The sequence below is a fragment of the Cupriavidus sp. PB-02 genome (assembly GCF_058252315.1).
Genome location: NZ_CM177695.1, coordinates 1,130,025 through 1,187,049, shown reverse-complemented (window position 1 = coordinate 1,187,049; position 57,025 = coordinate 1,130,025). Strand labels below are relative to the sequence as shown.

The following is a 57,025-nucleotide window of genomic DNA, read 5'->3' as shown; positions in this document are numbered from 1 at the left end:
CTGGCGCCGCGCCACCGCGCGCTGTTCCATGCCGACGGCGGCGTGCTGTCGTCCCATGTGAGCCTGGTCCTGGAGGGCGCGCGATGACCCATCCCTACACCGATGGCCTCAATGCCGGCGTGGTGCGCTACCAGCGCTGCGACGACTGCGGCGCGTGGCAGCCGCCCGAGCGCCACGCCTGCCGTGCCTGCGGCAGCCTGCAACTGCGCTGGCACGATGCCAGCGGCTTCGCCACGGTCCACGCGGTGACCGAGATCAGCCGCGCACCGACCGAGGCCTTCCGCGCGCTGGCGCCCTACACGCTGGTCCTGGCCACGCTGGACGAAGGCCCGCGGGTAATGGGCCACGCAGAACCCGGCGTGGCGATCGGCGACCGCGTGCGCGCCGGCTTCCTGCGCTTCGGCGAAGGCACGCTGCTGCGCTTTCTGCGCGAATAGCGCGGCCGCGGTGCCCGGCCGGCGGGCGCCCTCAGCCACTTCTGCCGGCATCCACAACCGGAGACATCCCTTGGCACCGAATCCATCCCGGCGGCACGCGCTCGCCCTGCTTTCCTGGCTGGCCCTGTCCGCCCTGTCCGTTCCTGCCCCCGCGGCACATGCACAGGCGTGGCCCAGCAAACCCATCCGCCTGGTGGTGCCCTACCCGCCCGGCGGCCCGACCGACATCGTCGCCCGCGTGGTCGGGCAGAAGCTGTCCGACAAGCTCGGCCAGCCGCTGGTGGTGGAGAACCGCCCCGGCGCCGGCGGCAATATCGGCGCCGAGGCCGTCGCCAGGGCCGCGCCCGACGGCTACACGCTGCTGGTGGCGACCACCGCCCATGCCATCAACATAACGCTGTTCAGCAAGCCGGGCTACGACACGCGCAAGGACTTCGCGCCGGTCAGCCTGCTGACGCGCGGCCCGCTGGTGTTGGTGACCGCGCCCGCCACGCCGGCCGGCAACGTCGCCGAGCTGATCGCGCTGGCCAAAGCCAAGCCTGGCCAGGTGACCTTCGCCAGTTCCGGCAACGGCCAGTCCACCCATCTCGCGGCCGAGCTGTTCAACAGCATGGCCGGCACCCGCATGACGCACGTGCCGTACAAGGGCAGCGCGCCCGCGCTGACGGACGTGATGGGCGGCCAGGCCACGGTGATGTTCGACACCATGCTGTCGGCCATGCCCTTCGTGCGCGACGGCAAGCTCAAGGCACTGGCGGTCACCGGCGCCGCGCGCTCGCCTGCCGCGCCGGACACGCCCACGGTCGCGCAGGCCGGGCTGCCCGGCTACGAGGCCAGCGCCTGGAACGCGCTGCTGGCGCCGGCCGGCACGCCGCCGGCGGTCCTCAACACGCTCGGCACCGCGCTCAAGGCCGTACTGGACGATGCCGACGTGCGCGCGCGCTTTGCCACGCAGGGTTTTGCCGCCGAATGGACGGCGCCGCCCGCGACTGCGCAGTTGCTCGGCCAGGAGATCGACAAGTGGGCCAAGGTCGTCAAGGCCTCCGGCGCAACCATCGACTGATCCCTCCCGCTCAACCGCAACCTGCCTCGTCATGACTGCCACGCTCCAGCCCCTGCTCGCTCCCCACTCCATCGCCGTGATCGGCGCCTCCGACAACATCCACAAGATCGGCGGCCGGCCCACCCACTACATGAAGACGCACGGCTACGCCGGCACGCTCTACCCGGTCAATCCGCAGCGCGACACCATCCAGGGCCTGCGCGCCTATCCCACGCTGGACGCGCTGCCCCAAGTGCCCGAGCTGGCCATCATCATCGTCGCCGGCGATGCCGCGGTGCAGGCCGTGCACGACTGCGCGCGGCTGGGCGTGGCGGCGGCCATCGTGATCGCCTCGGGCTTCGGCGAGGCCGGCGCGGAAGGCCGGCGCCAGCAGGACGAGATGGTGCGCGCCGCGCGCGCCAGCGGCCTGCGGCTGGTCGGCCCCAACAGCCAGGGGCTGGCCAACTTCGGCAGCGGCGCGATCGCCAGCTTCTCCACCATGTTTATCGAGGTGCCGCCGCAGGACGGGCCGATCGCGGTGGTCAGCCAGAGCGGCGGCGTGGCGGCGATGGTCTACGGGCTGCTGCGCGCGCAGGGCCTTGGCGTGCGCCATATGCATGCCACCGGCAACCAGGCCGATATCACCGTCAGCGAACTGGCGCTGGCGGTCGCGCACGATCCGGATGTGCGGCTGATCCTGCTGTACCTGGAAAGCCTGTCCGATCCCGAGGTGCTTGCCGAGGCGGCGCGCGTGGCGCGCGCGCGCAATGTGCCGGTGGTGGCGGTCAAGGCCGGGCGTTCGCAGGACGGCCAGCGCGCCGCGGCCTCGCACACCGGCGCGATTGCCAACGAGGACCGCGCGGTCAATGCCTTCCTGTCGCGCCACGGCATCTGGCGCGTCGATGACGCACACGCGCTGGCGCGCTGCGCGCCGCTCTACCTGCGCGACTGGCAGGCGAGCGGACGCCGGCTGGTGGTGGTCAGCAATTCCGGCGCGAGCTGCGTGATGGCGGCCGATGCGGCGCAGACCTTCGGCCTGTCGCTGGCCCCGCTGTCCGACGCCACCCAGGCCGCGCTGGCCGAGCGCCTGCCGGGCTTTGCCGCCACCGCCAACCCAGTCGACGTCACCGCCGCGCTGCTGACCAACAGCGCGCTGTTCGGCGAGGTGCTGCCGGTGGTGGCGCAGGACCCAAGCGCCGACCTGTTCCTGCTGGATATCCCGGTTTCGGGCATGGGCTACGACGTGCCGCGCTTCGCCCGCGATGCCGCGGCCTTTGCAGATAGCGCCGGCAAGCCCATCGCCGTGGCGGTCTGGCAGCCGCCGGTGGCCGACGCCTTCCGCGAGGCCGGCGTGCCGACTTACGCCAGCGCAGCCGAAGCGCTGGCCGCGTTTGCGCAACTGTTGTCGCACCAGCAGCGGCTAACGCAGATCGCGGCCGAGGGCGAGCCACCCGTGCCTCCGGCGTCTGCCCTGCAGGCCAGCGCATTGCCGGGCGCTACGCTCAGCGAAGCCTCCAGCCTGGCGCGCCTGGTGGCGGCCGGCATGCCGGTAGTCGAACACTATCTCTGCCAGGACGTCGATGCCGCGGTCACCGCCTGGCGCCGCATTGGCGCGCCGGTGGCGGTCAAGGCCAGTTCGCCGCAAGTGCCGCACAAGAGCGAGCACGGTCTGGTCGCCCTGCACTGTAACGACCCCGAGGCCGTCGCCAGCGCCTTCGCCGCGCAGACGCGCACGCTGCAGGCCATGGGCGCCAGTTGCGAAGGCATCGTGGTCGCGCGCATGTCGCGCGGCCAGCGCGAATGCATGATTGGCGCACACTGGGACCCGGTGTTCGGCGCGGTGCTGGTGATCGGCGACGGCGGCAAGTATGTGGAGGTGCTGCGCGATACCGCCGTGCTGCTGGCTCCTTGCCGGCCAGCCGACGTGGAACGCGCACTGTCAGGCCTGCGCATTGCCCCGCTGCTGCGCGGCGTGCGCAACGAGCCCGCGGTGGATATCGGGGCGCTGTGCCGGCTGGCGGTACAGGTTGGCAACCTGATCCACGAAGCTGGCGGCGCGATCCGCGCGATCGACCTGAACCCGGTGATGGCCGGGCCCGAGGGCGTCGTGGTGGTGGATGCGCTGATTGAGGTGGCGAACACAGCACGCAACTAGCGACCTACGGGCATCTTCCGCTACCTAAGCCGGACTTTTCTTGCCTCCCCAAAGATACTGTATATATTTACAGTACCTGTATGGATAAACAGTGGGAGCCCGGCGATGGAACACCTCATCCGTGTGCAGAACGACTATGACCGCCAAGTGCTGGCCTGGCTGCGCGGGCGCATCGGCGATGCCGCCCTGCAGACCGCGGCGCTGCGGCTGGGCGGCCAGCGCAAGCCGTACCTGTCCACGATCTGCCGCAGCCTGGGCATCCGCCCGCCCAGCCGCAAGCAGTTCGCCGCCGAGGCGGCGCGCATGCACCGCACCGTGGGCGACACCTACCTCGCCCGCATCCGCGAGATCCTTGGCCAGCGGCCCGCCGAAGGCGCATCGGGCGGGTAAGCGGTTGCCGGCTATCGGACAGGCAAGTCCTCTGGCCCGCGTGGCCTCCGTATCATGAAGCTCCGTTGCCGTCACACCGCAGTGGGGCTTTTCCTATTGATCCCTCGCCAAGGCCGGTCGATGCCGGCACGCCGGCAACAGTTCGACGAAGCCGCCGCACAGCTGGCCCCGGCTCGCGCCGGGAATGCACCTGCCGCCCCGGGACCACTCTCTGCGCTGGCGTGCGACTGACTATCTGTTTTGTCAAGTCATTCCTCTCACGACACCCGGGCAGAAGGTCAATAGCAACAACGGTTTGCGAGCATCCAAGGCGTGGCTTCATGGCTTGACCTTGCGGTCAGGGGCCAACTAGTACAACATCCCGTAAATAGCTTGAATAATTAATTGCCTCGGATATCATGGCGGGATGAGTCGAGGCCGCCATGCAACGCCAGTGAAGTTGGCGAAGAAAGAAAGACAGGAACTACTATCGCTAATCGAGCGCAAGACGGCGCCGCAGCGAGATGTGATGCGCGCGCGAATCGCGTTGTGGGCCCACGAGGGCCACGCCAATACAGCCATTGCGCGGGAACTGGGTGTATCGGTGCAAACGGTCTGCCTGTGGCGCAAGCGCATTGCCCAGCAAGGTGCCCAAGGCATTCGCGAGGGCGAGCGCAGCGGCCGTCCGCCGCGCATCACGCACGAGGCGCGACTGCAGTTGATCGCGCTGGCGTGTGAAACGCAGGAACCTGAGGGACGGATCACGCCCACGCTCGACGAGATTGTGGAGCGCGCCGTGGAGCGTGGCGTTGTCGAGCAGATCAGCCGCAGCCAGGTGCAGCGCATTTTGCAAGCCGGCGACGTGCGTCCGCACCGGGTCCAGCAATGGCTACATAGCCCAGACCCGGCCTTTCGCGAGAAGGTCAACGGGATTTGCAAACTGTACCGCAAGGCGCCGCGAAATGCGGTGGTGCTCAGTATCGACGAGAAGACCGGCATTCAGGCCATCGAGCGTAAGCACCCAGGACGCGCACCCGCGCCGGGGCGGCTGCGTCGGCGTGAGTTTGAATATATTCGTCACGGCACCCAGGCGTTGATTGCTGCGCTGGACGTGCATACCGGACAGGTGCTGGCAGAATGCCGCGACCGGCGCACCCAGGAGGATCTGGTAGCCTTCATGGAGCGCGTGGCAAGCGCGTACCCGGGCAAACAGGTGCACGTCGTCTGGGACAACCTCAACACACATTGCGCCCGGGCCGTCTGGCAGACGTTCAACGCGCGGCACGATGGGCGGTTTCACTTCCACTTCACGCCATTGCACGCGAGTTGGGTCAATCAGATCGAACTCTGGTTTGCCCGCTACACGCGCCGGGTGTTGCGCCACGCGAGCCACACCAGCATCGCGCACCTGCGCGAACGCACCGAGCAGTTCGTCCGCGCGCACAATCAGGTGGCCCACCCGTTCAAATGGAGTTTCCGGGGCTATCCGTTGCAAACCGGCGCATCGTAATCGAGGATCCAAATGCCAGCCTTACCCACCAAACATTACGCTGCCAAATTGCAGCAGCAACTGCGCAGCCTGCTCGGCCACGAGCAGATCATCACACAAGCCTACGGGCGTCACCTGCTGATCAAACGTCTGGACGACGAGGAGCCGACCGTGGTGGCTCGGCTGACCGAGCTCGGCCGCAATCGCTATGGTGCCGCCTTTCGCAGCCATAGTGGGCGTTGGGAACCGTTGCCAGGCGCAGGCTCGCTCGACGAGATGGCCGAGTTGGTTGTCACGCTCCTGCAGCCGTATTTTCAGCCCGATAATTATTAAAGCTATTTACAGGATGTTGTACTAGGAGTCAGTAGAAGAAGGTTGTAGCCCCCCCGCGCATCGTGTTACGCCCGAATGGTGAAACTGGGATAAGCAGGACAGAGGAAATCGACTTCGCCACAGAGAACGACAGCCATTTCGTTTCCGCAGTATTGCCCATGGCGTACCGCTCCAGCCCGACCTTTCCGATCGGTGCCCATCCAATAGGGCGCCCGCCTGCTGACCACGATCCTCGGTGTTAGTGACTTGACCGCTCAGGCCCTGTTGGCGGAGATCGGCCTCGACATGACGCGCTTTTCCGATGCCGGCCACCTGGTGTCCTGGGATGGCCTGTGCCCGCGCAACGACGAGAGCGCCGGCAAGCGGCGCAGCACGCAGGTGCGCAAGAGCGGCACCTGGCTCAAGATCGCTTTGATGACGGCTGCCTGGGCTGCGGTACGGGTCAAACCAGCAATCTGCGCGCCCAGATCCTGCGCATCAAGGACCGCCGCGCGCCAAGAAGGCCATTCTCGCAGTGGCCGCCTCCATGCTCACCGCCGCTCACCACATGCTTTGCGATGACGTTGAGTATGTTGACCTTGGCCCCGATTTCCCACTCAATCATCAACAGGTCGCCCAAATCCACGTGGTTAAAGGGATTGCCTGAGATCGACTTCAGGCCTTACCGTCGCTTTTACCGTCAACCGCGCAGGGCATTTGCTGGCGCGGGAGATGGAGCGATTTGCGGGGTGACAACTCTGGCGACGCCATTGTCAATCAACTAATAGAATACAGAAAGTCCAGCGCCCTGTCCGCTCGCCACCGACCGTGGGTTTACTTACGCAGGCCTCACCAGCGCTTCGACTGCAGTGACCGTTTTTCCCAGCCTCAAGCAAGGCTGGGCCAGTCTCATTCTGAACCGCCCGCCCCTAGCCGGACGTCCAGCCCTAGTTCTTGCGTCAGCGTTTTGACGCTCGCCATGTTCTCCTGCAGCTCGACCTGGAGTACCGCAACCACCTGCTGCTACTGGGCTATGCCGATTGGGAAAACGAGTTATGTGTTGGGCCAGCGTTGCCCCCAAGTCCCGCTCGGTCGCGTCGCCACATAGGCTCAAAAAATCGAAGACGTAAGGATTTCGCGTGTCACCCGCGCTAAATCAGACTGCGGCGACGGCAACTGGGCAGCAGTTGTTTGGTGCCTGCGCCGCCCGGTCTATCAAGCCGCTGCCGATCTGCGCTAAGCGTATTGAGGTACCAGCCTTGCGCTAGCTCCTGCTGCGCATACCACCTTTCTTGGGTTATTCAAGACGACTTGATTCGCAAATCTTTATCACGTAAAAAATCCAGACCGAAATTCGAACTATTAAGACATAACAGGAATGAATATCCATGGAACGCTCGCGGGGATCATTCCGTCCAAATCATAGGACTCAAGGCCGAGGGTACCCAAACAGAGCGATGACCCCGGCTTGCAGGACTTACGCTTCCCTCCTCCAAATAGACAGCAGAGTATGAAATCAGGCATGTCACGCAGCAGGATCGTGGCGGCTGCATCTTTGGCAGTCTGCTTCGTGTCGCCCCAGACAGCTTCGGCCTCTGGTGTGACGGACGCCCACCGTCGTTCCACTTACTCTGCCGTCACCCATTGGGCGGCGGAAGTTGGCTACGCGGCCATCTGGCGGCCGCACACACACTGCCGGCAAGGTGCCGGACCATTCCATTCCGTCACGCGAGGTGCATGAGGATATCTGGGTTGGGTTGGAGGCACAGGTGAGGGGCACCGCGCACGGACGCGTCAACATGTACTGCACTCCACCTTTGGAATTCCAAATCGAAGCGACCATCGATGATCGCATGCCTCTGGTCTGCGTGATCGGGCGCCTTATCCTGCGACGCCGTGTTGTTCCACACCCCCTTAACTCGAGAGACCCTAGAACGCTTGATCCGTGAGTCTTCATCACATGAAACGCCAGATTGATATTAAAAGCATTCAAGTAGATATGAATAAATATATATCGAACTCACTCGACCAGCACCCGTCAATACAAATGGAAGAAATTTCACGACATTTCACGATGTTGTGAATGCACTTCAGTTTCCACATCTGAAGTGCCAGCCTCAAAAGTAGTTGTTTTGCAAATATTTTTTTACTAGGAGAGTAAAATGAATCCTGTATCGATTCAACCCGCCAAAATCGTCGCCTATGGCTCGTTTCTGGCCGTCATTCCATCCAAGAAATCGTCTCCCGGTGATGGAATCTTTGGTCGCGGCGTGAAAGGCATGTAAAGCAGCGCTTTATGCGGCGCGCGCTTAGGCGTCGTCGGGCGCGCACCTCGCAAACGCTCTCCCGGTTGGCATTCATGTCGTACAAGCACTCGACTAAACAAGACTCAATATGGTTGTATCCGAACGAGTCCCTCGAATTCGTTTCGCTTGATGGCGAGACGATCTTCTATAGCGAGACAAAGAAAAGGTATTTTGGTGTGTCCGGGATAGCGGCCGAGATCTTGACGATTTCTCGAAGATTTCGCGCAGGATTACGCCCGGACGACCTCATCGATGAGATTGCGGGTGGCCGGTCACTGGGGGACGACGATAGGCAATTGATCTTGGACGGCGTCGCCGCATTAATCGATCTGGGTGCCCTTTATGAAAAATGACGGCGCGTACGTCTTTCTTGCCCATAGCCTCGTGCGAGCCATGCTGCTCAGCCAGCCGATCAGCGACGCCCATCTCGGCATTTTCAAATCGATTTTCCCCGGTGCGGTCAGGGGCGAGTTCGCGGGCGCAGTCGGCCATATCGACCGGTCTTATCTTCAGGAAGTCTGCGATTTCATCTACCGACCCGACCTGCTCGAAATTGGCGGTGCGTCGTGCTATTCGGCCAGCATCGTCGTTCAAGCCCTGGCATTTTTGCATGGCATTCCGAGCGACATGGTGATCGGCGTTAAAAGGCAGGATGAGAAGATCGTCGGACATGCGTGGGTCGAATTGTGTCGCGAGGGATCGAGGCCGGAGATCGTCAATCCAGGGGGCACGGATTTGAACGACTATCGTGCACTGGCGCGCATGAATCCTGAAACGGCCGTCACGGGATGGGTTGCCTCGATATGAAACTCTGGACGGTAGTAGTGAACGGCGCGACTGCGGACGTCGACGCCTACATCGATGACCTACTCGATGCGTTGGCCGATGTCCAGGTCGATAGCGCGAAGAGGATGACTCGCAGCTGGGCGACATTGATCGAGATGGACGTCCGCCTGTGCGAAGCCGAATGTCGGTGCCTTCGATGGGTCGAGACGTCGGGCGGCGACACTGCCTATAGCGGTTGGTTACGCGACCTGGGCAGCGGTGCGCTCTATTCGGCATTCCGGAAAGACGCGCTTCCGCTTGATCCGTCGAAATGCGCCGTGCTCGGAGAGTTCAGCTATGCGTCGGTCCGGCCGGATCGCGTGATCTTGATGACCGACCACTATGCGACGCACCCGATTTACTACTGGCGCGGCAAGAGTGGGCAATGGGTGGCAAGCAACGATCTGAGGCTGCTCTTGCTGTGCCGCCTCGTGCCGCTAGAAATCAGGCGCGACTCGTGCATGGAGCACCTGACGCAATCCGTCATGGTGGGGGAAAACGAATTGGCTGGCGGAGCGACATTCTTCTCAGGGGTGCTGAAGATGCCGGTGGACAGCGTACTGAGCATCGACAGAACGGGACGGGCGTTCGGGCTGACGCCGGCGCGCGAGGAAGCCGCTTTCCGGCTCGACGGCACGATCTCCCGCCGTGAAGACTTCGAGCAGGCGTTTCGTGCTCGCCTGGATGCCTGTGTGCTCGACCGCATCGAGGCCGGCGCGAGCGGAATCTTGTTGAGCGGCGGCGTTGACTCCAATACTGTCCTCGGTGCGAGCCTCTCGACACGCAGACGCCCCGCGCCCTTCTGCGCCACCATGGGCTTCAGGGATGGCGATCTCGCGATGAGCCAGGACGACAAGCTCGTCGAGGCGCTGGTTCGGCACTGCGGCGTTCCTCACCGGTTCATCTACGCCGACGATTTCCTGCGTCTGCCGACGCTGGATGATGCCTGCGCCTATGTCGATGGGCCCGACGCAGCCGCCAATCCGCTCGCCAAGGAAGCCTGCGCACGTGTGTTCCAGGATCACCACGTCTCGCTCGTCATGACGGGCGAAGGGGGAGATGCCATTCTTGGCGAATCGATGCATCCCTGGATTCTCGATTCGATTCGCGAACATGACGGGATCGAAGCGCTCCACAAGTACGTGACAGAAAACCTCGGCGTTCGAGCCTTCTCGCGAGCTTACTTTCGTAAGGTGCTGACCTCGCTGTCGCCCCACCTTGGGAGGCACGAGTGGCTTGAGAAGGAATCGGCCGAAAGGTACGCGAAACTGCCGGATTACCTGGGAGAGCGCCTGCGCGAGGCGGTGCAGCGTCATGCGCACTCCGGAAACGGGCACGTAAGGCATTCGCAAACGCGATACTTGGGCCAAGACTATATCAAGGCGATGCTCTATCCGCGGGCGACCTACTTCGACACTTTGAATCTCTACTGCACCCACTCCCATCCGTTTCTCGACCCGCGGATGATCTCGTTCGCACTCGCGTGTCCACCGCATCTTCACCACGACTACAGGCGCCTGAATCGCGCGAATCCCTACGCGACGTCAAAAATGCTGGCGCGAAACGCCTATCGCGATGCACTGCCGGCTTTCGCGGCGGAGAAAACGAGCAAGACGAGCTATGCGCCGATGGCGCGGCGAATGTTCCACAATAGCGCGAGGTCACTGCTGCGCTTGGCCGATCGGTCGATGATTCTGAATGACTGGGGGCTCATCGATCAGGTGCGCCTCCGCCGCCATCTGATGGCTTATATTGTCGCGACGGAAGACCCCAACACCCAGCTTGGCACTCAGTATCACTACATTCGCGGTGTGACCGACCTTGAGGCTTGGCTCGTCAAATTCTCCGGAGCGCGGCCTTCCGTCGTCAAGCATTTGAAATTCCGTCCAGCCCGCTCCCTTGCGGGCTAAGTGAGTCCCAATGCAAGCTTGGGAGATCTTGCGCAATCTCGGCGATACACTGTCACTACTGTGGCGAGCGGCGCCACGAACACTGTGCCTCGCCATTGCGTCGAACCTCATCGTCGGCGTCATACCGAGCGTGCTGCTCTATATCAACGCGCAGTTCATCGAGCGACTGACGTCCAACGCAGCCGTAGCCGCTGTCATGACGCTCGTCATCGCCTACTTCATACTTGGCGGCTTTCACGATGGCTTGAATGCGATATCGAGCTTCATCGTGGACACGCTTCGAGATTCGGCCCGCATTCTGCTGAAGCGGGAGGTGAATTCGATCGTCGCGACGTTTCCGAATCTCAGCATACACGAAGACGCCGATCTGCGCGAAACGGCGATCCTCGCGACTGACGCGAGCGACCAGATTGGCGACCTTGTCCTGCATCTGTATGCAGTGTGCGTCGGGACCGTGATGATCGTTCCTATCCTGCTTCTGACGGCGCAGACGGCGTGGTGGATTCCCATCCTGATGTTGGCCGGTATGGTGCCGACCGTCTTGTTCCGCGCGCGGGCCGAGCGCGAAAGCTGGGATGTCCAGGAGCATCATGCGGCGACGTTCAACGAGCTGCGCATCCTTGAGCGGATTCTGACGCAGCCCGAATTCGCCAAGGACTTGCGCATCTATCGAATGCAGGAGCGCCTGCTGGACACGTGGCAGGGTCTGTATGACAACTATCTCGAGACCATCAAGCGAGTCCGCACGCGCAACGCGCTCAAGCTCGCCGCGACGTCGCTGACGGCGAGCGTCTGCATCGGTCTACCGCTTTATGTCGTCATCGACGGATTCCAGATCGGCAAGTTCAGCATCGCTCAGCTCGCATTCCTGCTCGGAGCGCTCGTTCAGTTGAAGGACGGGTTGGCCGCGATCATTTACAACATCGGCGATCTGTTACGCGTTTCCTATGCCATTCGCCCATTCCGCAAGTTGATCGCCCTTCACGCTGCGGAGCAAAAGCCGGCCGCCGCCCCTGCTCGCCCGACGCCGCCAGTGCGCGAAACGTCGGTGGCCGCGCCGTGCGTGACGTTGCGCAACGTGGGTCTGCGATACCGCGATGCCGAGCGCTCGGCCCTTGATCATATCAACCTGGAGATTCGCGATCGAGAGGTCGTTGCGATCGTAGGCGAGAACGGTGCCGGTAAGACGACCCTGCTCAAATTGTTGAGCGGGCTCTACGAGCCGACGACGGGCGAGCTGGCGTGGTCGGCGGCCCAGCATCCTCCGCGTGTGGTCGGCGTGTTTCAGGACTTTTCGCGCTTTCCACTCGACGTGCGCGAGAACCTCGTCGAGCACGACATGCGGCAAGCCCACGAGTACCTGAAGGCAGTTGGCCTCGAGTTCCTCATTCGCCACCCGGGTACGCCTTTGACCACCGAGATGGCAGGCGGATTCGACTTATCAGGAGGGCAGTGGCAAAGGCTAGCAATCGCACGTGCAATGGCGCATGCCGGCGAGGCCGACCTGCTCGTTTTCGACGAACCCACTTCAGCGCTCGATCCGGAATCCGAGGCGGATATCATGCGGCTCATTCTCGAGCTCGCTGAGCAACGGACGACCGTCATCGTCAGCCACCGCCTCGCGTTGACTCGTTTCGTTGATCGCATCGTCGTACTTGACAACGGCCGTCTCATTGAGGAGGGGTCTCACGAGGAACTCATCGCGCGAAACGGGAAGTATGCGCGGATGTTTCATAGTCAAGCCATGTTCTATCAGGAGAGCGTGCCCGAGGGACCCATTGCAATACGCCGGTTTGATGTGCTAACGGGGAGGAAGTCGAAGAGATCGGACCGATGACGCCCCCACTGAATTCGTCTCGGAAACGCGTGTTCAGGCGGCCGTACCATCCGTTCGATGCGATCCTGTCTGCCGAATCTGCGAGACATGCATCAAGAATTTGGCTGTGCAGGAAGTCCTGACGACTTCGACGCCATCCTCGTCCAGCCGCCCTGATTTAGAGTTGGGGCGCGAACGGTCATCCGCGCGATGACCGTAGGTGCCACCAGCATGAACGAGCAGTCCGTTGGCTACAGTAGCCAGGGCCCGGCCGCGCTTGACCCGGACAACAAGCCGGACTTCTGCTCGATCACGAATTTCACCGGCTTCTCCACAAGCGATGACGGTACCTCGGCGGCAACCCCGATCGCGGCGGGCGTGGTGGCGTTGATGAAGAAGGCCAAGCCATCATTGACGCAGGATGAGGCCAAAGGCCCTGAAAGCCACCGCAAAAGGCTCGGCCTGGTTGGCTTCGATCAGCACTCGGGTGCCGGGATCATCCGCGCGAAGGCTGCCTACGATGTCGTCGCGGTTCCTGCCGAGTAGCACGGATGGGAATCCCAGGGCGGATTCTGCACGGGTGGTGGCGGCGTTTCGTCGCCCACGTCCCCTGCAGCCAGCACGCCAACCGTTGCATCAACACAAGTCGCGAGAAGTCATCCTCCGGCATTTTACTTGATAGCCCAGGGCGGCGGCCGTCCATTGTGTCGCGGTCCACACGCAGGCGATCACGATGCCGAGTACAGCGGCAATCTGGCCAAGCAGCACGCCTTGACCTTCCATCCTTGTCTCCGCCCTCTCTTGCACAGACACCTCGCAAAATCGGCACGACGTCGTGCCTCAGGCATGAGGTTGGGTTCTCACCAAGGACCGGTCAAAGACCGTTATCGGAACAAAGGTCGAGAAAAAAGCAAGAATTCGCGCCTGGGCGAACACCGATGCAATACCGCAGGCGGAAGCGTGCCGCAGCGTACAAAGCAAAAAAGCGGATGAATCGTGGCGAGGTGCCAACGATCAGAATCTGGGAGACCCCTTCGGGGGAGTATACGGCGTCTTGCCGTCGCCAAAAAAACGCCGATTGGTCGCCTCGGCGGCGCGATTACAGAGCTCATCGCCAAGCCTTGCGCGATCCGTCTTGCATTGCTGGCGCAGTTCGCTGAGTCGCTCAGGATTCGCGGCCAAGGATTCGACCGTGTCCGGCCCAGCACGACCGCAGGCCACTAAAATGAGAGCGAACAATGCCGATGTGGTCCTCTTCATAGCTCGACGTCCTCCTCGACGTCAGATCGGGAATCGAAGAAGGGTTCGACACATGCCTGAGAATCGATAGCGCTGGCCCGCTCGATGAAGCGAGCCAAGGTCTCTGATGGCTCTGCATCCAGATGCAGCAGATAGGTTGTGACCATGGGCACCTGCCCCGCCAGCGGCCGCGCCACCACCCCCGACTCTCTGCTCGCGAAAATTTGTGACGCGCCGGTCAGGCCCAATGCAAGGCCGGCAGATACCAACGTCATCATCAAGTCGAGCGATGAAACCCGGTCCGCGACCAGCGGCTCCTGATCCAGTCGGCGCAGCAAACGATCGACCAGACGAGCATGCCCCTCGCACGCTTGCGGATCGAAAAGCACCAACGGATAGCGCAGCAGTTCTTCCGGTGGAATAAGTCTATAGGCAAGTAACGGATGACGTGGCGGAACCGCCACCACCAGAGGCTCGCTCCAAAGGGGATGCACGATGATGCCATCGCCAACTTCGTTGGCTAGGGAGAATCCGACGTCGTAAAGACCATCATGCAGTCCCCTGATCTGCTGCGACAACGGCGCTTCGAAAAGCCGAACCTCAACCTCTGGGTCCTCCTCCCGCCACAGCGCAAGCAATGCTGGTAGACGTGATCGAGCGCAACAGTCGGACAAGACGATGCGCAACTGGTCGTGAAAACCATTAGCGACTGCCTGCACGCTGTCGCGCGCGCGCTCCACAGCGGCGAAGATGCTCGGCACGTGTTTCAGGAACAGCTGACCAGCACGAGTTAGCCGCGTACTACGGGTGGTGCGCACGAAGAGCTGCACCCCTAGCTCTTCTTCCAACTCCCTGATGGCACGAGATAGTGGCGACTGCTCGATATGCAATCTCTCGGCCGCCCTTGTGAAATGAAGCTCTTCTGCAACGGCCAGGAAGCACTGCAAATGACGCAGCTCCATCCTAGCTCTCACTGACCTGCTACGCATGCGCTCTCCCGCCGGGTGAGGCATTCGGATAGAAGCGATTCATCAGGGGCCGATAGTACTGATCTTCATGCATGGGGCACCTCTTAATAAACGAGCAAAGGCGGCCGCCAGATATACAGTCGACCGCGATATAGTCCTCAGGAAGGAGGAACCGAGGTCGGGCCTCCGCTTTGACCTGACTCATCGCGCCTCAAGGACGCACCAATGACTTGAGCTTCGGTCGATCCGCCATATGACGCTGCAAACGCTAGAGGTCCCGATTGAATGAAGTATTTTTCCCTAATCGGACAGTCCGGCTCTCAAGCGGAAATTTGAACCCCCTGTCTTCAGGGCAGCCCACCGAAACAGAATCCTGCGATACGCATAATTCTGTCCTCACTGAGCACTCATTGCGATCGCGCACCACCCCACCCAAATTGCCGACATACGACAAAATTTGACCTAGATGCTCGACGTTGGATGCAGATCGATCTCCGGTCAAGCAAGGTAGCTGAGAAGGAACGTTACTCATACTCTCACGAAGATCGATTCCTTTGATTACTCATCTACCTTTTGATTCGGAATATTTCATCACATGAAAAATAAAGACAGAAATCGAAATCATTTAGACTGAACGGGAATAAATATCTCGACTCAGTGGAGGATCATTCTGTCAGCTCGTAGGATTCAAGGCCAAGATCAATAAAGTATCAAGAAGCGCTGGCGTCAGCTTTAAGGACTTATGTTTCTCTTCTCCGAATAGACAGCAGAGTATGAAATCAAGCATGTCACGTGGCAGGATCCTGGCGATTGCATCTTTGGCAGCCTGCTTCGTGTCGCCCCAAAACGCTTCGGCCTTTGGTGTGACAGACGCCCACTGTCGCTCCACTTACCTTGCTGTCACCCATTGGGCGGCGGAAGTTGGCTACGCGGTCATCTGGCAGCCGCGAACCACTGCCGGCACGGTACTGGACTTCCCCGCTCCGTCACGCGAAGTGCATGAGGATTTCTGGGTTGCGGTGGAGGCACTGGTGAGCGGCGCCACGTATGGACACGCCAACATGTACTGCATTCCACCTTACGAGTTCCAAATCGAGGCGATCATCGACGATCGCATGCATCTGGTCTACGTGATCGGGCGCCCTACCTTGCGACGCTGTGTTGTTCCACACCCCTTAACTCGATAGATCCAAGAACGGTTGATCCATGAATCTTCATCACATGAAACGCCAGATCGATATTAGAAATATTCAAGTACACGTCAACTACTTCGGCCTGAAGGCCGGAGCTTGAAATGCGACTGACAAGCTCGGGTTGACCAGGCAAAGCGGCAACCAACCCGCTACGTTGCGAATAGGTTCAGGACCGACGTTGGGATCCTTCACTTAGTCCCAACCTCTCGAAGCCCCGGTTGCAGACAAGCGACAGGGTAAGCACGAAACGGATCGGGGCAGATCGCCGGTTCGCAACATTGCCGAAGGGAGACTTCCCGCAAGGGAGGCGTAACCAGGCCCGTAAGGGCAACCATATAGGAGAGATTGCCGATGGCAGTCTTTGTGTTGGACAGGCACAGCAGGCCGCTGATGCCGTGTAGTGAGAAGCGGGCGCGATTGCTGCTCGAGCGCCGCCGCGCACGGGTGCATCGACTGATGCCGTTCACAATCCGGCTGACCGACCGGCGCCTGAATGACTGCGAACTCCAGCCGCTGCGCCTCAAATTGGATCCGGGCTCCAAAGAGACCGGGGTGGCTATCGTTCGTGAAACGATTCACGATACCGACGGCACAAGGACTGCGATCGTGCTTTCACTGGCCGAGATCGTTCACCGCGGCCGTCAAATCAGCGAGGCGTTGACAGCCCGCCGATCAATGCGGCGTGCCCGTCGCGGGCGCAAGACCCGCTACCGCGCTCCCCGCTTCGACAACCGGCGCAAGCCAAAGGGCTGGCTTGCGCCGAGTTTGCGTCACCGTGTCGACACGACCGCAGCGTGGGTGCGCCGCTTCATCGAACTCGCGCCCATCACTGCCCTGAGCATGGAACTGGTGCGATTTGACATGCAGGCGGTGGAAAATCCCGAGATTTCCGGCGTCGAGTACCAGCAGGGAACTCTACTTGGCTACGAGGTCAAGGAGTATTTGCTGGAGAAGTTCGGCCGGATCTGCGCCTACTGCGATGCTTCTGACCGCCCCCTGGAAACGGAGCACATCGTCGCCAAAGCCAACGGCGGATCCAATCGCATCTCCAACCTGACGCTCGCTTGCCGGCCGTGCAACGAGAAGAAGGGAAAACTACCGCTAGAGATCTTCCTGCGCAAGGACCCCGAGCGCGCCAAGCGGATCCTGGCTCGCGCAAAAGCACCGCTGCGTGACGCCGCCGCCGTGAATGCTACCCGCTTTGCGCTTCTGGATGCTCTGAAATCCTGCGGCCTCTCGGTTGAAACCGGGTCCGGCGGACAGACGAAATACAACCGCCGGCGTCTCGAAATTCCCAAGTCTCACGTGCTCGATGCCGCCTGTGTTGGGGAAGTACATGCCGTCCTCGATTGGCAACGGTCGGTGCTACGTATCAAGTGCACCGGGCGCGGGAGTTATCAACGCACCCGACTTACCGCCCATGGATTCCCGCGCGGGTATCTGATGCGAAACAAGCGCGCGTTCGGGTTTCAGACTGGCGACATGGTCAAGGCAATCGTTCCGACCGGCAAGAAGACCGGAACTTATGTTGGCCGGGTCGCCATTAGGGCGACTGGCTCCTTCAACATCCAAACTGCCGCTGGCGCCGTGCAGGGCATTTCCCACAAGCACTGCAAAGTCATCCAGCGCGGCGACGGATATGGATACCAATTCGTAGCGCAAACAACAAAGGAGAGCGAGAAAGGGGCGACGCTTCGCGTCGCGCACTATCCCTCCCCGGCCTGACTTGCCTTTACCCACATCTCGATAGGAAAGGTTGTAAACCGGATTGGACGGTGTTAACTTCGGGTGAAGTTGACAATCAGTGGTGGCAATTTTGCCTGATACGGAAGATCTGGAAGACTGGGCCAGCGACGAATTCGGTGGCGCTCAATTGGGCGATGCACGTCGCACGCAGCGCCTTGTGGCATTGGCGGCGGACTGGCGCAAAAAGCCCATGTTTCGTTCCCGCAGGCCTTGAGTGGTGCCCAACTCAAGGCAGCATATCGCTTCTTTGATAATGAGGCGGTTGACCCGGACGGAATACTGGCGAGCCACGTCACTCAAACCGTGGGTCGCATGCAGCAGGTGCCTGTCGTATTGGCGGTGCAGGACACCACGGAATTCAATCTGGCAAATTTGCCCGCGACTGAGGGACTTGGTCACGGCACGGGCGGCAATTTGCACGGATTCATGTTGCACAGCGTGCTGGCGGTGACGCCTGAGGGCCTGCCACTGGGCGTGTTGAGCATGAAGACGTGGGTGCGTGCGCCGCAAGCATCGGGCAAGGCCAGGCAGCGCCGGGCGCTGTCCATTCGCGAGAAGGAAAGCGTGAAGTGGCTGGAGGGGCTGGAATGCCTTGAGCCGCTCAAGATGCAGTGTCCGGACACGCACCTTGTTGCCGTCAGCGATCGCGAGGGCGATGTGTATGACGTGTTCCTGGCGCCGCGCCCAGCGGGGGTGGACTGGTTGGTGCGGGCCGCCTGGAATCGGGGCGTGGACCACCCAGAGAAGTATCTGTGGGAGACGGTTGCCGCGGCTCCTGTACTTGGGGAGACCGTACTGCACGTGCCCAGGTCCGGCGCCAGGCAGGCACGTAGTGCCCGACTGGCTTTGCGCTGTGTGCCGATCCAACTGCGAGCGCCGCGCAGCCGCGGTGCAGAGGGGCTACCGAGTCTCGAAGTGTTTGCCATTCACGCGCTGGAAATCGAGCCGCCCGAAGGCGTTGAGCCGCTCGAATGGATGTTGCTCAGTTCGATGCCCACCCAAACGCTGGAAGATGTGCTCGAACGGCTGAGCTGGTACGCCCGTCGCTGGACCATTGAATCCTGGCATCGTGTCCTGAAAAGTGGCTGCCAGATCGAAGCCCGGCAGTTCGGGACGCTGGAGCGGTTCCTGCGGGCCACGGCGCTGTTCGCCGTAATCGGCTGGCGCATTTTGTACGCGACTATGCTGGGCCGACTCGAAGCCGATATCCCTTGCTCGGTGCTACTGCAATCGCTCGAATGGCAGGCCTTGTACTGCCGCACGCACGGCACAACCAAGCCACCGGAGCAGGCACCCAAACTCAGCGAAGCGGTCCTTTGGATCGCCAAGCTCGGCGGCTACCTGGGTCGCAAAAACGACGATCCCCCCGGTGCTACTGTCCTCTGGCGCGGCTTCCTCGTTTTGCACGAAATCACCGAAATGTATCGGATCTTCCAGAAAAACGAGTAAGCCGCCGGAAGTTGTGGGTAAAGGCAAGCCGGCCTGAAGGCCGAGGTTTCTCGCGCAAACTGATGAATAAGTATCTACCGAACTCGTGCGACCAGTAGTCGTCAATACATAGGTCTTACAAGGATGTTCTAAAAGGCCTTATCCGGAATTCCCGCGTACAGTCGCCCCCCTCCGTAAGAAAAAGGCAAAATCAGCGCCTGACGACATCAAGCATCACCACATTTTCGGGAAACTCCTGTGAGCAGCGTCGACGACGGGTTCGAGGTGTCCCGTGTTCGCTTCGCGGCGGTGAGCGACTTGCGCTTCCATGCAGGCGTGCGTGGAACGTTCGCTGAGCGCTGGAGCGGTTGGCGACGAAGCGCACTTCTTCGTGCTATGCGGTGACTTGGCCCTGAAAGGCCCTTGCTTGAGGGGCCGCATCTCGCTGCCGAGATCGTCCTATGTTCGACCGAGCGGGCCACAGAAGCCCGAGTCCACCTCAGGTCCAAGCTGGTGCAAGCATCGTCGGTTCCTCATTGGCCAACGAGCGGCCCGGTCCATCTGCTGCCTAGCTTCGCCAAACCAGCCCTCGGTTTCACGGCGCTGCTAGAGCCGGGAATCTTTGTTCGTAAGGAGCGCGCCGTGGCTGCGTTCAGCCGTCGACTGCGTCAGGTAGCAAGAAATGAATGAGTCATTCAACATACAAGATCTCGTCCTGGCGATCGGCATCCGCAAGTATGATGAGGCTACCGTCGGCGTGTTGCTGACGGGCAGCTTTGCCAGGGGTAATGCGACGCCGCAGAGCGACGTGGACCTCATCGTCAGCTCTACGGACATACAGTCCGGTGGACAGCGGATCTTCCGCCACCGCGGCAGGCTGGTCATCTTGAAGATCCAGCCCCGTGAGACGCTGACCGGGATCCTTGTCGACCCGCGGAGCGCCTGCCGGTATCTCACTGGCCTGACTCATTCCGTCCCCTTGGTCGACCACGACGGGTTCCTGCGAGACCTGCTGGACAAAGCCCGGAACTTCGAGTGGACAGACGAGCTGATCTTCAGCGCGCATCGTAAGGCGGCCTCAGAATTGATCGGCTGGCTGGAAGAAGTGCACAAGGGCGTCGCCGGGCTCGAATCCGGCGATTCCGGAAGAATGCTCCAGGCAGTCCATGGTTGCTCCTGGGGCATGTTGCGGGTCGCACAGCTGCACCTTAGGGTCCTGGAGGGCAGCGACAACACCGTCGTCGATGACATCACGGCTGCTGTGGGCTCAGCCTCCAGGTGGTCCACACTCCTGAGGACCGCCATCGGACTGACGGAGGCCCGTCTTTCCGTCCGAGTCAAGGCAGGTCTCGAGCTATTTTGCGCCACCGCGAAGCTTGCCGGGTCGTCATTCCTGCCGGATGAGCTGCGGATGCTCGAACCGAGCCTGGCACAGGTCCAGGAATTCCTGGCTTCTCGTTCACGCCACTGGCGGACTAACCAACAGTAGCGGATGTTCACTAAAGCCCCTTCTTCCCGTGGGCCAGCGGGCTCGGATCTCAGGTGACGTCATGTCCGCCTGGAACGCATTCAGGTACAGTGGCCCGGTCAAAGTGGCACGTGCGCGTAGTTCCAGGGTCTGGGCGGAAGAGACCGCGAGATGTTGGACTGGATTATGGGCTGGGGATCGCTCCTGCTAGGCCGCACCCCGCCGTTCGCCCGCTCCGCCATACGGAAAGCTGACGAAGGCGTATTCGGCTTCCAGTACGAGACCTCCGACAACGAACGACTGGCAGCGCGGCTCGCGACCCTGATCCCGGGTGCCGAGGGGACGCGCTTCGCCAACTCCTGGACGGAGGCGACCCTGCACGCCCTCCGTGTTGAAAGGTTCGTTACCGGCCGCCGGAAGATTTTCGAGTTAGAAGGCCATTTCCACCGGGCTCAACGACCACCTCCTGTTCGGCGTGGATGGAGGCACCCCGCTGGGTGAATCCATGGCCGGCGGGACAATCGAACCCGTCTCCGGCAGCCGCGGCCTTCCGGAGGTCGCCTTGAAGGATTTGGTCGTGGTAGTGCCCTTCAATGCTGTGTCGGCCGTCGAACGTGTATTCGAGCTGAATCGAGGCAGATCGGCCAGATATGCGTCGGCAGCGAACGATGCATCCGCCGCTGAGGTCCCGATATGCCCTCCATTGCTCTGGACAATTGCATACCCCTCTGCACGAACGCCCGAACCGCTCAACACCACGCCCTGAATCTACCTGAATAGCGAGAGAAGGCGAAATCGTGGCGTTTACCTTGCAGTACGTCGGGATGCTTGCCGTTGCGTCAACCATCACTGCCGCTGTGATCAGATCCAGATTGAAGTCGAAATCATTCGGACCGAATAGGAATAAATATTCCCGGAACTCACTCGACTTCCATTTTGTCAATTCGTAGGACTCACTGGACCACATGAGGCACTGGCCTCCTAATGCAATTGCAAGTCATACTTTCGGATTCGTTCTGTACTATTTTCTCCCATCCCGTAGTAGCTACCTTGAACTAGATGAATGAAGCATGTCAACAATGATGACTACCGAAAATACCGAAACTTCACATTCCGAGAATAAATTCAGCAAACGCATCAGGCTGATTGATTATATATCCCCTGAAACGGATATTTGCGGATGCCAGTTTGCTCTCATGTTTGGCAGTCGGCACGCCCAAGGCGAACTAAGCGAAGCCGCGCTGGCTCTTTTTCATGCTGGATGCTACGAAACTCTAGTCATAACGGGGGGAACAACTCGAGGCCACAGGATCAGCGAGGCGAGCGAAATCGCCGATAGGCTGATTTCCTCCGGCTTAAGCCGGGCGCGCATCGTACTGGAAGAAGAATCATCTAACACTGGAGAGAATGTTCGAAATACACGTAACATGATGGATCATCGCGGCCTTCACGAACTACTTCTGATCGGAAAGATATACGCGAAGCGTCGGTACGTCATGACCATCAAGAAGCAGTGGCCTGAAATCGAACGTGTTTCGTGCGCGACAGTCAACTATTTCGGCGTCGACCGAGTTCAATGGTGGAAATCGTCATCCCTTAGATCTCGTATTCTGGAAGAAAGAAGGAAGATCAAGGATTATCTCAAGAAGGGCTACCTGTCGGAGGTCGAGGTAATTGACCGAAGCTTCAGATTGTAAGAGCCAGCCTTGGAAATACTCAATAGAGGAACTGCGATGAAAGTTGGAATCATCGGCGCTGGTCATGCCGGAATCGCGCTCGCCGCCCTGCTGCTTCGCTCCGCCAAACATGATGTGCGTATCTACTCCGCACCGGGCCATGACATAAAGATATCCACGATCCTGGGCAGCGGCGGTCATTTGCAATTTATCGACGGTCCAAATCGAGAGGAAGCTTTGCTCCGCCTGACGGATGCACAAATTGCAAATTCGATGCGGGACATCACCCAATTCTCCGATGTCATCTACAATACAACACCAATTACTGCGCACGATCGGATTTTCGAAGAAATACTTGCCCATGAAAGGTCTCGATTACGCCAATTGACCTATGTCAATCTGGGCGGCGGATTTAGCTTCTTTTCTCACCGGGTAGAACAACGTGCCGCGGGGAGCTCAGTTAATGTTGCGACGTTGCACACCCTACCCTATGCGAGCCGAGTTGACGGGGGCAGAGTGACGATACTCAACTATCGCAAGATCACAGAAATATCTTTTAGCTCTGATCCCGATTACGAGCAGGTATCGCTTCTATCTTCCCTTATCGGTGGCTCACTGAGGCTTGACGCCGACCCACTGCATATGTCCCTTGACCGGTCAAGCTATGTAATGCACCCGATCATTACCATTTTCAACATCAACAGAATCGGTGCTGGCGAACATTTCCACTTCTACAGCGATGGGTTTTGTCGGCCGATCCAGGATCTCTATTTGCGGGCTCATCACGAGCGGCAGACACTGGCTCGGACCCTTGGCTACAGAGACTTCCCATCCCCTGAAGTGCGTCTTCAAAATTTTATGGATACATATGGAGAAGATTTCAGCACGATAACCGCGCCTTCCTCTTTGCAGCATCGCTATTTAACGGAGGACATTCCATACGGCCTAGTCCCAATTGTCGATCTTGGTCACGTATTCGGAATCGATATGCCCGTATGTCGGTCCATTGTCGACCTCGGAAGTGCGATTGCTAAGTCCGACCTCTGGGACTCCCCCTACCGACTTCTCGAAAATTCCCCATTGCGCGATGAGTTCCTGCGCGGAAAAAGCATTGCAGCGGGAGCAGAAGTATGAGAAGCCGCAAATGCGTACTCATGGATCTAGATGGATCCACGCTCGTGGGCGATGAGGCGGTAGCAGAAACACTCACCCATCTGATTCAACGCAATCCAAGTGTGATGGTGGTGCACTAGTAGCATCGCTATCTGGCAAAGTGTTCTATTGCGAGGCGATGGCGAAATCGGATATCGAAAGGATACATGCCATTTTATATTCTGATTTTTTGGATTACGTCTTCGGAAGCAGCGGAACAAGTCCTGGATTAACATGTTGCAAAGATCCATCCATCAAACCTCCCCAGGCATCAAAGGCCACCCATAATCTATCGACCTTCTTGCATTGGACGCTTTCCAACAGCATCCAAAAAATTTCGATATCTGGAATGGACATTGCCGATATTTACAAACAAATCAATCACTTTACGAACGGCACGATAGTGGATTTTCTCGCCCCAGGAATAAGTAAAGCTTCTGGCGTTAAGAATATACTTTCGCTGCTTTCGATCAGGCCCGAGGAAACAGCCTTTGTCTTCAATGACGCAAATGATCTTTCTGTCATAGAAGCACCTGCCCTTCGTGGCATGCACTTAATCAAGGTCGGATCAACTTTACCCAACATACCTGCTCATGCGACGGTAGCCAATCCGAACGGCGTTGCATCAGTACTAAGTGACTGGCTAACTGCCGCATAAACAGGGCATGGGACTCCCTGAGGAAAGAGAAGTACTTGTATGCGTACAGGCGTTTCCGCCCACCTTCGTTCCCCGATCCAGCTCGCTTAGGGTCTTGGGCCACCCTCTCCCAGAACGCCTTATCAGCCAGAATGGGCCAACAAGGCGGCCATAGCGACTGGCAATGATTCAGCGCGAAGGGCGCAGCTGTCGCCCGATCTGCGCGACAACTTCAGGCATAGCTCGCTGTCGAGCAGTCGACGACGAGCGGCTACCTTGCATAGCGTAGAGGATGCGCGGCACGAGGCCACGCAGGAGCGGCATCGGATCGGCTGGGGCACGGAAAATAGCCTGGCAGACGGGTTATTTCGCGATCATGAAATTTTGCTTGCCCGCTATTGATGGTGCCTCCGGAATTATGTTTGCGGTTTAACTTGACGATTAATTGCATTAGTTTTAGTCCAACAGTTGACGGTTGATCTGGGCGCGGGTGGCGCACGCGTAGGTGTAATTCGGCGCGCCGAGCACTGCCACGAAGATGCTGGCTTCGAAGGCAATGCCGCTTCCGGGTCGAGAGTCGCCACCATCGGGAAGACGACCATACCTTCGTCCAAGGAGCCCAACGGCACGCTGCTGGTCGACCAACTGCTGCCGGGCAAGACCCTGGGCTACTGGCCACCGGCCTGGCCCCGTTCCTGTCGCTCATATTCCCCTATCCATAGCACCTTCGGAGAGGACCGTCCAGAGAAGGAATTGCCCAAACGTGGTTGCTACTCTGCCGCTCGAGCGCTCTCACTTCATAGACGTCCCAGATCAACCCCCAAGAAATCCAGACGGAACGGGAATGAATTTCTCTCGAACTCAATCCCCAACCCGTCAGTCCATTGAATGGGAGCGGTTGAATCGGACTTCAGAGGGAATACTTGTCGGAAATCGAAGCCATTGACCGACAGTTTTGGTTGTGAAATCCCACGGAAAGGCTGCGCTTCAGATTCCATCCACCGAGCAGAACCAATTCAGGCTCGACGAGATGAATGATTCCTACGGTTAGGTGAAGAGTATGAACCCGGAACAAATTTACGAATTCGATCTCAATGGATATGTCATTATCCCTGCGGCCATCACGCAGCCCCATCTTCTGCGCCTGCAGGAGTTCTGGTCAAAGCATCTCACCACGCATTTTCTGCATGATGTTAACTTCGACTGGGGCGAGGAATGGCGTGCACTGATTGACCTCGATGCGGTCTACCGCTTCCTCGATATCATTTATCGGTCAAGATTCCGCCTCGACCATATGTTCTGCGTCGACGAGCGGTTTATCAGTAGTGGTGGCAACCTGCACCATGAGGCCGATATGTTCGATGAGGGGATATATTACTGGGTACGGAATCACCGTATCCACAGCGGGCTTGTCGCAGTCCAATATGCCGTTTCTGATATCGGCGGGACCGAGAATCACTTCTGCTGCATCCCAGGTTCGCATCGCGCAAACTTTCCGGTTCCAGACCGCTACCGGAGCCTCGCAAACAACCCCCTGTTGCAGCACGTCTTCCTGCAGGCCGGGGATGCCGTAATTTTCTCCGAAGCGCTTGTCCACGGCACCTGCAAGGTGGTCGACTCCGGGCGACGACGCTCGGTGTTTGGGCGCTATATGAACAGTCATTCCTATTTCAGGAAGCCTCCCGCGCATCAGGAGACTACGGCGTTGCCGGCCACGCCTAACCATTCGGTCGCTGGCGCACAGTCTTTTTCCCCGGATCGCCTTACACCGCGGCAGCGGCAACTGGTTGCTGCACCCGCTTACGCGAGAAGCCACCCGGCCATACGGAGCTAGCACGAATGGAACCCGTGAGCGTAAAAGCGATTATGTTTGGACCGAGAGGGATTCTGTTCGTCAGGAATCCGCGCAACGAGTTGGAGTTACCGGGAGGACGACCCGAGCCCGGGGAAGGGTTAGAGCGTGCACTGGTACGTGAGGTAAGGGAGGAGTGCGGCCTGGATGTCACCTCGACGGTCTATCTCGGCAGCAGATCCTGCGAGATCATTCCGGACAGACGGGTGTTGCTTGTGTTCTTTCTATGCGAGTTTGCCGGACAAGCCCTGACATTGAGTGAAGAACATACGGCCTATGAATGGATAGATATCTCGGCTGAAAAGCCGGCGATTCTCCCGTCCTACTACTGGGATTTCTGCCAAGATTTAGCCTCGTCTCGCATGAAACATTCGCATGTCGGAGGTCTGTCTCAGGAAGCTGCGCCGACGTACCCGCTTCATACTGGTGAGTCAGATCGACAGCGTCTTCAAGTTATGTCATCGATCTACGACCCAGCTACGAAAGATTTCTTGAGTCGATATCTGCCAGATCAGGGACGCGCGTTGGATGTCGGCTCTGGTCACGGACAGATTGCATGTTGGATGGCCATCAGTAGTCCGCAGTCTACGGTACTGGGTATCGATAACAGTCCGAAGCAAGTCGACCTGGCTTGGTCTACCGCTCGGCGGCTAGCCTTGACCAATGTCACTTTTCGCCTCGGGGATGTCACGCAGCTCAACAGCATCGCTAAGTCGGTAGGGGTATTTGACCTCATTACTTGCCGATTCACGCTGCTGCATATCAAAAAACGCGCGAATGCCATTCGGGCGCTCCTTAAACAGCTGGCCCCGGGGGGAACCCTGGTCATCGAGGAGCCATCGCTGGCAAGTCTGTTCTCAGTGCCGACGGTATCGGCATTCGCGGAGGCGAATGCCGTCATGATGGCCTGCGGCTGGAGGAATGGCATCACCTATGACTGCATTGAGGACATTTGGGCGATCATCACCAGTCTGGACGTCAATATCAAAGAAGCCAGGTTCAGCCAGCCTACGGTCTGGAAGAAGGAACACAAGGAAGTCGTCTACTTGTCCTTCCAACAGTTCCGGCCTCAGCTCGTCAAGCAAGGACTCATTGCAGAGAAACGCGCGGACGCTATTGCTCAAGCGCTCATCCAAGAATTTATGGATGACACCGTGATATCCGGCGGGCTACGCACGCTGCAACTGGCCATTTCCATACGAGGAGAAAGACTATGATGCAGGCGACGGTCTCCCAAGTATCACAAGGCATCTACGAGCACATTCCGACGGAGGACGTAGTGGGCTATCTCCTGCGCGAGCGCTCAATGCTAGCTTGGGCGATTGATGGCGCCTCCCCTGTCACCGCTGCGCCCTTCAAGACTTACGAAGACGTCACTGACGCCGGATGGTTCGCGCGACGGCTCAGCCAGTTGCTGGAAAAGCAATTTCAAGACACTCCGTTCAGTAAGGCGCAACTGTGCAACAGTCTGCAGGTTCTCCAGGGCGAATACCGCCTCGACGGAGGCGATGCCCAGCCGATTTGGGGCTGGCCTGTTGCCGCCGCCACGTTCGTGGAGATTGACCGAACGAAAGTACCTGTAAGCATGTTCGTCTATCGCTATGCGGATTGCTTCGTGGAAATCTTGCAAGGCCCCATTCCTAGCTCGGACCACTCGCCTCGGCCGTCACACTCGCCACCAAGCTATGATCTCTGGAAGCCGTACTCCGGATTCCGGGGTCACACGCTGGTGAATCTATGGCAACGTCGACTCCAACAGCAAAAGGGCGAGTGCAGTACCGCGCTTACCCTGAACCCGGCCAGTGCGATGAACGCTGTGGAGGAGGAACGAAAGATTACGACACCCGCTCATATCATTCTGGGCAGCGACGGCCTATCTCGCGTTTGGGATACCTACCAATTAATGACCAGTGAGCAGGCCATGCATTTGGTTGTACAGCATGGACTACCTTCGCTCTTGCACGCGCTCCGGAATTTCGAGGCATCGAGCCTCACCGGCGGCGCTGACCTCAAGAGACGGGATGATGCAAGCGGAATTCACATTTTTCTTCCATAGCACCCATCGTGCCATGCCCCCGGTTTCTATGGGCGCTTGCCAATCTTCTCGAGCCGAGGACTTCGATTTTTCCTCACTGGCGCCTGAGCTTTCCATTGCGGCGACGCGCATAGGACATCGAATCGATCTTTTTCTAGCGCCCGGCGTCTTGCAAGGATGCGCTGATGGACATGATCCCCATAGCCTTCGCGCATGAAGCGCGGCATGCGGCGCTGTCCCGGCTGGAACATCCTGAAACAGAGAACTGAACTGGGGTCGGATAGGGGGCCACCTTCGTAAGGCGGCCTGCCCTTCGCGCTCATCTTCTCCTAATGACTATCGCAATGGTGTGGCCTACGCCGATTCCCATGAGGCTCCTCGTGTAGGGACCGCAGGGGCAAAGTACGTTGCCGTCATGCGTACCTGGCGACGCGCAGGTTACTTCCCGGCAGTGTGCAGGAGGGATAGCAAAACAGCTCCAGTATGCGCGCCAATCGATGCCCTAGCTTCCTGCTCAAAGATGCACCAGGCGTCATAGCGCTCCCACAGGACTGGGTGTTCCTTGCGGCGTTCTAGTTCGCGTGCGTGAAGGCCTTCGGACAGCTGCAATATCCACGCATCTCTAGCCGCTTCGCCGTTCTTCGGCGGGCCGCCCAGTGCTTCTCGCGTTTGCTCGTAGTTTTCATCGCTCATGGCTACCACTTGCGCTGCTTCCGCCTCGCTCCAAACCGGATACTGCCGATAGTCGTGGACCGCATACTCGGTCACTAGCGGCAACACGTGTCTTACCATGTCGGCGTCGAATAACGATACCGCCAGGTGCTCCAATTCTTCGCTCTCACTGGAACCCAGGCCAGACCCAGTCAACAGCACGGCCTCACGTTGCAGGGCTTCCCAGTCTGACGCCGTCACGCTCGCGCCAGCGTGCTGGCGCTGATGCAGCATCTCGATTTTCCTGTTGAGAGTGCGCGCGACATCGTTTTGGCGGTATTGCGATATAGCCCAAGGGGAAAGGTATAGCAGGTCGTACAGCACCTTGGCTGTCACTGCACCGAGGTTAGCCCCAACTGGCATGGCGTCGACGATCTCAATCGTCTGCGCTCGCGCCGTCTTCTCGTCGGTCTGGGATTGGAGCCAGTACAGCATGCCAAGTAGGTCTCCCAACGCCATCGGCGCCCCTACAATCGCTTCGAACTGCGCCTCATCGCCAGCCAGTTGTCTCGAGGGTTGGTATGCCTCCTCTTGGGAACAGTCCCTCAGGCGGGAAATGCCAGCTTCCTTGACAGCGACGTCGCCGCCGAAGCTATTCCACTCTTCTTCTGGGGCATCGGCCGGGGACGCCGCATTCCGTATTTCGAGAGATGCACGCTGCAGCGCAGGTACCGCCAATCCAAGCTCCCGCAACCATTTCTCCACCATGAGCCGCAACCGCATTGTCGATGGACCGACGAGGCGGCCACATTCCTTGCCCGCAGAGTAGAACGCCAGCGTCGGGATCGCACGGACGCCAAAGTGCTGCCAGCCTCCGGGCGCCTCATCGACATTCAGCTTGAGCACCTTCAATCGTCCCGGATAATCGGCCACTAGCGTCTCCAGATGGGGCGCTAGTGCTAGACACGGCGCGCACCACGGCGCCCAGAAGTCCACCAGAACGAGAGAATCCCCCTCAACGTCTTGATGGAACGTCGCCTGCGTCGTTTCGAGTATCGTCATGCTCACCTCACTTCGGTTGCTATTGCATCAAATCGATGGAGCGACCTAGCGCCAGGAACGCTCACTGATCTTCAGCGCTCTACCCCAGGACGACCAATGCCGCTGGCCCATCGTTGGGTTGCTGCTTTCTTCGCATCCGTAAGCAGAACCCTGCGAACGATTCTGTCTTCGCTCATCGCTCAATACCAGCGCACGCAGGAGACGAGGAAAGATGAAATAGAGAAAGAAGAAGTGCGAAGATGAGCTGTTGACCGCAATTTTCTCGACTTTCACCCAAACAGCTTCAGGACGGAGAATTCCTTCGACATCGAAACCAGCGCATAAGGCGATTGGATTTCAGATTGAAATCCAAGTTCCACAGAAGTCGACATACGGGATCTCGCCGTCAGTCCATTCGCATGGCTGCCCTGTTACCCTATGGCCCCCGTTTCCTCAATAGCTCCCAGGACGCACTACCTCCGCGCATCGTCACTGAGAGATGCTGGCCCAGCCGCTGTTCGATCCCCGGTTTCCACGGCACGAGGCTAAACGTTTTGCCGTCATCGAGCATAGCGTAGCGACCGCTCGCGAGCTGCACGCAGCGTCGGTAGATGCCGGCCACGCGCTGCCCGTCGGTCACCGGCCGATGCTCCAGGCCGGTTTCAGCGGCGATGTCCTGTGCCGCCGTCGCCAACTCCCTGCCACGCAACGCCACCAGCAGATTGCGCACCAATATCACTCGGTGCCCACGCCGCTCGGCCAGCCCCTGCTCAACCAAGAATTCTGCACGCTGTCTCAGCGCGGCCTTGACCTCCTCGCCAAAACCTAGGTCGCCCGGCCCCATACCCCCACCAATCAGTTGCTGGTCCAGCCAGGTCGCGCCGATGACCTGAGCCTGCCGTTCGATTGGCAGGTGCGATTTCAACTCCACCGCCACCCCGCCGCCCAGAGGCTGTACGTCGTACTGGCGGCCACGTTCGGCCAGGTCGCCTGGCACATGCCAGACGCCTTCGGAGACGCGCTCGACGATGCCGGCACGGCGCAGGGCTTCGAGCCGGCGCACGTGTGCGGCAACCAGTTCGCGCGGCTCGCGCCCAAGCGTAGCGTCACGCTGGGCGACTGCAAGGTGATGGTCGGCGCGATACACGCCGTCGACGGCCAGCGCAGTGATGTTCCGGTCGGCTGCGCGCATCTCGGCCGAGCCCTTCACTTCCACGATGGCCCCTGTCGGGTACTTCTCCAGCTCTGAAGGTGGCGGCAGCCCGACGTAGTGGGCCTTGCCATCGATCCCGTCGACCACCAGGTAGCCCTTGTCATGCAATTCACCGGCCAGCCCCTTGTCGACCACCCGACCGATGACGGTGCGGCCGTCATCGCCGGGCTGGTACACGGCGATTTCGCGCTGCTGGCCCTCAATTGAAATAAAACTCAATCGGCGGAAGGGACTGCGTTGGCCGCAGTAGCCGCGCCTGGTCCGGCCGCTCCGAGCGCCCGGCCTCATCAGCGAAACTGGCGCCGGGATGTCAGTCCATCAGCAGACCACGAACAAGCACCGAAGCACCGCTGGCGCAGAGAAAAACCAGTAGCGCACGCCGTACGGCGTCTGCGGAGATGTGTCGCCGCAGGCAGGATCCGGCGGCCAGCCCGGCCAGACCGAACGGCATCGCAAACACAGCGCTACGCAACAGCTCCTCCTGATGCAGAAGTCCCCCGCTGGCAAACGCCAGGAGCCGCATTACCGCACTGAACAGGATGACGGCCGCGATGGTTGAGCGGAACCTGTCGATCTCCGGGAGACGCCTGGACAAATACATTGTGTAGACAGGGCCGCCGGTACCGAACAAGGCGCTGAATACGCCACCGACAACGCCTGCCGGCACCGACCAGCCCTTTGCGGCGCACTCCATGCGAGCGGAGGAAGCCATCAGCGTGCGCGCCGTCATGGCCAGGACAAACAGACCAAGGCCAACCAGCAACCAACGGGATTCGACCTTTGCCAGGACGGTGGTCCCAAGCGCCACGCCGACCATCATGAAAGGGACCAGACGCAACAGCTCCGTTCGCGACACCGAATTCCAGTTGTGCAGGCCAACCACCGTGGTCGCCAGGAGGTCAAGCAGAAGCAGCATCGGAACCACGACTTGCAGCGGAAGAAACTGCACCAGGATGGGCACCGCAATCATCGCCGCACCGAAGCCCGTGAGGCCGAACACTGTGTAAGCGCCAGCAATTGTCGCACCCAGAATCGCGTAGTGTTCTGCTCCCATCGTGCTCCGGTCGACTTGTCGTGGATTATTCTGCTATGCCCTGCTACAACTTAATCCCGGCGCGCTTGGCGGCCGACAGATAGGTTGCAAAGTCCACCGCCCGGTCCTTGGCGGGGTTCCTCACGCATCATTGCACCGGTTAGTTGGCAGAGATCTTCCGCTTTGCCACCAAGAGCTTCCAGCGCCCGGCTTCCTGAGCGATCTCTTCGGGGAGTCTGCCCTTCGGAGTCAGGGTCTTGGTCATGCCTTGGGAGGCCAGATAGCGCTGCATGCTCGGTTCCGCTGCCGCCTTTTCGAGGTCGGCATACATCTTCGCCGTCAGTCCTTTCGGCGTGCCAGCCGGTGCCATCAGTGCAAACCAGCCATAAAACGTGAAGCCTTGCAGGCCCGCCTCGGCGACGGTGGGAACGTCTGGAAGCAGGGTCGACCGTTCCTTGCCCGTCACGGCAAGCGCCCGCAAGCGGCCGCCTTTCAGAAGCGGCGAGATGGCGTTGATGTTGCCCACAGTCATGTCTACCGTACCGGCCATCAGATCCGAGTAGGCCGGGCCCTCTCCCTTATATGGCACGTGGACGACGTCGATGCTGGCCGCCTCTGCAATAGCCTCGCTGGCCATGTGCACCTGGCTCCCGTTACCCGCCGACGCAAAGGTCAACTTGCCTGGATTAGCCTTGGCGTAGCTGATGAGCTCCGCGATCGTCTTGGCGGGAACCTTCGCATTGACGGTCACCACCATCGGGCCGCTGGCGATCTTGCTGATCATCTCGAAGCTTTCGGCGGAGTACGGCAGCTTTTGATAGATGAACGGATTGACCGTGAACATGCTGCCGGAGGCCAGCAACAGCGTATAGCCATCGGGAGCCGACTTCGCAACGACTTCGGCACCGACGGCACCGCCAGCACCCGGCCGATTGTCCACCACAACCGGCTGCTTCCATTGCTTGCCGAGTTCAAGGGCCACAGCGCGCGCCAGTAGATCGGTCGCACCACCGGAGGCAAATGGCACAACTAGGCGAATCGGCTTGCTTGGCCATTCCTCGGCATGCGCAGGGACCATATAGAGCGGCGCGATCGCGAACACAAACATGGTCAACGCTGTGGACGGGCGGTAGCGCATCGTATCGGCATCTCGGCTCCGCTCCTTCACAATGGGATGTTGACGCATGCGGCACAACCACTGTCGCCCTTGTCCAAGCCAATACCTGACGGCTTTGCGCGTGCTTCTTGAGTTCATCGTTGTCTCCTTTGTGGTGTCGCCTTATTTCGCGACTATCGTGTGTTGCGTTTCTTCGTATGGATCCTAATAACAAGTTCACTCAGATGGAAACGGAATATTGAACTTATGTTGACAAATTAAAGTTGTTATATTTTTTTCGAAAAATAGACACCACTCCCACCACATTCAAAGTGGAGAATAAATGACCAATTCAGGAATCAATGGAATGACTATCCGCTTCGATATGGATTCAGGAATTCCGACATCGACGCGGAGATTGGCCGTGCCGGATGCGAAACAACTGATAGCGGTCGCGTCAGCCGCGGAAAGTCCGTACGCAGTTCAACCAGCGTCCCCTTGTCCAGCATGCCCTGCACCAGGATCCTGGAAAGGCAACTGATACCCAGGCCAAGCTCGACTGCATACTTGATCGCCTCGGAGCTTCCAAGTACCGTTTGCGGGCGGAGCGGCCCCAAGTAGGAATGCAATGCACTCCCGACCGCGTCTCGCGTGCCGGATCCCTCTTCGCGAAAAAGCCAGTCCGCCTGCTGAAGCTCGACGCCTGATACAGGCTGGCCGGATGCACGTTGTGCCACGGCCAGCCTGTCATGGGGCGACGCGACGATGACGAGTTCATCATCGCGCCATTTATAGCTGAGCAATTCCGTTGCCGCACTTGGCCCCTCAACAATGCCGACATCGACACGCGTTTCTGACACGAGGCGAATCACTTCCTGTGAATTCCCTATGTGTGCATCCACGCGTCGTTCAGGAAAATTGGCATGATAGTTCGCCAATATCTTGGGAATCAGATAATTGCCAATGGTGGTGCTGGCCGCGAGCTTCAGGTGACACGGCGGATGTCCGCCGGAAAACTCGCGTTCGATCCCGCGCGCCTCCCAAATCAGGCGGGTAGCCCGCTCCTGGAGCGCCCGGCCGGCATCGTTGAGCACCAGACGCTTGGAGACCCGATCGAACAACGTGACCCCAAGGCTTTGCTCCAGCTCATTTACCGCCGAGCTGACGGCCGACTGCGACAGCGCCGCTTCCTCCCCGGCAGCAGATGTAGATCCAGTCCTCGCAACTGCCGAGAACAGTTCCAGCTGCCGGAGTGAGAATCGCACTGCCGCCATGGTCAGCCTTTCTGCACCAGCCTTGGACGACCGTCGTCGGGCGTGCTCGCCGGTGTCGTGACAGCCGTCAATGCGTCCAGCAGCAGCTTCGACAGATGCGCGCGCGGATTGTCACGCGGAACCAGGATGCCGAGGCGACGCGTCAGCGGCGGCGAACCGAATGGAATCGTACGGATCGTCGCCGGGAACTCGTTCTCGACGCCGCGGGCTGGTACCACCGAGGATCCGAGGCCATTGGCCACCATCGCGATGACGCCCTCGAGCGTGTCGATTTCCATCGTGGAACGGACGGCAATCTGTCGCCGCACCATTTCCTCCTGCACAAGCAGTCCGACCCGAGCCGTGCGGTTAAATCGCACGTAAGGAGTGGTTTCCAGCACCCCCTTGTCCGAATCTCCCCGCGTCGTGACATGCGTGATCACCACGAACTCTTCGTTGAAGAACGGCATGAACTGCAGGTCCAGGCGTGGTACCTCCGGCTCCGTGACGACCGCAACATCGAGCTGCCGCCGGTACACGGCCCTTTCCAGATCGTGGGTAAGGCCGGTGGTCAGGTGAATGTCGATGCGGTGCCCCTGCTGGTGGAGCCGCTTCAATGCCAGCGGCAACACGCCAGAAACGCACGTGTGGACAGAGCCGAGCTTGAGCACACCTCCGGCGGCTTCGCGCTTGAGCGCGGCAGACATGCTCTCCCAATGCGTCAGCAGGTCGCGCGCACGGTTCGTGAACGCGAGTCCTGCGTCCGTCAGCACGGGCGGCCGGCGGCTCCGATCGAAGATCGTCATGCCGAGCTCCTCTTCCAGGGAACGCATCTGCATGCTCACCGCCGAGAGGGAAAGCCCGATGGCATTGCCCGCCTCGGCAAAACTGCCTCGGTCCGCAATGGCTACCAGTGTGTAGAGTGTCTTGACGTCCATGGCTGACAAATTGATGTGTGGTTCAAGTCGCTAGCTTGCTGCGCCGTCATTTTGCCGCATGGCCGTGCGCATCGCCCCCTATATCCCCAGCAGCCGACGAGCGTTGCCGCCCATCACCTTTTCCATGTTCTCGGGACGGATCGGCAACGTCTCGAACCATCGCTTGTAGTCCCGCACCGGGCAGAACGGAAATGAGCTTGCATACAGCATCCGGTCGGCCAGGAATGAATCAGCGGCCTTCACATATTCCTCCCAACCGGGCATCCGCGAGAAGTACATATCGGGCGAAAGGTACATATTCGGGCGGCGGAACGCGATGTGCAGGATCTCCGTCACCCAGGGCCAGCCACCGTGAACGACGACGACTTTGAGCTTCGGAAATTCAGCCAGGACCCGATCGGTTCGTACGGGATCGGAGTAGCTCAGGTCCGGACCGGCCGTGCCGCCCACCATCATGATCACGGGCACGTCCAGGTCTTCGCAGTGCGCGTAGATCGGATACAGGCGACGATCGTCCGCGTACATGGGAATCGGATAGGAGCCCGGTTCGATGTTGATCGCTTTGAAGCCGCTGGCGACCGCTTCCGAAATGGTCTTGCACGCAGCCACGCGGTTTGTCGGATCGATCGATGCCGCACCAATGAAGCGTCCTGGGTAATCGCGCACGATTCGCGCCACGTCCTCGTTGGAGACGCTCCCCAGCGTTCCGGCAAGGCGCCCCACCACGACGCCCTTGTCGACGCCGGCTTCGTCCATCTCCTTGAGCAACAACTCCATCGATTGCTGCTGCGCGGCAGGCGATGGTTCAAAGCCCACCGTCCTTGTAAAGCCGTCTCGGCGCTCGCCAGCCGAGTACATCAGCGTATCGAGAAAGCCACCGAGCGGCGGTCGGAGTCTGAAATCAATGATCATGTCTTGTTCCTGGCTGGTCTGCTACGGGAATGGGCTTACATCACCTCGTTCTTTCGGTCATCCGTCTCGCCGTACCGGTGCAGCGCCGGCGGCTTGAGACCGGCGTACAGGTTCTCGATCCCAGCGTTAATCACTTCTGCATGCTGTGCAAACAGCGAATTGCCTTCCAGATCGCTCTCGACGATGAATGGCCCGAAGTTTTCGACCTCGAACATCCACATCGCCTGCGCAATGCCTAGTTCGTCGAGCCAGAACACGTCCCGCACCCGCTTGATGCCTCGGCCGAGCAGCGCGCCCGTGCCATAGCCTACAGTCGTGAGATAGATGGCGCCGCCGGGCGCCAGCACGCGCTTGTAGTCGTCGGCAGGCATGCCACCCTTGCCGATGAAGATCCGGCATTCCGTCTTCTCCATCCAATCCGGAATCCATTTGGAGAACCGGAAGCTTGCCGTCGCAGTCACGGCGCCTACGTTGTAGCCGCCGTCTTCATCGGGTGCCGCCGCCGGTGAGCAATGGAAATTGACGTTGCTGAGCCCACGCAGCTCTACCGGTGGCTCCAGCCCTTCATCGAGCACCTTCTTGTAGATGCCTTCCCGCGCTGTGTAGATCAGGCCTGTCAGATACACGGCCGATCCGAGCTCAAGCCTTGCGATGTCATCCGTGGTCGCGGGCAGGTTGACGTGGAAGACCTTCAGTTCATCGTCTTGCGGGTTTACCATTCGACCGTCTCCCTGCGCAGGTAAGGGGTGAACCACTGGGGGTCCGTGCGATATTCGATGTTGCCGTCTGCGTGAATTCGCGCCGTGGCGCGTCGCGACGACAGGCAGAACGTGTGAAGACTGATCGGCATGCCGCCCGTGTGGGTATGCCCCACCTCGATATGGCAGTCCACGACCATCGACGAACCCACGAAGCCCATGGCGCCCATGCCGATCGAGTTACCCAGCTTCATCAGTTCAAGCTCGAGTTCGGCGATCTTCGGATCGGGGTTGCGATCCCCCACCACACGCAGACATGCCGCCTGCTTGCCGAGTTGCATGCAGGTGTCCTTCGACCCGCCCAGGCCGATGCCGACAATGGCCGGCTGGCATGCCAGGCCGCGCTTGCCAAAGGCGATCAGCGTGTCAAGCACGAACCGCTTGATCCCATCGATCCCGTCGCCCGGGAACAGCATCCGGTAGTCGGTGCCGAACAGCCCGCCCTTGTGCACGGTCGTAATGTCGACCCAATCGGCGTCCGGTTCGAACGACCATTCGATCTCGGGCGCATTGATGCCAACGTTGTTGTTGTTGTCGGTGCGCCAGAGCGGGTGCACGCGGTTCGGACGTAGCGGAACGGCCAGCGTGGCGTCGGCGGTGGCCTTGCGCAGCGCGCGCTCGACGGCGACGAAGCCGCGCTGCACGGAAGCGTTGTTGCCGATCTTGACGTAGTAGCGCGGCAGTCCGGTATCGGCACACATGGGCCGGCGGTCCTGGTCAGCGGCTTCCCAGTTATCCTGCATGGCGTGTATCACGAAGCGAGGAAGCTTTCCGGTCTCGGTCTTCTGCAACGCCTGGATGCCTTGTTTGTAGTCTGTGGGGATCTCGATCGCGGCGCGCTTCATGATCTCGAACGCGGCTTCCTCGACCCGATCGATAGCGATGGTCATCGTAGCGGTCCTCTATGCTGCAACTTTTGGGGGTTGACCGGCCTCACCGGTAATCAGTGACGTGCCCGGCTTGACGATGTCGAACTTCACCGGAACCATCTCCAGGCGAATATCGTCGCCGTCCGCGGTCACGTGGGTGTAGCGACTGCTGTGCAGGTCACCGGGCTCCGGAAAGTCTTCGCGGAAGTGGGCGCCACGGCTGTTCTCGCGTGCCAGCGCGGAAACGGTAATCACGCGCGAGATGTCGACCAGGCTCTGCAGATTGAGCCAGTCGTGCCAGGTCACGTTGTAGCGGCGCTCGCCATCGGGTACGCCCATGGCCAGCAGCGCGTCGCGATGCGCGGCGACGGAATCCAGGCCCCGGCGCATCGCCTGTTCGTTGCGCAGCACGCCAACGTCGTCCCACATCGTCTGCGCGAGCGCATCGCGCAATTCGTGAATGGCGCCCGGCGTCTTCGAGAATGGGTACTCGGCACGCTCGATGCCGCTCAGGATGACGCGCTGGTCCGGCTCCTTCCAGTGCTGGACGCCAGAAACATACGCGGCCATCGAGTCGCCCGCGATGCCGCCGAACACTGTCGAGTTCGCCACGCCGTTGCCGCCCAGGCGATTGGCCCCGTGCACGCCGCCGCAATCCTCGCCAGCAGCGAACAGGCCGGGCGAGGCGGTGCTGCAATCCACATTGAACTCCACACCTCCCATCAGGTAATGGGCCGTCGGGACGACCTCGACGCGACCACCGGCCAGGTCAAAACCGCAGTCCTTGCACCGGTTGACCATCCCGGGGAACGTCTTGGCCACCTTTTCAGGCCCAAGGTGGCTCATCTGGATGTAGATGCCGCCCATCGGGCCGCTCCTGCCGGCACGCATTTCGGCATAGATGCCGCGGCTGACCACGTCCCGCGTCGCACGCTCGCCGCGCGCATCATAGTTGGTCATGAAGCGGTCGCCGTTGCCATTGATCAGCCAGCCGCCCGCACCTCGCAAACCTTCTTCAAGCACCGTGCCGGTCATGCGAGTATCCGGGCCGCCGAGCAGCCCCGTCGGATGGAACTGGACCATCTCCATGTCCCGCAGGCTCAGGCCATAGCGCATGGCCATCGCCAGGCCATCGCAGGTTTTGTCACCAGAGGGCGTGTGGTAGCGGTACATGGTCGGGCCTGCGCCCGTGGCCATCAGCACGGCCTTCGCCTGTACGAAGCGATAGGTGCCGCGACGCATGTCGATGAACAACACGCCAGCGATACCCGAACCATCGGCTGCCGGAATCAGCTCGATGGCCCGGTGCTCCTCCATTTCTTCCACATCGAGTGCCCGCACCTGCTCCATTAGCCGGTTGATGATCTCGATACCGGTCAGGTCAGCCTTGTGGACCGTGCGGTCGAAGCTCTGGCCGGCAAAGGCCTTCTGGTGCAGCGTGCCGTCGGGATTGCGATCAAAGAAGCAGCCGATCTCGTTTTCCAGTTCGCGGACACGTTCTATCGCCCCTTCAACAAGCCGCCAGGCAAGGTCTTGGCGTGGCAGCCACTTGCCACCTTCGATCGTGTCCATGAAATGGCGCTCGACCGAGTCTCCGACCGACAGCGCCACGTTGTAGCCGCCCTGGACCATGCGCGTGCAGCCGCATTTTCCAAGCAGGCCCTTGACCGCCACAGATACCTTGAGCGCAGGATTTGCCTTCTTGGCGTGCAACGCCGCGAATAGCCCTGCCCCGCCCGTACCGAGGATCAGGATGTCTGTCTTGTGGTTCTCGATTTGCATTTCAGATTACCCCTAGGGCAAAGATCACGCCGACGAACAGCGACAGCGCACCACCCCAACTGATCCATGACAGGCGTGCGTCTCGGGTAGAACTCCATGGCAGCAATTCCAGCGCCAGCAGTCGCAGCCCGAAGCACATGTGAATGGACAACAGCAACACCAGACCCCATTCGCCGAACTTCACCGCGCCCATGTCGGCAAATTTCAGGAACGCGTCCATGCGCGCATGCTCGTCCAGTGCGAGTCCCAGGACGTAGAAGTGCGCTGGCAGGAAGATGCCCAGTGCCAGGCCGGACAGACGGTGCCCGAGAAAGGCCCAATAGGCGCGGTGGTTTCTTGGCGACTTCATGACAGCAGACCTCCCACAGCCGCCACGGCACGCAGGCCCATCGACAGCAGCAACAGTCCAAACAGCAAACAGGACACGAACGCTGCGCCACGGCTCAGCCGGGCCCATTCGATCAAGATGTTGCGCAGCCCGATTGGCACATGGACCGCCACGCTGATCACGAACAGCGAATAGAACGGAATCCAGAGCAGGCTGCCCTGAGTGCGGGAAAGTATCTCGGCAGCAGTCAAGCCGCCACGGACTGCGTAGAGAATCACGCCCAAATGCACGAGCACGAATGGCGCCATGACCATTGCGCTGAGACGCTGGAGTGCGAACAGACGCTGCTCCATGATCAGCCACCTCCCTTCAGGAATTGCAACAGCGCATTTTTCTTGAGCCCTGCAATGCTGCCGGTCGGGCTCAGGCTCACAGGGCAGTGTGTCATGCAATTGCCCTGCGTATGGCAGGAATTGCAGCCGCTACCCGACGTCGCCTTCTTCAGCACGTCCTTCGGATCGGCATGGCGTTCGTCGTTGAACAGGGTCCACGCGCGGTTCAGCGCGGCGGGTCCGAGATACTCCTTGTCCCATGTCACGACGTCGCACGAGGCATAGCAAACGCCGCAGTTGATGCATTCGATGGCGGCGTCGGCCATCTTGCGCTTCTTGCTTGTCGGGGACACCGCTGCCGGCGGATCGTGGCGCGTCGCCGTGCCGACGAACGTATTGCCGGCCTTCTTCCATTTGTCGAAGAACTCCGACATGTCGACCACCAGGTCCTTGATGCGGGGCATGTTGCGCAACGGCTCGATGACGATCACGCCATCCTCTTCCACGCGGCTGACGTGCGTTCGGCATGTCCAGCGTGGCTTGCCGTTCACGGTCATCGCGCAGGACCCGCAGACGCCCACCCGGCATGCGAAGCGGTAGGACAACGTCGGATCGATGCGGCGCTGCACTTCGGTCACTACGTCTAGAACTGTCTGGTTCTCGCGCCACGGTACTTCATAGGTTTTGAAATCGCCTTCGCCGGTGCCCCGGGCAATGCGTACCGTAAGCGTGCGTTGCGCGGCCTTTGTCGCCTCCATCACTCTCTCCCGTTTCATTCAATGCGCTGACGCGCCAACCTGTTTGCGCGCGAAGACCGGCGCCTGATGACCTTCCATCTGATGTTCGGTCCGTGGTCTTCTGCGGTTGAGTTGAAACAAGTTTAAGTAATCGATTTTTCTGAAGCAATAATATATAAGTTAATATTTTTTGAACTTAATCGCTAAAAATGGCGCTTAGCGCACGCGTTGCGCGTGGATGTCAGATAAGGTCGGGCGGCGTCGACGAGAAGCCTTGCGCAAAGGTCTCTCGCAAGTAGTCCACAAAGACCTGCGAGACCCGCGAGGCGTGGGCTGAATAGGGTCGAATGGCGTAGAGCCAGTCTCCAAATGCGCCGGTGGAGCGCCACTGTGGCAGAACCTCGACGAGTCGACCTGTTTCCAGAGCAGACTGCGCACTGAAGTCCGGCAGCAGCGCGATACCCAGGCCTTCGATCGCGGCATCGCGCAAGGCTTCGCTGTTGTTGACGGTCAGGGGACCTGTGACTGGCACTGTCACAGGGTCAGCGTGCCTGGCATTGGACTCCGCCACCGCAGGAACAAATGTCCAGGTTGGCGTTCCCTGCAGCCGGGGATAGTGCAGGCACGCGTGCTCTGTCAGGGCTTGCGGCGTCTCGGGAGTCCCGCTGCTGCGCAGGTAAGCGCGGCTTGCGACAAGGACCGTGCGTGTTGTCGCGAGCGTCCACGCCACGTGGGTCTCCGGCGGCGCAGACGTATGCCTGACCGCAATGTCGAAGCCCTCCTGGGCCAGGGGCCGCAAGCGATCCGACATGTCGAGTTCGAGTTGGATCTGCGGATACCGGCGCAGGAAATCAGGCAGGCGCGGTACCAGCTGCTGCCTGGAAAAAGCCACCGGCGCCGTTACGCGCAGGAACCCTCTTGGCGCCCCGGCCAAGTCTCGGACATTGGCATAACCTGTGGCGATCTGCTCGAACGCGCCGCGCATGGCATCCACCAGCTGCCGTCCGGCATCGGTCAGCGTTGCGCTGCGAGTGGTCCGCTGGACCAGCGTAATGCCCGCCGCCTTCTCGAGATCCGTGATGTGCTGGCTCATGGACGCCTTGCTGACGCCGAGGCGCGCGGCGGCCTTGCTGAAGCTGCCCTGCTGATGCAGCACCACAAGCCAGTGCAGGTGCTCCCAGAGTTCCTCGACGTTGTCCTTGCGCATGCAATGCTCCTAGATCGACACATTCGGATACGGATATTTCATATCTATAGCATGCTGGTAGCTAAATTTCCTGAACAGTCAGTTCGGCGTTCGATGACTAGCCGTTGACAGGGGCCCTCCATACACTCCAGACATCGAAAACGCGGCGGGCATGCCAAATCCCGCCCAGTACTGACAGGAGATGCCCGTGACTGCGCCCTACACAAACCCCGCAGACGTCATTCATTTCGTTGCCGGCGAGCCGTACGAAGGCAACGGCAAGCGATCGCAGGCGGTGTTCAATCCCGCCACCGGGGCCGTAGCGCGCCAAGTCCGCCTGGGCACAGGCGAGGACGTGAATGCCGCCGTGGCTTCCGCGCTGGCCGCTTTTCCGAAGTGGGCCGACACCCCGCCAATTCGCCGGGCCCGCGTGATGCTCAAGTTCCTGGAACTGATGAACCGGCACAAGGACGAACTGGCCGCGATCATTACGGCAGAGCACGGCAAGGTGCTGAGCGATGCGGCCGGGGAAGTCAGCCGCGGCATCGACATCATCGAGTTCGCCTGCGGCATCCCTCAACTGCTCAAGGGCGACTTCACGGACCAGGTCTCGACCGGCATGGACAACTGGACCATGCGCCAGCCGCTGGGCGTTGTGGCTGGCATCACGCCGTTCAACTTCCCGTGCATGGTGCCGTGCTGGATGTTCCCCGTCGCCATCGCGGCAGGCAACTGCTTCATTCTGAAGCCCAGTGAGCGCGATCCTTCGGCCTCGCTCTTCATGGCACGCCTGCTCAAGGATGCGGGGCTTCCCGATGGCGTTTTCAATGTCGTCCAGGGCGACAAGACCGTCGTGGACGCCCTGCTCCATCACAACGACGTCAAGGCCGTGAGCTTCGTCGGGTCCACGCCCATCGCGAACTACATCTACGAGACAGGCGCCAGGCTTGGCAAGCGGGTCCAGGCGCTGGGCGGCGCAAAGAACCACATGGTTGTGATGCCCGATGCAGACATCGACCAGGCCGTAGATGGACTGATCGGCGCAGCATACGGCTCGGCCGGCGAGCGTTGCATGGCCATCTCCGTGGCAGTGCTCGTCGGCGACGTGGCAGACAAGATCATGCCGAAGCTGGAAGCCCGCGCGCGCGAACTGGTCATCAAGAACGGCATGGAGGCGGACGCCGAGATGGGCCCCATCGTGACAGGCCAGGCGCTCGAACGCATCGAAAACTACATCGCCCTCGGTGTGGAAGAAGGCGCCAAGCTCTTGGTCGACGGACGCAACTACAAGGTGCCTGGTCACGAGCTAGGATTTTTTACCGGCGGAACGCTGTTCGACAACGTGACCCCGGACATGCGGATCTATAAGGAGGAGATCTTTGGTCCGGTGCTCTCATGCGTGCGCGTGGATGACTTCGCGCAAGCCGTGAAGCTGGTCAACGCGCACGAATTCGGCAATGGCGTGGCCTGCTACACGCGCGACGGGCAAACTGCCCGCGAATTCGCCCGCCACATCGAAGTCGGTATGGTCGGCATTAACGTACCGATTCCGGTACCAATGGCATGGCATGGCTTTGGTGGCTGGAAGCGCTCGCTTTTCGGCGATATGCATGCCTATGGTGAGGAAGGCCTGCGCTTCTACACGCGCCAGAAGAGCGTCATGCAACGCTGGCCCAACGATACGGCTCGTGGAGCTGAGTTCGCGATGCCCACTGCGAAGTGATAGCGCGAAGGGATCGACGCCGGGCGAACAAGCTTGGCGTCGATCCCAGCGCAAGTACGGCATAGCCCTCGCCCCCAACTTTCCGCAAACTGTCGTATTAGAAGGTGGACGCACCGACATCACAGGCGGCAGCCATTTATATAAAAACGTCGTTGGCAGTTTCCAATCGCCGCCATAGCCAATAATTTCATGATTGTGAAATTACCAACTCACCTGCCGAGTGGCTGCATGCCAAAAGGCCCTGTCATCTGCGGACAGTCCGCAAGAGTTTGCCTAGGGTTTATACTTATCCCCGTCTCCTCCCTTCCCAAGGGATTCGTGCCCGCGCTTGAAGCGGGCTTTCTTTTGCCAGCTGTCCAAGCTGCTCACCAGGCGCTGAAGTCTGGGCGTGCAAGACATCTATGCCGCGGTGGATTTCGACTTTGCAGCCGTTTCGAGCGCCTGCGCGTCGAGAATGCTGGTGGCGCCGACAGACGCCCGTCCCTCCCCATTCAACATAACCTTCCAGTAATCGGCAAAACTTCGCTCTGCGGGCGTTATGTTAAGTATAAGACACTAGCCCATTGAGTGCGCATGGCCGATATAGGCTATTATGCGCATAAGGACCAACACGGAGGTAACCATGGGTCAAACGCTCGAAGTCCGGTCGCGCAAAGCGACCAACGTGACGTTGCCCGCTGACGTCTACGAAGAAGGCAAAGCGCTCGAACTGAACTTCTCGCGGGTGTTCGAACAAGCGATGCGCGAAGCCATCCGTGCCGAACGGGGTCGTCGCTGGGCGGCCGAGAACGCGGAGTTCATCGCCGCTCACAACGAGTTCGTCGAGCAACACGGCCTCCCACTGGCGAAGCATCGGATGTTCTGATGGCGCGCTTCGAAATCTATGTCAATAACGAGGATACGGGCGTCGCGCCATTCCTGGTCGACGTACAGAGCGAATTTCTTGCGGGACTAAACACCACGGTGGTCGTGCCGCTGATTCGGGCTGAATCGCATCCTGGGTCCAGGTTGCCAGCCGATCTGGTCCCGCCCTTCGAGGTCCAGGGCATCCGTTGCATCTTCTACCCGCCCTTTATCGCCGCGGTCTCAAAGAGCGCCCTTGGCGCGCGAGTCGGATCGCTACGCAATGAGAGCTCACTGCTCGTCTCCGCACTCGATCGCCTGATGGGCGGCTTCTGATCGCCCGCATGGGCGCCCAAGTGGGCGGCGCTCGGGATCGACGCTGGCTGGCATCCTTAACACCTCGAACGGTCAGTGCTGGAGTTCCGCCACCCGACAACCCCTCTCTGCCTCGTGGACGATCACCGATTCGCATCGGCGAACGACTGCCGAACTTAGGGGCTCAGCCCAAGACCATTGCCGAGCTTGGCCGCCAAAGTCATCAAGTTCTGGCAGAACTTCCGCTTTTCCTCTGGCACCCCTGGCTGGGCGGCGATCCATCCCTTGAACGAGCAGAAGGACTCGGGGGAGATCGCGGTCAGGCGCTCCATGACGCCCGTTTTGGTAACGACAATCGTGCTTACCCGACCGCCACGCAGGAGTTTGGTCATCCCATATGACATGGCCGCCCCACTGTCATCCGCAATCGTGGTCGACAGCGTCGCTTCCGGCGTGCTCGATTTCACGGCGCCAATGATGTCGACCACGAATCCGACTTCGTTTCGCCCGCGCACGCAGGCACCTATCCTTGGGGCGAGGATGAAGGTCGGATCCACTGCCTGGAGTGCGGGCAGGATGACTGACTCTGCGATGGGCTTCGCCGTGACGAACTGCACGCGCTTGTTGTAGAGCCCGAGTCTGACGGCATCGTCGATGCGGCAGCCCGCGGCGGACGCATAGGCAAGAATCGCGTAGTTCCCAATCACCGAGATCGTCTCCGCGAAACCCGCGCGGCGAAACGCCTCCAACAACTGAACCAGAATCTGTGGGGCATTGCCAGGCGCGTAGGCGGAAATCTCGCTTTCGGTTCGCGTCAGTTCCAGCCGCTTGGCCGCGGCGCGGCCTGGGCGGGTCGCCCCCGACGCCTCCGCGCGCACGGCGGCCTCCCATTCCGCAAAGCGCTGACATGCAACGCCATACTGCTCCAACACAAGGCGCTCCAGATGCCGGACTTCGAAGCCGCCGCATTGGAACGTGCGACACCCAGATGCGGAGGTCGCTTGCGCTGGGGCCTTCTTGGCACTAGCAAAGTCGTGCGCCGCTTCGCGGCTCCGTTCAGGTGAGGGAGCGGGCTGCGCCGGGTGCGCTCGTGTTGCCGCCTGCTTCGCCGGCGCGGCCGGCCGCGGTTTGATGACCGGTTCGCGCCCGGCAAACCGGCGCAGGTGATCGAGCTGCTCTTCCGCGAACGGCCCCTTCGGCAGGGTCAAGACTACCTTCGCAATGGCGTCTCCAGTCCGGCCAGTCTTGGCGTCACGCAGGCCCTTGCCGGCCAAGCGCAACGACTTGCCGCTGCCCGTATTCGGTGGGACGTCTACCTCGAAGGTTCGCCCCACGATCTCGATGGTGGTCGTTCCGCCGAGCCACGCCGTGATGCAATCGATCTTGACTTCGCAGTGGACGTCGAGACCCTTCAGGTACGTCGACCCGGACTTCACCACCCGGATTTCGCAGAGTAGATCCCCGGCCGCGCCACCGAACTCACCTGGCATGCCGCCACCGACTGCACGGAGAACGCGACCTGCCGGGGTATTCGCCGGCACTTGGATGTTGAAGCGCTTGGTCTGTTTGAGGGCACCCTTCCCTTTGCACGCCCTGCATCGCCAATCGACCCCCGATCCCTTGCATCTGCTACAAGTGCGCTGCCCCCAGCCATCCGCAGAAGGATGCCACCCGTGGCCGTCGCATTTTTCACACGCTACGGGAGAGCTCGCTTCCCCTGAGCCCCCGCAAGACGGGCAGGTGTCTTCAACTTTGATCTCGACGGTTGCCTTGCCACCGCGGACCGCCGTGTCAGCGTCGATTGACGCCTTGCAGCGGATGTCCTCGCCTCGTACAGGTGGTGGTCTGGATTGACGGCGTCTCCGCTGGCTCTGGTGAAACTGCTGGCGAAAGAGGTCTTCGAAATTAGCGTCGTCTTCGTCCGGCCCGGCCCACCAGGGATTCCCGCTACGGGTCGCGCCATTGCCCAGGTCGTACTCCGCGCGCTTCTGCGCGTCGCCAAGGATGCGGTTAGCCCTCTCGATTTCCTTGAATTTCTCCTCGGCCTGCTTCTTTTCCAGGGCAGACTTGCCGTGCTGTCGGTCGGGATGAAATTTCATCGCGAGCCGCCTGTAGGCCGCTCGGATCTCCGCCTCGGTCGCGCGAGGCGAAACGCCGAGAGTGTTGTAGTAGTCGATCATCACCGGCTAATCAGATTCACCTCGCTCATGGTCTGCGCGCCGGGACTGTGCTTCGGCCATCGAGACGGCGGACTGGCACAAAAAGATACCACTACCGATCCCTCACGGCGGACGCACCAGTAACGATGTACCGATTGCGCCACATAACGGATCGCGGGTTCAACTCCGTGTGCGTGCGTGATTAGTTCGCCTCTTGCGTCCCGCTTTCAACGCCCTACCCCGCGTTTAACGTCCGCAACGCATTTGTGAGTTCTCCGGCGAGCAGTGATCCGACTCAAGGCGCAACGCCGAGCGTTCAAACAGCATCGAATCGAGGCGGCCCTGCAAGGTCGAGGATGCTCCACCGATCGTTCAATGGTCTGCTCGCTGCGTGACAATTTTTTCGCTGGCCAAAGAACTGCCGGGAAAAATGGCTCCTAATCCTGTGTTGCGCGATGTTTATATCGCCGTATCCTGCTCCGGTAGGTCCTGCTACCACCCGCGCCCCTCCCCTGGTGAGCGCGGGTTTTTTCGCGAGCAGATGAACTGCGCGGCGCAGGCTGGATTGCCGTCAACGGCAACCTGGCGGATACTGGATGTGGGTGGCGCCGCAAGGTGTTACCCGATTTCTTCTTGGACGTTCTGCGGCTCTCCTCCATCGGATCGAGGGCTGTTTTTTTGGTCGCGCTCACTATCTGGCAACCGACGCGTCCAACTTGCCGACGGCGGCCGCCGCATGCGCGATCGATCACCGGATCTGCCGGTGTCATGTCGACCTGCGGGCGGTCTGACCTGCGCGTGCACAATCCGAAAGCGCGCCAGTCGTTTGCCCTGCCCGCTGGCGCCCAATAGAGTGGCCAGTGAACCTCAACCGCCGTCTAGCCTCCTTCGTCTTGATCCGAACAAGTCAGGACGCTGGGCAAGAACTCTCCGTCGATCGTGGCTACCGCGCACGCACCGAGACCAAAGATGCGGCACGGTCCTGTGGTCGGATAAGCCGTGGATTCGTGGTGATGGCCGTGGAACGCTCGTTTCACTCTCATTGTTTCGATGAGCATGTCAATCGCCTCGAACCCGTGTGGGTGACAAGCCGGAGCCTCGTGGCTGACCAGGACATCCGCATGCTGACTCAATAGCGCGTTGTAGGTCTGCGGGAAGATCGTGCTGCGATGGCGCCGCGGCAGACCACCCCGCCAGTAATTCCCCTTCCCACATTTGGCCAGATAGTCAGTGGCGCGCTCTACGCGCGATGGTTCGGGCGGCATCCAGACCTGGCCGCGAAAAATCCCCCCTAGCCCGGCAATCCGAAGGCCTGCGATCGTGACCACCCTCCCATCCAGGTTCCGGTCGGCCAGGCCCGAGCCGAAAAGGTTGTCGTAGTCGGCATCGCTGTCGGTGTCGTGATTGCCAGGAATCCACCACACCTGCGTCAGGGGAAGGATGCTGGCGAGCTCTTCATCCAGTGGACGCCTGGCCTGAATGTCGCCAGCGAGCACCACCGCCTCGGGGCAGTGACGGCGGACGCTTTCGATCAGCGGGCCGAACTCACCATGGGGGTCGCCGCAAATGAAGACATGGCCTGCAGACATCGGACGTTGGGGTGTGACTTAGTTTGAGTGGAACAGGCGAATCGATGACGTGAGCGTTGGCGGCTGGCGGGTATACGATCAGCCACCCACCTAGGCCACGGCCTGGGCCACCGCGCTCCCTACGGCCTCGTGGAGTCGCACTTGACGAATCGTGCAAGCTCCGCTCGCAAAATGGCACCCTCTATGACCACGTTCTTCTTGAATGATCGCCAATTTACCTGATTAGAAGTTCTGTCGAATGCGTAACCGCGACTGTGCCCGCGCAAGGTTACTCCATCCACTAGTACAGCTTCTTAAGTGAAAACCGCACGCTGGACGACAAGACCTGACGAAGTAGCCCCTTCCCCGTTTACAATGTTGCTATGCAATATAAATCTGGGCCGTAGAAGCGCGCGAATCGCCACGGGTCCTACTAGCAGGGAGGCGGCAATGGCGACAGCTCTGGCTGCGACCAAAGGCGAGGCACTAAAGCTCCTGGAAACAGAGGGCGTCACGGTCGTGGATTTGGACTACGAATCAGGATGGCAGGATGCGATTGAGCTGGCCAGGCTGGGCGAAAAGCTTGGCATACGTGTCCAGTATCGCGGCCATGAGAGTATTGCCGTCAGCTCGCCCGCTGTACTCGTTGCCGGACTGAATCGTCCAAAGTTGACGTTCCGTCAGCGCAATCTTTACTGCCAATTTGAGCTCGGCATGCTACCAGTGGCTGACTTGGAGCGCCTGGAGGGAAAAGCGGAGAAGCTCGGAGACTACATCCTCGCTGGACATCTAACGAGGGATGTCGATGCTGTATGGACGGAATAAAGCATTGCCATGCAGCCATCCTGAAGTCCAAAACAGAATCAGCGCCGCGAGTCGCGCCTTGATTTGCCTGGCCGCCCTCGGGTAGCGCTTATCTCGTAGAGATATGGTTGGCCGGTTGCGGATTGCCCGTCGTCGTGGCAGCAGCTACCATCCCTGAAGACTTGTTGTGCCCGGCGATGTCGGGCCGGTCCTGCAGGGGCGCAATCTGACTACCAACGGGAACGCCGTGACGAATCAGCTCGATCTTTTTGAAGATAGCCGCGATGTCATGCTTCGCAACGACGTGCTCACAGCGCTTGAGCAACGCAATGCCGCCGCCGGACGTGAAACACTGCAGCGCCTGGTCGCGGAATATCCAGACGACGCGCTTGTGCCGACCCTGGAGACACTTGTATGTGTGCTGGAGGCTCCCGTCCACGAACACTTCGCGACTCACACGGCACTGCGCGACACCTGCGAAGCGTGGTGTTTGCCGAGCATGCTGGCAGCGCGCCGAGCGTTCGGCGACGTAGCGGGCATGGCTTGGTGCCTACCGCTGTGGCGTGCTGTCGCCCGGGCCGCCTCTCAATTGCCGTTTCACCGGGAGATGCCCGAATGGCATTCGGCACCCCTATGGATGCGCGCTGCGGAGTGGACTGCGGCATGTGACAGCATCAAGCGAATCGGGTCATGGCGACGAATTCCAACTCCCCTCGCCTGGATGGCCGAGACGGTCTACCGGCTACAGGGGCTTGACCCGGCATGGCCGCTCTTGGCCGAGCTTGCTTGGCTATCCCCGAAGAAGCTCGGCGCGCTCATACAAACGCTCGGTGATTCGTCATTGCTGGCGCTGCGCCGGCGGTTCGATGCGAATTTCGACGGTGACGGCACAACCGAGGATCTTTGCTGGTTTCCCGCCTGGGCCATGACCGAAAAACCCGGACTTGCTGGCCTCTTACGCGCGTCTGAGTTCTCGACGGGCACATTACCCGAACAGGGATTGCGGATCATGCTGGAGTTGTTGACCCTTGAGCGCCAAGGCCGCCAGCATGATTTGCTGGAACGGCGAAAGGACTTACGCGGCCTGCACGCGGGTCTCTTCGAGGCCTACATCCGTACGCGGTAACGTTTCGGTTTTTCGCATTTGCACGCACTCGCAGGGCACATAAAGAATGCTCTCCACCTCGCCGAAGAGAGCCGTGGAACTTCCAAGAAGAAATCGGGCACCCGTTGTCAAGTGCCCAGCTTCAGTATCCGCCAAGCCCCCAGGGGCACGCAATCCCTCGCTCCGCGCGCCGCGTCGACCATCCGTGTCCTGGGGACGGCAGTGATCGGCAATTTCAAGCGCCTGCGCAGCCACCACGTGTTGTCACATGACCACGCTGAAGTTGCTCCCGCGACCAGTCATCATGTTGGCGCGCCAACCGAGCGGTCGGTCATTCTTGCTCGACGAGACAGTGCCTGGGTCGCTTGCCAAACCTCGCAACGCAAAGGAATAGAGAATCTCTGAACTGATGCATGGCCTGCTCCACGCCGATTAACTGGCCGCGCAGCGGCACGCAAGGCCCACATTATCAGGAGACGTTCCTCTTCACGGTTCGCAGAAATGGGTACGCACAGTCGCAGACCGATGTCATGGGCATGGGTCTAGCGCTCGGCATGCGGAGTTGACCTCATGGCGCGGCACGTTGCTGCTTGCCACGGCGCGCAGTCAAAGCGTGTGTCTGAGCTGCGGAGCGGCGACGATTGCCCAGCCAAATGTATTCAGGTGGTCAACGGCTAGCGGGTCGAAAAACGGGGGATCAAGATATTGGGGCGTGCTGGGTGAGCCTCTCGTGAGTCGCGCACAACTTCAACGGTATGGAACCGTAGCACTAACGAAGTAAGAGCTAGAGGCGGGATGCTGCTAGAGGGTAAAGAACAGGCCGAAGCTCAGTGCGGCCTGTCCGGGGCGATCAAAACTGGGCGCCGGTGAGCGCCCATCCTGCCTCCGAAGGCCGACTCAGTCCTCGAGGCAAAAGATCACGCCGAAGCTTCGGGTGTCGCGACGGTCTGTGCCACTTTCTTCGCCGGGGCTCGTTTCTTCGTCACGGATTTCACCGCAGCCTTCTTCGGCACAGCAGTCGCGGCGGCGTTGCTACCGGCAGCCTTTTTCGGGGCGACCTTCGTGGCGGCAGCTTTGCCTGATGCCTTCTTGGCGCCTGCAGTCTTCGCTTTTTTCGCCGCGAGCTTGTCCTTTGCGGCTTGCTTCTCAAACCGCGCTGCGGACTTTGCGGCTTCAGTGGCTTTCACGACCTCACGCTTTGCAGCTTCAATGGCCTTCTTCGTGTCGGCGCGCAGTTTCAGCAAGCGCTTTTTCGCTGCCTGGGCTTCACGTGCGAGCACGCTCGCCTTCTTCGTCGGTGCCGTCAACTTCTTTGCGACAGGCTTCCTTTTGGTAACCGCGCTCGTCGGCGTCGTTGCTTTGGTTGCTGCGACCATGTTGATTATCCGTTATTCGTTGGAGCGCGGAGTATAACCTTTGTCACGATCTGCAGTGATCCGGCGCTCACCGTGGGGTTGCCAAACGGCTGAAACATCAACCAACGATCCGATGTGTTTCAGCTTCGCTCCGCTGCATAGCAGCACACGTAGAGCTTGATACCGGGGACAAGAGCGTTTAGTGTCAATGCTCGGTGTGCGCATACTCAGCGCGTCCTCGCACCGAGTTCACTCAGTGTTGTTCCTGTCATCCTCCGTGGAACTCCGTCCACGGACCAGCAGTCGTAGTTCCTTTTTCCGTCCCCCGACAAAGGAGCCTGACATGCTCAGTCCGCATGAAATCACCGCGCTGCTACTGCTTGGCGATGCGCAAGACATCGACGATCTCGAGCCGGAGCAGTTAGACGGCTTGCTGGTCCACAAACTGGTGACGATGGAGCATGGCCACGGCAGCCCTAATGCCCACCCTCGCTTGACGAGTCAAGGGTATTCCATGCTTGAAGCCGTGCGCCGTATTGCGTAACGCTGCTCGATATTGAGGGCCCTTCACGTTTTGCTCTATTTGTCGCGAAGAATCCTTGACGACGAATGCCGCGGATCACCGATTGCATCGGGCAAAGTCAAAGCCTTACCGCTACAGTGACTGGTCGGTGGAAAAGACTGCCTTCTTGGCCACGTCGGTTATCGCCGACTGCGCGTTGCGATTGAGCCAAAGACTTACCACGTAGCACCTCAGCATCCCCTCGGTACTGGCACGCATGTTCATGGGCTCGACAGCCGAGCGGCTCGATGCGAACCATTGCATCCAGTCCCTGTCCGCTTGGATCAGGCGGGGAAAGTGACTGGCGTTCGTCTTTTCGGATGATTTCCACCTGCTCGTCGATGATGACCAGGAGGTCGGCTACTGAGCCGGTGAAACGCTGCCGTACTCTCTCTCGTGCCTTGCGCTCGCTGGCCGAACGCACGAGCTCATAGGTGCCACCCTCCTCCGAAAGGCGGATGACTCGAAGCTCCTTGCTGGGCGGAGCCTGAAGCCAATAAGAGTACCCATTCCTTATCCCTTTGTCCGTGCGTTCGCGAGGAATCAGGTATGGCCGGGCAAGCATGATCTCGGCGTGAATCGCTTCAAGGGACATGATGCTGCTCTCAAAAATGCAAAACCCCTGCATTTGCGGGCAGGGGCAGAATTCCATTCTGCAGCGAGTTGCAGAAGCCTAGGCTTAGGCTTCTGCCTCAATCAGGAATCTTTTTGGGTTCTTACCAAGCCAAGCCGGTTGGCGACCACGGCCGGACCAAGTGTTCCCGGTCTTGGGGTCACGGTACTTAGGGGGCAGTTCCGACTTCGACTTGTTTGCACCGCTGCCCGCGGGACGGCCGCGACGGCGCTTGGAAATGTCTTCGACCGTCAAGCCATACTCCGCCATCAGAGTCTGAATCCTCTCGATGACGCCCGCTACTTCATTAGCGCGTACCTCTTCCAGTTGGGCTTCGAGGGCCTGCTTCTGGGACATGAGTTCCTTATAGGATGCCATGCGAGTTTCCTTTCCAGTCGAGGGATGAGAGAAGATAGTCTAAAGCTAATCAAGCTTAGACGCAAAATTCTTTTCACCCTGTCATTATGAGCACACAATGGAAAAAATCGATGTAATGCCACCTGAATCAAGCCGTACTCCGAGCACATTATCGATGAAGATTTTAGCGCGGTGAGCGCAAAGCGGAATGGCGCCAGCGCTATGAGAGTCAGTGTGGTGCTCTCGGTAAGACCGTCGTGAACACTTGGGGCGGGTATTGGATTGCAAACGCCCCAGGCAACGTTGGGGAGTACCAGGTTCCGAGCAAGAAGAGCTCACTTATTGGCTCGTATTCGGTGCTCGACACGGACGCTAAGTCCGTCGTGCGGCGCCGGGCGACGTCCCCGCATGGCCTCCCTCCTCGCGCGCCGGACAGGTCCGCACTAGTGCAATGTTCCATTCTGTTTGGAACTTAAGCGGCGGTTGGCGCGAATGACCTTCTGTAGGATGTCGCGAGCGCTCTTGGTCCAGATGAACGGCTTGGGGTTGGTGTTGTGGTGAGCGATGTACTCGTTGATGGCGTCGACCAGTTCCGGCACGCTGGTGAATACGCCGCGGCGAAGTCGCTCGGTCGTGATGTCGCGAAAGAACCGCTCGACCATGTTCAGCCATGACGCCGAGGTGGGCGTGAAGTGCATGTTGAAGCGCGGATGCTTGGCCAGCCAGTCTTGCACCGCAGGATGCTTGTGGGTGGCGTAGTTGTCGGCGATCAGATGCAGCGTTTTGTCCTTGGGCGTCTCGCGGTCGATCTTGCGCAGGAACTTCAGCCACTCGGTATGGCGGTGGCGCTGCTGGCACTGGGCGATGACCTGGCCATCGAGCACGTTGAGCGCGGCAAACAGCGTGGTCGTGCCGTTGCGCTTGTAGTCGTGCATCATGGTGGCCGCACGTCCCTTCTTCAACGGCAAGCCGGGCTGCGTGCGATCCAGCGCCTGCACCTGGCTCTTCTCATCGCAGCACAGCACCAGCGCGTGCTCGGGTGGCGACATGTAGAGGCCAACGATGTCTTCAAGCTTCTCGACGAACCGCGGATCGCGCGAGACCTTGAAGCCGCGCACGACATGGGGCTTCAGGCCGTGGGCGTGCCAATGGCGCATGACGGTGCTGGCGCTCACGCCCAACTCGGCGGCCATCTTGCGCGTGCTCCAGTGCGTGGCCGCCACGGGCTTCGTTTGAGTGGTCAGCTCCACCAGCCGCGCCGTGTCCACCTTCACCGGCGGCGCACCGCGCGGCAAGTCACGTTCGATACCGGCCAGCCCCGATTGCGCATACCGCTCACGCCAACGCGAGACCTGCACGCGTCCGACTCCCAACTGCTCGGCGATGTCCTTGTTCTGCAATCCGTTGGCGGCCAGCAGCACAATGCGCGCGCGCTGCGCCAGCCTCACGCTCGTGAGCTTCGACCGAACCAGCCTCGTCAACTTGGTTCGCTCCTCGTCGGTCAACATGATCTCGGGGGCAACTCGCACTCGCTCTCTCCACGCTGTATCGCAGTAGGGCATTGGAGACGCCGAATTCATATAAGTTCCATCAAGAACAGAACGCTACACTAGCGCCTCGGGGCCGCCGGCCGACTTGTTTCGCCACAAGCCAGCGTTGGAGAGACGAATAAGCGGCTAGACAAGCCAGCTACGCAGGAATGACCTAAGGTGCAACAAATTGGGCCGCAAGACGGAATTTTGCCCCCCCCAAAGGCCTTGTGACATCAGCAGAGGAGCTTAGCAGTCTTGGCATCGACCGACCGATGGCTTGCATCGTAGACGCAAGTCGCCCTTTGCGGCCCAATTCGTTGCACCTTAGCCGTCGCCACCGCCACCGCGGGTCACTGCGCTTTCAACGGCTGCAGTTCTGGCATCCGGGTACGCTTCCTTGCCTTCCGCGCGTGGATGTCTCGGATACAAGATCACCAAGCCCGCCCCCTTCGCGTGGGGAGCACGCGATAAGCACAACGTTATCGTGCCTTATCGTCTCCTTGCGCGTTGCGGAGTCACCTTCGTCCGAACGCCGCTCGCTGAGGCAACCCACTGCTTTTCCGAGCGGACGGGAAGCGCAAGGCTGTATTCGGCAAGTCTCGACCGCCTTGCAGCTGACGGAAGCCGCTTTCCGGCCATGAACGGCCAGTCATTAGCGCGCCGGAAAGCGGTCATAGACCGCGGAGCCGATTGTCATTAATCATCCGGGGCCCCAGGGCCTACGCAGGCCTCTATCGCAGCGAGGACGGCCGGCAGATCGGCAGGCTTTACAAAATGATGATCGAATCCGGATCTGATTGATTCGGCGTGCTCGGAAGGCGATGCCAGAGCGGTAATCGCCACCAGCAATGGAGCCGGCACGAATTGTAGACGCCGGATCTCCCTGGCCACCGCGTGCCCGTCCAAACCGGGCATCTGAATGTCGAGAACAACAGCGTCCGGACGCCACGCATAGTATTCCGCGAGCGCGTCCGCGCCGTCTCCTGTTGTCCGGGTTGCGTAACCATGGGCGTCGAAGAACAACTCGTATGCTGCCAACGCATTCGGGTCGTCGTCCGCGATTAGCAGGCACACCGCGTTTCGGGTAGGCATGAGGTTCTCCAATTTCCTATCATAAGCAATTGATGTACCCGACAAAATGAGGTAGCAATTTTGCTCACCGCAAAAATGCGTTATGCAACGCATTTCCCGTCCTTCGAGAGCAGACATGCGATTAGCCGACTTTATCCTCGACCATATGGATGCAATTCTGTTGCGATGGGAGGACTTTGCCCGCACCCAGTTGCCAGCAGCGGCAGATATGAGATCGCTGGCCTTACGGGACCATGCGCAGCAGATTCTGGTGGCTGTGGCAAAGGATCTGTCTACTTCCCAAAGCAGGAAGGAACAATTTGAAAAGTCCACGGGGCAGGCGCCCATACTGGCTGGAGCTCCAGAGACAGCCGCCCAGATGCACGCCCTTCTGCGCGCGCGAAGCGGCTTTGATATCAACCAGATGGTTGCCGAATACCGTGCCCTGCGCGCGAGCGTACTCCGACTGTGGCTGGACGAGTGCGCGCCCGACAGTCATCACGAGGATGACATGATCCGTTTCAACGAGGCCATCGATCAGGCAATCGCCGAATCGGTAGACTTTTTCAGCATGCAGGTAGACTTGGCCCGTAATCTGTTCCTCGGAATGTTGGGGCATGACATGCGCAGTCCGCTCCAGACCATCCAGATTACAGCGTCGTATCTGGCGGCGCTGAACGCCGGCGAAAAAGTGTCGGACGCGGCGTCCCGCTTGATCAGAAGCGGCGCTCGCATGCAGGCGCTGCTGGACGATATGGTTGATTTCAATCGAGCCAGGCTCGGTTTGGGTATCAATATCGCGCCAACCGATATCGATCTGGCCCAGTTGTTTGC

52 protein-coding genes and 3 pseudogenes (2 of these 55 only partly in view) are annotated in these 57,025 nt (G+C 60.1%); 32 read left to right on the top strand and 23 right to left on the bottom strand.

Annotation, left to right across the window (positions count from 1 at the left end):
- From AC10V3_RS26200 to AC10V3_RS26135, 14 genes and pseudogenes are all read left to right on the top strand, one after another.
- Window positions 1–87: the 3' end of a thiolase family protein gene (locus AC10V3_RS26200; protein WP_490924223.1), read on the top strand. The gene continues 1,059 nt to the left of window position 1, outside the view; 87 of the gene's 1,146 nt are visible here — the last part of the coding sequence; its start codon lies beyond the left edge, outside the window; the stop codon is at window positions 85–87.
- Window positions 84–437 (top strand): Zn-ribbon domain-containing OB-fold protein, encoded by a 354-nt coding sequence (locus tag AC10V3_RS26195; protein ID WP_022538267.1) that lies wholly within the window; start codon window positions 84–86, stop codon window positions 435–437. Before AC10V3_RS26200 ends, AC10V3_RS26195 begins: the two co-directional genes overlap by 4 nt.
- Window positions 438–507: 70 nt before the next feature.
- Window positions 508–1,500 (top strand): tripartite tricarboxylate transporter substrate binding protein, encoded by a 993-nt coding sequence (locus AC10V3_RS26190; protein ID WP_454752965.1) that lies wholly within the window; start codon window positions 508–510, stop codon window positions 1,498–1,500.
- A gap of 31 nt (window positions 1,501–1,531) precedes the next feature.
- Window positions 1,532–3,634: an acetate--CoA ligase family protein gene (locus AC10V3_RS26185; protein WP_454752964.1), complete on the top strand. Its 2,103-nt coding sequence runs from the start codon at window positions 1,532–1,534 to the stop codon at window positions 3,632–3,634.
- 105 nt (window positions 3,635–3,739) lie between these two features.
- Window positions 3,740–4,024 carry a CppA family protein gene (locus AC10V3_RS26180; RefSeq protein ID WP_022538264.1) on the top strand — a complete coding sequence of 95 codons (285 nt, stop codon included), beginning with the start codon at window positions 3,740–3,742 and terminating at the stop codon, window positions 4,022–4,024.
- Between the two features lie 406 nt (window positions 4,025–4,430).
- On the top strand, window positions 4,431–5,513 hold the full coding sequence (locus AC10V3_RS26175) for an IS630 family transposase (RefSeq protein ID WP_374063741.1): 1,083 nt from the start codon (window positions 4,431–4,433) through the stop codon (window positions 5,511–5,513).
- 12 nt (window positions 5,514–5,525) lie between these two features.
- Complete coding sequence (locus AC10V3_RS26170; protein ID WP_022538053.1) at window positions 5,526–5,825, top strand: hypothetical protein; 300 nt, start codon at window positions 5,526–5,528, stop codon at window positions 5,823–5,825.
- A gap of 210 nt (window positions 5,826–6,035) precedes the next feature.
- Window positions 6,036–6,408, top strand: a pseudogene (locus AC10V3_RS26165) (transposase); the annotation flags it as partial.
- A 1,558-nt stretch (window positions 6,409–7,966) separates the two neighbouring features.
- Window positions 7,967–8,089 carry a lariocidin family lasso peptide gene (locus tag AC10V3_RS26160; protein WP_490924222.1) on the top strand — a complete coding sequence of 41 codons (123 nt, stop codon included), beginning with the start codon at window positions 7,967–7,969 and terminating at the stop codon, window positions 8,087–8,089.
- Window positions 8,090–8,163: 74 nt separating this feature from the next.
- On the top strand, window positions 8,164–8,463 hold the full coding sequence (locus tag AC10V3_RS26155; protein ID WP_454752962.1) for a hypothetical protein: 300 nt from the start codon (window positions 8,164–8,166) through the stop codon (window positions 8,461–8,463).
- Window positions 8,453–8,917, top strand: coding sequence for a lasso peptide biosynthesis B2 protein (locus tag AC10V3_RS26150; RefSeq protein WP_022538260.1), 465 nt, complete (start codon window positions 8,453–8,455; stop codon window positions 8,915–8,917). The genes AC10V3_RS26155 and AC10V3_RS26150 overlap by 11 nt, the downstream gene beginning before the upstream one ends.
- Complete coding sequence (locus AC10V3_RS26145; protein WP_454752961.1) at window positions 8,914–10,845, top strand: asparagine synthase-related protein; 1,932 nt, start codon at window positions 8,914–8,916, stop codon at window positions 10,843–10,845. Before AC10V3_RS26150 ends, AC10V3_RS26145 begins: the two co-directional genes overlap by 4 nt.
- A gap of 10 nt (window positions 10,846–10,855) precedes the next feature.
- Window positions 10,856–12,682, top strand: a complete 1,827-nt coding sequence (locus AC10V3_RS26140; protein ID WP_490924221.1) for an ABC transporter ATP-binding protein — start codon at window positions 10,856–10,858, stop codon at window positions 12,680–12,682.
- Window positions 12,683–12,892: 210 nt separating this feature from the next.
- Complete coding sequence (locus tag AC10V3_RS26135) at window positions 12,893–13,207, top strand: S8 family serine peptidase (RefSeq protein WP_490924220.1); 315 nt, start codon at window positions 12,893–12,895, stop codon at window positions 13,205–13,207.
- Between the two features lie 468 nt (window positions 13,208–13,675).
- Here AC10V3_RS26135 and AC10V3_RS26130 read toward each other — a convergent pair whose 3' ends face one another.
- On the bottom strand, window positions 13,676–13,921 hold the full coding sequence (locus AC10V3_RS26130; RefSeq protein ID WP_454752958.1) for an EexN family lipoprotein: 246 nt from the start codon (window positions 13,919–13,921) through the stop codon (window positions 13,676–13,678).
- The gene (locus tag AC10V3_RS26125; RefSeq protein ID WP_454752957.1) at window positions 13,918–14,862 is read right to left on the bottom strand and encodes a LysR family transcriptional regulator; all 945 of its coding nucleotides are present in this window, start codon (window positions 14,860–14,862) and stop codon (window positions 13,918–13,920) included. The genes AC10V3_RS26130 and AC10V3_RS26125 overlap by 4 nt, the downstream gene beginning before the upstream one ends.
- 779 nt (window positions 14,863–15,641) lie before the next feature.
- On the opposite strand from AC10V3_RS26125, the gene AC10V3_RS26120 reads away from it, so the two are divergent.
- The 11 genes and pseudogenes from AC10V3_RS26120 to AC10V3_RS26070 all read left to right on the top strand — a co-directional run bounded on the left by AC10V3_RS26120 (window position 15,642) and on the right by AC10V3_RS26070 (window position 28,076).
- Complete coding sequence (locus AC10V3_RS26120) at window positions 15,642–16,055, top strand: hypothetical protein (RefSeq protein WP_022538254.1); 414 nt, start codon at window positions 15,642–15,644, stop codon at window positions 16,053–16,055.
- 357 nt (window positions 16,056–16,412) lie between these two features.
- Window positions 16,413–17,786, top strand: coding sequence for an RNA-guided endonuclease IscB (gene iscB / locus AC10V3_RS26115; RefSeq protein WP_454752956.1), 1,374 nt, complete (start codon window positions 16,413–16,415; stop codon window positions 17,784–17,786).
- A 79-nt stretch (window positions 17,787–17,865) separates the two neighbouring features.
- Window positions 17,866–18,011: pseudogene (locus AC10V3_RS26110) on the top strand (IS4/Tn5 family transposase DNA-binding protein); the annotation flags it as partial.
- Window positions 18,012–18,017: 6 nt separating this feature from the next.
- The gene (locus tag AC10V3_RS26105; RefSeq protein ID WP_490924317.1) at window positions 18,018–19,256 is read left to right on the top strand and encodes an IS4 family transposase; all 1,239 of its coding nucleotides are present in this window, start codon (window positions 18,018–18,020) and stop codon (window positions 19,254–19,256) included.
- Between the two features lie 661 nt (window positions 19,257–19,917).
- Window positions 19,918–20,724 (top strand): nucleotidyltransferase domain-containing protein, encoded by an 807-nt coding sequence (locus tag AC10V3_RS26100; RefSeq protein WP_454752955.1) that lies wholly within the window; start codon window positions 19,918–19,920, stop codon window positions 20,722–20,724.
- A gap of 1,058 nt (window positions 20,725–21,782) precedes the next feature.
- Window positions 21,783–22,400: a YdcF family protein gene (locus AC10V3_RS26095; protein ID WP_454752954.1), complete on the top strand. Its 618-nt coding sequence runs from the start codon at window positions 21,783–21,785 to the stop codon at window positions 22,398–22,400.
- Between the two features lie 36 nt (window positions 22,401–22,436).
- A complete protein-coding gene (locus tag AC10V3_RS26090) occupies window positions 22,437–23,513 on the top strand; it encodes an NAD/NADP octopine/nopaline dehydrogenase family protein (RefSeq protein ID WP_490924219.1) in 1,077 nt (358 codons plus the stop codon).
- Between the two features lie 157 nt (window positions 23,514–23,670).
- The gene (locus AC10V3_RS26085; protein WP_490924218.1) at window positions 23,671–24,189 is read left to right on the top strand and encodes an HAD hydrolase family protein; all 519 of its coding nucleotides are present in this window, start codon (window positions 23,671–23,673) and stop codon (window positions 24,187–24,189) included.
- Window positions 24,190–25,228: 1,039 nt separating this feature from the next.
- A complete protein-coding gene (locus AC10V3_RS26080; protein ID WP_490924217.1) occupies window positions 25,229–26,002 on the top strand; it encodes a phytanoyl-CoA dioxygenase family protein in 774 nt (257 codons plus the stop codon).
- A gap of 5 nt (window positions 26,003–26,007) precedes the next feature.
- On the top strand, window positions 26,008–27,237 hold the full coding sequence (locus AC10V3_RS26075) for a methyltransferase domain-containing protein (protein ID WP_490924216.1): 1,230 nt from the start codon (window positions 26,008–26,010) through the stop codon (window positions 27,235–27,237).
- The gene (locus AC10V3_RS26070) at window positions 27,234–28,076 is read left to right on the top strand and encodes a hypothetical protein (RefSeq protein WP_022538246.1); all 843 of its coding nucleotides are present in this window, start codon (window positions 27,234–27,236) and stop codon (window positions 28,074–28,076) included. Before AC10V3_RS26075 ends, AC10V3_RS26070 begins: the two co-directional genes overlap by 4 nt.
- A gap of 417 nt (window positions 28,077–28,493) precedes the next feature.
- Here the strand turns inward: AC10V3_RS26070 and AC10V3_RS26065 are convergent, their stop codons facing one another.
- The 14 genes and pseudogenes from AC10V3_RS26065 to AC10V3_RS26000 form a co-directional block, all read right to left on the bottom strand.
- Window positions 28,494–29,768, bottom strand: a complete 1,275-nt coding sequence (locus AC10V3_RS26065) for a thioredoxin family protein (protein ID WP_490924215.1) — start codon at window positions 29,766–29,768, stop codon at window positions 28,494–28,496.
- Window positions 29,769–30,183: 415 nt separating this feature from the next.
- Window positions 30,184–31,158 (bottom strand): annotated as a pseudogene (locus AC10V3_RS26060) (DUF3363 domain-containing protein); the annotation flags it as partial.
- 112 nt (window positions 31,159–31,270) lie between these two features.
- The gene (locus AC10V3_RS26055; RefSeq protein ID WP_454752948.1) at window positions 31,271–32,014 is read right to left on the bottom strand and encodes a sulfite exporter TauE/SafE family protein; all 744 of its coding nucleotides are present in this window, start codon (window positions 32,012–32,014) and stop codon (window positions 31,271–31,273) included.
- A 139-nt stretch (window positions 32,015–32,153) separates the two neighbouring features.
- On the bottom strand, window positions 32,154–33,248 hold the full coding sequence (locus AC10V3_RS26050; RefSeq protein WP_454752947.1) for a Bug family tripartite tricarboxylate transporter substrate binding protein: 1,095 nt from the start codon (window positions 33,246–33,248) through the stop codon (window positions 32,154–32,156).
- A 212-nt stretch (window positions 33,249–33,460) separates the two neighbouring features.
- Window positions 33,461–34,363, bottom strand: coding sequence for a LysR family transcriptional regulator (locus AC10V3_RS26045; RefSeq protein WP_490924214.1), 903 nt, complete (start codon window positions 34,361–34,363; stop codon window positions 33,461–33,463).
- A gap of 2 nt (window positions 34,364–34,365) precedes the next feature.
- Window positions 34,366–35,280: a LysR family transcriptional regulator gene (locus tag AC10V3_RS26040; protein ID WP_022538239.1), complete on the bottom strand. Its 915-nt coding sequence runs from the start codon at window positions 35,278–35,280 to the stop codon at window positions 34,366–34,368.
- Window positions 35,281–35,358: 78 nt separating this feature from the next.
- Window positions 35,359–36,192, bottom strand: a complete 834-nt coding sequence (locus AC10V3_RS26035; RefSeq protein ID WP_490924213.1) for an amidohydrolase family protein — start codon at window positions 36,190–36,192, stop codon at window positions 35,359–35,361.
- A 35-nt stretch (window positions 36,193–36,227) separates the two neighbouring features.
- Complete coding sequence (locus tag AC10V3_RS26030) at window positions 36,228–36,911, bottom strand: fumarate hydratase C-terminal domain-containing protein (RefSeq protein WP_490924212.1); 684 nt, start codon at window positions 36,909–36,911, stop codon at window positions 36,228–36,230.
- Complete coding sequence (locus AC10V3_RS26025) at window positions 36,905–37,840, bottom strand: fumarate hydratase (protein ID WP_022538236.1); 936 nt, start codon at window positions 37,838–37,840, stop codon at window positions 36,905–36,907. The genes AC10V3_RS26030 and AC10V3_RS26025 overlap by 7 nt, the downstream gene beginning before the upstream one ends.
- A gap of 12 nt (window positions 37,841–37,852) precedes the next feature.
- Window positions 37,853–39,601 carry an L-aspartate oxidase gene (locus tag AC10V3_RS26020; protein WP_454752944.1) on the bottom strand — a complete coding sequence of 583 codons (1,749 nt, stop codon included), beginning with the start codon at window positions 39,599–39,601 and terminating at the stop codon, window positions 37,853–37,855.
- A gap of 1 nt (window position 39,602) precedes the next feature.
- Entirely contained in the window at window positions 39,603–39,950 is a 348-nt protein-coding gene (locus tag AC10V3_RS26015) for a succinate dehydrogenase/fumarate reductase transmembrane subunit (RefSeq protein WP_434034860.1), read from the bottom strand.
- The gene (locus tag AC10V3_RS26010; RefSeq protein WP_022538233.1) at window positions 39,947–40,282 is read right to left on the bottom strand and encodes a succinate dehydrogenase membrane anchor; all 336 of its coding nucleotides are present in this window, start codon (window positions 40,280–40,282) and stop codon (window positions 39,947–39,949) included. The genes AC10V3_RS26015 and AC10V3_RS26010 overlap by 4 nt, the downstream gene beginning before the upstream one ends.
- A 2-nt stretch (window positions 40,283–40,284) precedes the next feature.
- The gene (locus AC10V3_RS26005; RefSeq protein ID WP_454752943.1) at window positions 40,285–41,019 is read right to left on the bottom strand and encodes a succinate dehydrogenase/fumarate reductase iron-sulfur subunit; all 735 of its coding nucleotides are present in this window, start codon (window positions 41,017–41,019) and stop codon (window positions 40,285–40,287) included.
- Between the two features lie 220 nt (window positions 41,020–41,239).
- Window positions 41,240–42,205, bottom strand: a complete 966-nt coding sequence (locus tag AC10V3_RS26000) for a LysR family transcriptional regulator (RefSeq protein WP_490924211.1) — start codon at window positions 42,203–42,205, stop codon at window positions 41,240–41,242.
- Window positions 42,206–42,392: 187 nt separating this feature from the next.
- Here AC10V3_RS26000 and AC10V3_RS25995 point away from each other — a divergent pair, with 187 nt between their 5' ends.
- The 3 genes from AC10V3_RS25995 to AC10V3_RS25985 all read left to right on the top strand — a co-directional run bounded on the left by AC10V3_RS25995 (window position 42,393) and on the right by AC10V3_RS25985 (window position 45,086).
- Window positions 42,393–43,907: a CoA-acylating methylmalonate-semialdehyde dehydrogenase gene (locus AC10V3_RS25995; protein ID WP_022538230.1), complete on the top strand. Its 1,515-nt coding sequence runs from the start codon at window positions 42,393–42,395 to the stop codon at window positions 43,905–43,907.
- 622 nt (window positions 43,908–44,529) lie between these two features.
- The gene (locus AC10V3_RS25990; protein WP_022538229.1) at window positions 44,530–44,772 is read left to right on the top strand and encodes a type II toxin-antitoxin system CcdA family antitoxin; all 243 of its coding nucleotides are present in this window, start codon (window positions 44,530–44,532) and stop codon (window positions 44,770–44,772) included.
- Window positions 44,772–45,086 carry a CcdB family protein gene (locus tag AC10V3_RS25985; RefSeq protein ID WP_022538228.1) on the top strand — a complete coding sequence of 105 codons (315 nt, stop codon included), beginning with the start codon at window positions 44,772–44,774 and terminating at the stop codon, window positions 45,084–45,086. Before AC10V3_RS25990 ends, AC10V3_RS25985 begins: the two co-directional genes overlap by 1 nt.
- 155 nt (window positions 45,087–45,241) lie before the next feature.
- Here AC10V3_RS25985 and AC10V3_RS25980 read toward each other — a convergent pair whose 3' ends face one another.
- Both AC10V3_RS25980 and AC10V3_RS25975 read right to left on the bottom strand, forming a co-directional pair.
- On the bottom strand, window positions 45,242–47,245 hold the full coding sequence (locus tag AC10V3_RS25980; protein WP_490924210.1) for a GSU2403 family nucleotidyltransferase fold protein: 2,004 nt from the start codon (window positions 47,243–47,245) through the stop codon (window positions 45,242–45,244).
- An 857-nt stretch (window positions 47,246–48,102) separates the two neighbouring features.
- Window positions 48,103–48,813, bottom strand: a complete 711-nt coding sequence (locus tag AC10V3_RS25975; protein WP_454752940.1) for a metallophosphoesterase family protein — start codon at window positions 48,811–48,813, stop codon at window positions 48,103–48,105.
- A gap of 429 nt (window positions 48,814–49,242) precedes the next feature.
- Between AC10V3_RS25975 and AC10V3_RS25970 the strand changes: the two genes are divergently transcribed.
- The gene (locus tag AC10V3_RS25970) at window positions 49,243–49,617 is read left to right on the top strand and encodes a PHA-granule associated protein 4 (RefSeq protein WP_022538225.1); all 375 of its coding nucleotides are present in this window, start codon (window positions 49,243–49,245) and stop codon (window positions 49,615–49,617) included.
- A gap of 226 nt (window positions 49,618–49,843) precedes the next feature.
- Entirely contained in the window at window positions 49,844–50,722 is an 879-nt protein-coding gene (locus AC10V3_RS25965) for a hypothetical protein (RefSeq protein WP_490924209.1), read from the top strand.
- Between the two features lie 896 nt (window positions 50,723–51,618).
- On the opposite strand, the gene AC10V3_RS25960 is transcribed toward AC10V3_RS25965, so the two are convergent.
- On the bottom strand, window positions 51,619–52,077 hold the full coding sequence (locus AC10V3_RS25960; protein ID WP_022538223.1) for a hypothetical protein: 459 nt from the start codon (window positions 52,075–52,077) through the stop codon (window positions 51,619–51,621).
- Window positions 52,078–52,399: 322 nt separating this feature from the next.
- Between AC10V3_RS25960 and AC10V3_RS25955 the strand changes: the two genes are divergently transcribed.
- Window positions 52,400–52,600, top strand: coding sequence for a hypothetical protein (locus tag AC10V3_RS25955; protein ID WP_041681738.1), 201 nt, complete (start codon window positions 52,400–52,402; stop codon window positions 52,598–52,600).
- A gap of 97 nt (window positions 52,601–52,697) precedes the next feature.
- Here AC10V3_RS25955 and AC10V3_RS25950 read toward each other — a convergent pair whose 3' ends face one another.
- The 4 genes from AC10V3_RS25950 to AC10V3_RS25935 all read right to left on the bottom strand — a co-directional run bounded on the left by AC10V3_RS25950 (window position 52,698) and on the right by AC10V3_RS25935 (window position 56,212).
- A complete protein-coding gene (locus AC10V3_RS25950) occupies window positions 52,698–53,213 on the bottom strand; it encodes a hypothetical protein (RefSeq protein WP_349605993.1) in 516 nt (171 codons plus the stop codon).
- A gap of 84 nt (window positions 53,214–53,297) precedes the next feature.
- Window positions 53,298–53,609, bottom strand: coding sequence for an H-NS histone family protein (locus tag AC10V3_RS25945; RefSeq protein ID WP_022538220.1), 312 nt, complete (start codon window positions 53,607–53,609; stop codon window positions 53,298–53,300).
- A 422-nt stretch (window positions 53,610–54,031) separates the two neighbouring features.
- A complete protein-coding gene (locus AC10V3_RS25940) occupies window positions 54,032–55,117 on the bottom strand; it encodes an IS630 family transposase (RefSeq protein WP_490924208.1) in 1,086 nt (361 codons plus the stop codon).
- Window positions 55,118–55,816: 699 nt separating this feature from the next.
- Entirely contained in the window at window positions 55,817–56,212 is a 396-nt protein-coding gene (locus AC10V3_RS25935) for a response regulator (RefSeq protein ID WP_490924207.1), read from the bottom strand.
- A gap of 115 nt (window positions 56,213–56,327) precedes the next feature.
- Here AC10V3_RS25935 and AC10V3_RS25930 point away from each other — a divergent pair, with 115 nt between their 5' ends.
- On the top strand, window positions 56,328–57,025 hold the 5' portion of the coding sequence (locus AC10V3_RS25930; RefSeq protein WP_490924206.1) for an ATP-binding protein. 421 nt of this gene lie beyond the right edge of the window; the window shows 698 of its 1,119 coding nt (coding positions 1–698); its start codon is at window positions 56,328–56,330; its stop codon lies off the right edge, out of view.

What these genes read in the sequence shown, in the direction of transcription:
- AC10V3_RS26195 (WP_022538267.1), top strand. Translation starts at nt 84, where the DNA reads ATGACCCATCCCTACACCGATGGCCTCAATGCCGGCGTGGTGCGCTAC.
- AC10V3_RS26185 (WP_454752964.1), top strand. Translation starts at nt 1,532, where the DNA reads ATGACTGCCACGCTCCAGCCCCTGCTCGCTCCCCACTCCATCGCCGTG.
- AC10V3_RS26180 (WP_022538264.1), top strand. Translation starts at nt 3,740, where the DNA reads ATGGAACACCTCATCCGTGTGCAGAACGACTATGACCGCCAAGTGCTG.
- AC10V3_RS26175 (WP_374063741.1), top strand. Translation starts at nt 4,431, where the DNA reads ATGAGTCGAGGCCGCCATGCAACGCCAGTGAAGTTGGCGAAGAAAGAA.
- AC10V3_RS26170 (WP_022538053.1), top strand. Translation starts at nt 5,526, where the DNA reads ATGCCAGCCTTACCCACCAAACATTACGCTGCCAAATTGCAGCAGCAA.
- AC10V3_RS26160 (WP_490924222.1), top strand. Translation starts at nt 7,967, where the DNA reads ATGAATCCTGTATCGATTCAACCCGCCAAAATCGTCGCCTATGGCTCG.
- AC10V3_RS26155 (WP_454752962.1), top strand. Translation starts at nt 8,164, where the DNA reads ATGTCGTACAAGCACTCGACTAAACAAGACTCAATATGGTTGTATCCG.
- AC10V3_RS26150 (WP_022538260.1), top strand. Translation starts at nt 8,453, where the DNA reads ATGAAAAATGACGGCGCGTACGTCTTTCTTGCCCATAGCCTCGTGCGA.
- AC10V3_RS26145 (WP_454752961.1), top strand. Translation starts at nt 8,914, where the DNA reads ATGAAACTCTGGACGGTAGTAGTGAACGGCGCGACTGCGGACGTCGAC.
- AC10V3_RS26140 (WP_490924221.1), top strand. Translation starts at nt 10,856, where the DNA reads ATGCAAGCTTGGGAGATCTTGCGCAATCTCGGCGATACACTGTCACTA.
- AC10V3_RS26135 (WP_490924220.1), top strand. Translation starts at nt 12,893, where the DNA reads ATGAACGAGCAGTCCGTTGGCTACAGTAGCCAGGGCCCGGCCGCGCTT.
- AC10V3_RS26130 (WP_454752958.1), bottom strand. Translation starts at nt 13,921, where the DNA reads ATGAAGAGGACCACATCGGCATTGTTCGCTCTCATTTTAGTGGCCTGC.
- AC10V3_RS26125 (WP_454752957.1), bottom strand. Translation starts at nt 14,862, where the DNA reads ATGGAGCTGCGTCATTTGCAGTGCTTCCTGGCCGTTGCAGAAGAGCTT.
- AC10V3_RS26120 (WP_022538254.1), top strand. Translation starts at nt 15,642, where the DNA reads ATGAAATCAAGCATGTCACGTGGCAGGATCCTGGCGATTGCATCTTTG.
- iscB (WP_454752956.1), top strand. Translation starts at nt 16,413, where the DNA reads ATGGCAGTCTTTGTGTTGGACAGGCACAGCAGGCCGCTGATGCCGTGT.
- AC10V3_RS26100 (WP_454752955.1), top strand. Translation starts at nt 19,918, where the DNA reads ATGAATGAGTCATTCAACATACAAGATCTCGTCCTGGCGATCGGCATC.
- AC10V3_RS26095 (WP_454752954.1), top strand. Translation starts at nt 21,783, where the DNA reads ATGATGACTACCGAAAATACCGAAACTTCACATTCCGAGAATAAATTC.
- AC10V3_RS26090 (WP_490924219.1), top strand. Translation starts at nt 22,437, where the DNA reads ATGAAAGTTGGAATCATCGGCGCTGGTCATGCCGGAATCGCGCTCGCC.
- AC10V3_RS26085 (WP_490924218.1), top strand. Translation starts at nt 23,671, where the DNA reads ATGGCGAAATCGGATATCGAAAGGATACATGCCATTTTATATTCTGAT.
- AC10V3_RS26080 (WP_490924217.1), top strand. Translation starts at nt 25,229, where the DNA reads ATGAACCCGGAACAAATTTACGAATTCGATCTCAATGGATATGTCATT.
- AC10V3_RS26075 (WP_490924216.1), top strand. Translation starts at nt 26,008, where the DNA reads ATGGAACCCGTGAGCGTAAAAGCGATTATGTTTGGACCGAGAGGGATT.
- AC10V3_RS26070 (WP_022538246.1), top strand. Translation starts at nt 27,234, where the DNA reads ATGATGCAGGCGACGGTCTCCCAAGTATCACAAGGCATCTACGAGCAC.
- AC10V3_RS26065 (WP_490924215.1), bottom strand. Translation starts at nt 29,768, where the DNA reads ATGACGATACTCGAAACGACGCAGGCGACGTTCCATCAAGACGTTGAG.
- AC10V3_RS26055 (WP_454752948.1), bottom strand. Translation starts at nt 32,014, where the DNA reads ATGGGAGCAGAACACTACGCGATTCTGGGTGCGACAATTGCTGGCGCT.
- AC10V3_RS26050 (WP_454752947.1), bottom strand. Translation starts at nt 33,248, where the DNA reads ATGAACTCAAGAAGCACGCGCAAAGCCGTCAGGTATTGGCTTGGACAA.
- AC10V3_RS26045 (WP_490924214.1), bottom strand. Translation starts at nt 34,363, where the DNA reads ATGGCGGCAGTGCGATTCTCACTCCGGCAGCTGGAACTGTTCTCGGCA.
- AC10V3_RS26040 (WP_022538239.1), bottom strand. Translation starts at nt 35,280, where the DNA reads ATGGACGTCAAGACACTCTACACACTGGTAGCCATTGCGGACCGAGGC.
- AC10V3_RS26035 (WP_490924213.1), bottom strand. Translation starts at nt 36,192, where the DNA reads ATGATCATTGATTTCAGACTCCGACCGCCGCTCGGTGGCTTTCTCGAT.
- AC10V3_RS26030 (WP_490924212.1), bottom strand. Translation starts at nt 36,911, where the DNA reads ATGGTAAACCCGCAAGACGATGAACTGAAGGTCTTCCACGTCAACCTG.
- AC10V3_RS26025 (WP_022538236.1), bottom strand. Translation starts at nt 37,840, where the DNA reads ATGACCATCGCTATCGATCGGGTCGAGGAAGCCGCGTTCGAGATCATG.
- AC10V3_RS26020 (WP_454752944.1), bottom strand. Translation starts at nt 39,601, where the DNA reads ATGCAAATCGAGAACCACAAGACAGACATCCTGATCCTCGGTACGGGC.
- AC10V3_RS26015 (WP_434034860.1), bottom strand. Translation starts at nt 39,950, where the DNA reads ATGAAGTCGCCAAGAAACCACCGCGCCTATTGGGCCTTTCTCGGGCAC.
- AC10V3_RS26010 (WP_022538233.1), bottom strand. Translation starts at nt 40,282, where the DNA reads ATGGAGCAGCGTCTGTTCGCACTCCAGCGTCTCAGCGCAATGGTCATG.
- AC10V3_RS26005 (WP_454752943.1), bottom strand. Translation starts at nt 41,019, where the DNA reads ATGGAGGCGACAAAGGCCGCGCAACGCACGCTTACGGTACGCATTGCC.
- AC10V3_RS26000 (WP_490924211.1), bottom strand. Translation starts at nt 42,205, where the DNA reads ATGCGCAAGGACAACGTCGAGGAACTCTGGGAGCACCTGCACTGGCTT.
- AC10V3_RS25990 (WP_022538229.1), top strand. Translation starts at nt 44,530, where the DNA reads ATGGGTCAAACGCTCGAAGTCCGGTCGCGCAAAGCGACCAACGTGACG.
- AC10V3_RS25985 (WP_022538228.1), top strand. Translation starts at nt 44,772, where the DNA reads ATGGCGCGCTTCGAAATCTATGTCAATAACGAGGATACGGGCGTCGCG.
- AC10V3_RS25980 (WP_490924210.1), bottom strand. Translation starts at nt 47,245, where the DNA reads ATGATCGACTACTACAACACTCTCGGCGTTTCGCCTCGCGCGACCGAG.
- AC10V3_RS25975 (WP_454752940.1), bottom strand. Translation starts at nt 48,813, where the DNA reads ATGTCTGCAGGCCATGTCTTCATTTGCGGCGACCCCCATGGTGAGTTC.
- AC10V3_RS25970 (WP_022538225.1), top strand. Translation starts at nt 49,243, where the DNA reads ATGGCGACAGCTCTGGCTGCGACCAAAGGCGAGGCACTAAAGCTCCTG.
- AC10V3_RS25960 (WP_022538223.1), bottom strand. Translation starts at nt 52,077, where the DNA reads ATGGTCGCAGCAACCAAAGCAACGACGCCGACGAGCGCGGTTACCAAA.
- AC10V3_RS25955 (WP_041681738.1), top strand. Translation starts at nt 52,400, where the DNA reads ATGCTCAGTCCGCATGAAATCACCGCGCTGCTACTGCTTGGCGATGCG.
- AC10V3_RS25950 (WP_349605993.1), bottom strand. Translation starts at nt 53,213, where the DNA reads ATGTCCCTTGAAGCGATTCACGCCGAGATCATGCTTGCCCGGCCATAC.
- AC10V3_RS25945 (WP_022538220.1), bottom strand. Translation starts at nt 53,609, where the DNA reads ATGGCATCCTATAAGGAACTCATGTCCCAGAAGCAGGCCCTCGAAGCC.
- AC10V3_RS25935 (WP_490924207.1), bottom strand. Translation starts at nt 56,212, where the DNA reads ATGCCTACCCGAAACGCGGTGTGCCTGCTAATCGCGGACGACGACCCG.